Raw genomic sequence first — 57274 nt, forward strand, 5'->3', positions numbered from 1 at the left:
GGTGCGGTACAGTTCGAGAGGGGAGCCGACCTGCTCGATCATGCCCTGATTGAGCACCACGATCCGATCGGCCAGCGTCATCGCCTCGACCTGATCGTGGGTCACGTAGATCATCGTCGCATCGACAATCTTATGCAGCTTGGCGATCTCGATGCGCGTCTGAACGCGCAGCGCCGCATCAAGGTTGGACAGCGGTTCATCAAAGAGGAAGAGGCGGGGTTCGCGCACGATCGAGCGGCCGATCGCGACCCGCTGGCGCTGGCCGCCCGACATATCCTTGGGGATACGGTGCAGCAATTCCTCGATCTGGAGCATTTTGGCGGCACGGGTAACGCGCTCATCGATCTCGTTCCTGTCGAGCCCGGCGATCTTCAGACCAAAGGCCATGTTCTTATAGGCCGTCATATGCGGATAGAGGGCATAGGACTGAAAAACCATCGCGACGCCGCGCTCGGCGGGCTCAAGAAGGTTTGCCACTGTTCCGCCGATGCGGATCACGCCGCCAGAGATCGGTTCAAGCCCGGCGATCATGCGCAGCAGGGTGGATTTCCCGCAGCCGGACGGTCCGACGAAAACGACGAATTCGCCGAACGGGATTTCGAGATCGATGCCGCGGATCACGGTCGCCGCGCCATAGGATTTCGAGACGCTCTCAAGGTGTAAATCAGCCATGTTCTCCTCCTCGACCGGTCAGGTGATGCAGTGCTCCAACTGCGGGCTTGCCAAATGTCGACGTCGACAGTAAATATCGACGTCGACATTTTGTCAAGCGCGGTTAGCGAGGCGCTGTCCGCAACAGGAGGAGCGAATGAAGAACAGGGTGGAATTGGATGCAGGGCGGGGATCGCGGTTCGAAATCTGGGCTCGGCAAAAGCCCGGGGAAGCTGGCGTCGAGAAGGGCGAGGAGACGTTCGTTCTGTGTGTCGGCGATTGGGTCGTTTACCGGATCGCGTCGCTGCCGCCCTATTTCCAGTTCTATTCCTATACGCATCATGCCGACGGCCCGCTGACGCTGGAATGGGACGATAACGCGATCGAAATACCGCTGTTCTACAGTTTCGATCCTGCGCAGGTGGCCGAGAAGGGCGTAACTTTCTTGGAAGTTCGCGAGGGTGGCGTCATCGCCCGGCCAAAGGCTGGCTGGCCGGATTGGTACGAAAGCGATCCCAACCGGCCACAGTTGCGGTTCTCACCGTTTCAGGCGTGGATGAACGATCCCAATGGACTGTGTTTCATCGATGGTCGTTATCATCTATTTTACCAATTCCATACCGTCGAGTCCGAATGGGGGCCGATGCACTGGGGTCATGCCGTCAGTGACGATCTCTATCGTTGGACCCATCTCCCGGTGTTCCTGCATCCGGAACAAAATCTTTGGTCGCTCGGTGCCACAGGTGGAGCATTCTCCGGCAGTGCCTTTGTCGACAAAGATGGCGCTCCAAGCTTCTATTACACGGAGCGCCTGCCAGCGTACGACCTCTTCAAGGACTACAAGGAAGTGCAGAAGAAGGTCGCGCCGTCTAACGACATGCTTCGCCCCGACGCCAACCGTTTGGTGCTCGTCGACGGTGCTCCTGGGAGCGCTCATGACTTCCGCGATCCCAAGGTCTGGTACGACGTCCAACGCCAAGCATACCGAATGGTGCTTGGAGCCGCGATCGACGGCGACCCCGCGGTGTTGCTCTATGGTTCCGAGGACGGCAATGATTGGCAATTCCTGTCGGTCCTCTATCGCGCCCCCGAACATTTCCGGCGGCACGGCGCGCGTTGCGTCGAGTGCCCGGACTTCTTCGAACTCGACGGCCGGTTTGTGCTTGTGATGGGTTTCGTCGGCTACACCGAGCCGGAGACTGGACGCCACAATCTCCTCTACGCTCAAGTCGGCAATTTTGCAGACGACCGCTTTAAGCCCCTATCCGAGGAGCTACAGGAACTGGACTTCGGTACGGATTTTTATGCGATGCAGAGTTTTCGGGCAAAGGAGCGCCAGATTGCATTTGCCTGGCTCTTCAATTGGGAATTCCGCAAGCCCGCCGGTTCGCCTTACAGCGGCGAAATGTCCCTGCCGCGCGTCCTCGGCCTCGATGCCCAATCGCACCTGACAATGATGCCGGAAGAGGGCTATCAGCGCCTGCGCTCACGCGCGCTTACGCAGACCGCGCCCTATCAATTCGCATGCGAACCCGATCGTCCGATTGAATTATCGTTGGCAGGCAATCTGGATGGAATTCAGATCACCGGGCAGAGCGTAGGTGGAGAGAGCTTCAGGCTGACGCACATCTCGGGCAGACTCGAACTAACGGTCGCCGAGGATACAGGTGATATCAGGTACCGTTCAGCACCACTAACGCTCGAACAGCTGACGCTGTTTTTCGACCGCGGAGTCGTCGAGGTTTTTGCGAACGGCGGCGCGGTCTGCGGCACACGTCGTACCTACAAGATCACAGGGCTCACTTCGCTCGAGCTGGTGCCGGCCGAGCCCTTCCACATCGAAACCTGCGAAGCGTGGAACTGTAACTCCGCGTGGGCGTGAATAGCGTGGGCGCCGACTGATTGATTTCAGTGCTCTTTTGTTCCAAGCTGATGTGCTTGATCCCCTCTGCCACCATCTTTTTCGGTTGGCTTTCGAGGTGTAGACCGTCCCCTGTTCCTCGGCCGTCCAGACGCCACCGTCTTATCTTCGCCGCCTCAGTTGGCCGGCGCGCTGGTTCCGAACAGGCCGCGCACAAACGCCAACGCCTTTGGCACCGCATCGGCTTTGGCATCCGCATTGGCCTCGACGCTCTGGCGCTTCTTGCCGGGATCGTCGAAATCATGGGTGGCCCCGGGATAGATCGTAATCGCAGTATCGGCGCCGAGCGCATGAGCGGCATCGACGAGCCGCCTGCAATGGGCGGCCGAGACCTCTTCGTCATTGTCGCCGCTGAAGACTCGCACAGGCGCATAGGTCACGAAGCGATTGTCGAACACGCCATGCAGGCCGCAGGCCGGATAGAAGGCGATGCCGCCGAGAAAGCCGTTCTTCGCCTCCAGTCCGACAGACTTCAGCGTTACATCGGCCATGCTGGCAAGCGTGGCGCTGCCGCCATTGGACCAGCCCTGAAGGGCGATGTGCTGTCCGTCGATATCGGGCCGCGTGCGCAGGTAGGCGAGCGCCGCATAGGCATCGAGCGGACGCACCGTAACCTCGTTCACAGCCTCGGGACGGTCGTCGTAGGAATGAATTGGAAAGCCGCTGGCAAAACCGCGAGGTCCGAAACTGTCTACCAGCAGCGCTGCATAACCGTGATCGGCCCAGAATCGGCCCCAGAACACGTGCCGCTTGGACAGGGTCGAGGCATCGAAAACCCCGTGGGCGGCGCTGGAATAGGGGCCGGCGCGGCCGTGCATCAAGACCATCGCTGGGATGCGGCCGGCAAATTTGGGTGGAAGGAACAAGTATCCGACCAGGTCTAGACCGTTCGGTCCAGGAAAATGAACCGTCTGAGGCAGGCTTTGCTTCTCAGCGCTCAATGCCTCGGCGCCAAGCACCGAGAGCATGAAGAGGCAGGCGGCAGCGACAAAGGAGAACAAGCGGAACATGCAATGACTCCAGGAAGGCGCGGCCATCGCCGCGAGCCCGTATGCTCTCGGGTAAAGTCGACCAAATCATGTCCCACCCGGGCATCTATCCGCAACGGCATACGCGGTCGGTTCTTCAACGTCATCGATCTCGTCAATTGGCCGGAAGTGGAGGCGAGCAGGAACGCACTGCCGATCATCGCACCCGTCTCGACCTCATTATCCTCGATGAGCTCGGCTATATGCCATTCGCCCAGGCCGGAGGGCAGCTGCCGTTCCGCCGGATCAGCGGCCAATGAGCGCACCTCCATCGTCGTCACCACCAATCTGGCATTCGGTGAATGGCTCAGCATGCAAGTCGCGTTCATTTTGCAATTGCACTTCCGAAATTTTCACAAGCCGGCGTCTCGTGATTGTTCTGGACATGTCGGAGCTTTGATGACCGTCATGTCGATATGTTTGTGTTCCGGATCAGCGGCAGCAACCGGTCGCCCTGGCGGCGGATTTCCGCAAGATACGGCGTATCGGACAGAACGAAATGCGTGATGCCGGCGTCCTGGTATTTGCGCAGCGAGCGGGCGACATCCTCGGCGGAACCGACCAGCCATGTGGTGCCTGCACCGCCGCCGCCGAACCTGCCCGGCGCGGTGTAGAGATTGTCGTCCAGCACGTCGCCACGCGCGGCAAGATCGAGAAGGCGGCGCTGGCCGACCGCCATCCCTTGACGATGGTCCTGCCAGCTGCCGGCTTTGCCTTCGGCCATCCTGGCGACCTTTGCTTCCGCATCCGCCCAGGCCTCACTCGTCGTGTCTCGCACCAGGGTGGTGATCCTGAGGCCGAATTCCAGTGGGGCGATGTCGCGGTCGAGCGTCTTGCCGAGTGTCTTCAACCGCTCTATCCGCTCCCGGACACCGTCCAGGGGTTCGCCCCAAAAAAGCTGGACATCGGCCTCCGTGGCAGCCACCCGCTCGGCCGCGGCCGAAGCGCCGCCGAAATAGAGTTTCGGATGCAGCCGCCTGCCGCGTGGTTCCAGCCTCGGCACGACCGTGGACCCGGCGACGTGGAAATGCTCACCGGCGAAGGTGACATTCTCCTCGGTCCAGAGACGGCGGATCAGCCGCATGAATTCCTTCGTCCGAGCGTAGCGTTGCGACTGGTCGCCTTCGCTGTCGCCGTAGGCGGCCAGCTCGTCCTGGCCGGACACAACGTTGACCCGCACGCGCCCGCCGCTCAACTGGTCAAGCGTGGCGGCAGAAGCGGCAAAGTGTGCAGGCTTCCAGTAGCCGGGACGGATGGCGATCAAGGGCTCGAACGTGGTGGTTCGCGCGAGAAGCGCGGTCGCGATGGTGAATGTATCGGGGCGACCCCAGCCGGTGCCGATCAGGGCACCCTTCCAGCCATGCTCCTCTATGGTCCTGGCATGCGCCGTCAGGGTGTCGAGGCTGTTATGGTCTTCCGCTGCAACGTCTCCGCGATGGCCCGCTTTGACGTCGTTGGGGATGTACCAGAGGAATTCGGAATGACTGCTCATGTTCACGCCAACCTGCGTCCAGGATCGTTGGTCGTCAAGCTGGCTGTTCGACCGTGGGAATATCTTGCGAGCCTGGCTTGCCGCCATCGCGCGCAAGCCTCGCCGCTGCCCGCTGAAAGGCGGCATTGAGCGGCGTCGCGACGCCGTGAAGCCGCCCGAGACGCACGATCTCGCCGTTCAGATAGTCGACTTCGCTCGATGTGCCGCGTACGAAGCTTTGCCATGTCGATTGCTGGCCGGGACCGGGTCCGCTACGCCTGACCTGCCAGCCGGAAATGTCGATCCCACGCTCCGAAGGGGCTGCAGGGTCGTAGCCGGCGGCAAGCAGGACATGTCGCGCTTCGGCCGCCAGCTCGGTTGCGGCTTGTGCGCGGGCCTCCGGTGGGCCGGCGAAAAGCTCGATGGCGTTGGCGACATTGTGCTGCAGCTTGGCGGCCTTCCAGCGGCGAATGTCCGGGCGGGCTTCGGCGAGGTATCCCGCCTTCGTCAGGTCGGAAACGATCGCCGTTGCCGTATCATCGAGGCCTTCAGGGTAGCGTCCGAGCGTGACGACGCCGACATTCGGCGCGGCATCCACGGCGACCTCGCCGGTCACGGTGTATCGCGCGGGGACGAGGATGCTGGCGGCATAGACGCGGGCGAAGCGCCGGAGCGCGATATCCTCGGCCGCCAGCCCGTTCTGAAGCGTCACCAGCGGCAGTTCCGATGCGAGGCCAGCGAGGCCCGCGGGGTCTGCGCCTTCGACGTCGCGCCAAGCCCAGAAGTCGGTGGCGGCTTCGACATCCTGCGCTTTGACCGTCAGGATGAGGATGTCGTCTGGCCTGAGCGCCGGTGGGGTTCCGGTGTCGATCGCGTTGAGCCGAACGATGCGCGTCTCGTTCGGGCGGCGATAGGACAGGCCGTTTCGAGCGATGTGAGCGATCTGCGCGCCACGTCCCACCAGAATATAGGGGATATCCGCGGTCTCGAACTCGGCGGCGAGGCTTGCGCCCACCGCGCCTGCGCCAATGATGATGTAGCGTGTCATATGTGTCTGCCAGGATCGAGATTGATTGCAGGCGGTTGCCAGCGCTTCACGCGGACTTCAGGATTTGCAGTTCTGCCGGATGCCGTACCACGGCAGCCTTCTCTCGATTCCACCGGTCGAAGGCGGCGCGGCCGAGCATCGATATGCATGTGTCCTCCTGTGGAGCGTGGACGAGCACGGCCTGAATGTCGCGAAAATGCCGTTCGAGCCCCAGGTCGGAGCCCAGGCCGGGATTGCCAAGGCCGCGCACAGCAATCTGGACCGCATCGCGCAACTGCCGCCCGGCAGTCAGGCGCGCCCGCACAAGTCTTTCCGGATTGCCCAAGCCGGTTCTGAGGGTGTCGAAAATGATCTCCCGGGCACCGGAGACGAGGAGGTCGATTTCGCCCGAGAGCGTGACGAAGCGCTCCGTGCGGGCGATCGGGTGGCCCAGATTGGTCGGAACCCGTTCATGCGCGAAGCGGATGAACGCCTCCTGCGCGGCTTCGGCCACACCGAGATAGATCGCCGTCAAGGCCAAAGTCATCGCCGCATGCGCCCGATTGTCCTGCTGGGCAACAGACGGATCGACGAGTTCCAGCACGTTTTCCGCCGGAATCGCCACGTCCGTATATTCGACGTCATGCGAACCCGTGGCGCGCATGCCGAGGCTGTTCCAGTTCTCGATCACGTGAATGCCGGGCAGTCCGTTCGGCACGACGAAGGTTCCGACCCGGGCCGGCGTTTCGTCGGTATGGGCCCAGACCAGAAAATGAGTCAGGCCGTAGGCGCCGGTGACGAAACGCTTGCGACCCGTGATCGACCAGCCGTTTGCGGTGCGACGGGCGCGGGTTGCCGGCAGGCCGCCGCGCGCGGGCGAGCCGAGTTCGGGCTCGACCCGGGCGGCATTGAGCAAGAGCGGCCGCTGCCTGCCTTCCGCCAGCAGGCGATTGTAGAGGCCCTCCGGCCAATGGCCTTTCTCCGCCTGGACAAGATGGCTGAAGATGGTCATGGCGCTGATCAGCGCGACCGACGGGTCGCCCCGTCCCAGGGCCGCCAGGATCTCGGCGGCGTCGTAAAGCGTGCCTCCATCGCCGCCGTGGCGGGTGGCGACAGTGCTTGAGAGCAGGCCATATTCATGAACGGCATTGATACCTGCCCAGGGAAACTGACCTGTGCGATCCGCCTCGGGAGCGTTGTCCGAAAGTACCTGTTGAGCCGCGTCGAGCGCGCTTTTGTCGTAGGGCATGTCGTTCAAGCCTTCTGATTATTCCAGCAGCGTSTCGGCGCGGTCGGGACCCGCGCCGCTCCCTTGTCGGCGGTCCAGCCGGGAGGATCAGGCGGCCGCCGATTTCTTGAGCGCTTCCCGCTCGCGAATGCCCTCCCGCACCAGCGGCAGGATGTAGCGGCCGTAATCGACCGCGTCGTTGAAATTGTCATAGCCGCGGATAGAGATGAGATCGGCGCCGAGATCGATGTAATCGAGGATCGAGTCCGCGATGGTGCGCGGCGATCCGACCAGCGCGGTGGTGGCGCCGGCGGCGTTGGTCGCGGTGACCGTCGGATACCACAGGGCGCGGTCATGCACATCGCCGCGCGCGGCTATGTCGAGCAGCCGCTGCGATCCGACATTGGCCGGGCGCGCTGCTGAAAGTGGCGAGCGCGAGAGGCCCTTCTCTCGGTTGTCCTTCAGCTGGTCCACGACCTTATGGGCCTTTTGCCATGCCAGTTCGTCGGTCTCAGCCACGATCGGGCGGAAGGTAACCCAGATGCGCGGGCGATCCGTCCGGCCCGCTTTGGCAGCTTCGGCATAGACCCGGTCGATCTGTTCCTTCGTCTCCTTGAGGGGTTCGCCCCAGAGGCCGAAAATATCGCAGAGCGCGCCGCCGATCCGGTAGGCGGCATCAGACGAGCCGCCGAGCGAAATCGGGATGGTTCCATGCGTGGGGCGCACCGCGCTGCGGAACTGCTTGAACTGATAGTGCTTGCCATCGAAATCGAAGGGTTCTTTCGACGTCCAGGCCAGGCGCAGGATGCGGATATATTCTTCCTGGCGTTCATAGCGCTCCTCCTTACTGAGGAAATCGCCTTCGCGCGCCTGCTCTTCATCATTGCCGCCGGCAATGAAGTGGACCACGACACGCCCGCCGCTCAGCTGGTCAAGCGTTGCCAGCGATTTGGCCGCGACCGTCGGATAGACGGTGTTCGGCCGCAGCGCGACGATGATTTTCAGGTTCTTCGTGTGCGCCAGCACGGTGGCGCCAAGCGTGAACGGGTCGAACGACGACGAGGAATAGGGCAGCAGGGTATAATTGAAGCCGTATTCGTCGAGCGCGCGCGAATACCGCTCCAGATAGCGGGGATCCACAGGCGCGTCGGGAATTGGGTTGAGGTCGTTCGATGCGTTGGGAAAGCTGACGCTGATGAATTCCGCGGTCATCGTGGGCTCCTATGGGTTGCCGTATATTTGTTGCGACATTGCTGCGCGGCAGCGCAGAGAGGAAGACTGGTCTTTCTTTATTTAGCAAAACTATAGAAAATGATCCATGATTGCCACCCCTGATTTGGTTGTGTCTGATAATTCTGCAGCACGCTCACCAAGACGGAGACCATCCCAGTGCCGGCGCAACGGTCTCGGCCAGATCGCCCAACAGTCGTAGGTTTTCGGCCAGACCGAAGGCGGGTGGCAGGAACAGGAGGACCTCGTCGGCTGCCGCCAGGCCCGGATCGGCGAACATGGCCTCGATCACCTGATCCGGCGTGCCCTGGAAGACCGGCGAAATCTGCGCCCCGGCGGGCTGCGCCGGCGGGGCAAGCGCACCCTTCGGACGGGAAGCGGCAATGCCGAGCGTGCGGCGCTCAAGGTCATAGGCGGCATATTTCTCGCGGAGCTCTGCGGTCGTGCCAACCAGGATCGAGGCGGCGACCACGACCGGTGGCGGCTCGCTGTCCCATATCCTGCGCCAGGTGCTGCGATAGGCCTCGATGATGCGGGCCTGGTATTGCCCGAAGCTCTCGCCTTCCGCGTGGTCGTGCTGGACGGTGCCCGAGATCAGCCCGATCCCGAGTTCGGCGGCCTGTATCCCTGAGCCAAGGCTGGCCGAGCCCTGCCGGATGCGGGAGCGCAGGGTAGGGCTGTGTGGCGTCACCCGCAGTTCGGCGCCCTTCGGCGCACCCTGACCCGGTTCGGTGACGGTATGCAGGACCTCGCCCGAGATCGCGGCGAGGAAACGCGCCTGACGGTGTTTCGCCTCCGTGCGGGCATCGGTGTCGACCGTGCCGAAGACGGCGTCGAAGGCCGCATTGGCGCCGGTCGAGATGGCGAGCTCCAGGCGGCCGTCGATCAGCAGGTCCGTCGTACCCGCCGCCTCGGCGAGCAGGATCGGGTCCTGGTAGCGCATCGGAATGACCGCTGACCCAAGCGTGATGCGCCTGGCATGCTGGCCGGCCGCGGCGAAGAAGGGCAGCGGCGAAGACAGGTAATGATCGAAATGCCGTTGATAGGCCCAGCCCGACTGGTAGCCCAGATGCTCGGCGGCCTTGTACAGTTCGATGCCGTCGCGTAGCCCTTGGGCTGCGCCGGCGTCGTCGTTGAAGGACACCCGGGTGTTGAAGCCGAGCCGGCTTTTCGGACGGAACGGCTGGGGCTCGGTTCTGGCAGGTGCGGTCATGTTCATGCGATCTGTACCTGATTGACGGTCCGCCGGGGTTGCGGCCTTGGTACGCCGGCGACCGGGGCGGCGCCCGACGGGATCGATTTCAGCAGCGATACGGTATAGGGCTGCTGCGGGTTGTCGAAGATGTCGCTGACGCGCCCCTGTTCGACCACGCGTCCGCGATACATCACGGAGACGGTGTGCGCGAGCTGGCGCACCAGCGCCAGGTCATGGGACACGAAGATATAGGTCAGGCCGAGATTGGCCTGCAGCGACAGCAGCACCTCGACGATATCGGCCTGGACGCTGACATCGAGCGCGGAGGTGGGTTCGTCGAGCACGATCACATCGGGCTTGAGGACCAGCGCCCGGGCAATCGCCACGCGCTGGCGCTGGCCGCCCGACAAGGCTTCGGGCTTGCGGGAGAGCAGATGCTCCCCGAGCCCGACATCGGCGAGCGCCCGGTGGACCTGCTCGGCCCGCTCTTCGCGGGTTCCGATCCCGAACCGGTCGAGCGGCTCGCGCACCAGTTGCTCGATCTTCCAGGTCGGGTCGAGCGAGGTGAAGGGATTCTGGTAGACGAACTGAAGCTGGCGCCAGACCGCGCGCAGCGACCCCTGCGAGCGGCCGGTGAGCTGTTCTCCCGCCACCGAGATCTTGCCGCTGTCGGGCTGGTCCAGCCCGAGCAACAGCCGGATGGTCGTCGTCTTGCCCGAGCCCGACTCGCCGACGAGCGCATGCGTGGTGCCGGCCGGAACGCTGAACGACACGTCGTCGACGGCCGTTACGGCCCTTCCGTCGACCGCAAAAGTCTTGGTGATGGCGCTGACCTCTATCTTCGGAGCCTTGCCCGTGCCGGCGTCGAGCAAACGGAAACCGAGATCGCGCAGGCGGGCATAGCGGTCCGGGTTCAGGGCCGGAACGTCGGCATGCAGCTTCCTCGCATAGGCCGAGGCGGGTGAGGAAAACACGGTCGCGGTGGTGCCGGCTTCCTGCACCACGCCATCCTTCAGCACGACCAGCGAATCCGCCCGCTCGGCGGCAATCGCCAGGTCGTGGGTGATGAGCAGCAGGCTGATATCCAGCTCATGCTGCAATCGCGACAGCAGGTCGAGGATGCGTTTCTGGATCGTGACGTCGAGCGCCGAGGTCGGCTCATCGGCGACCAACAGCGACGGACGGGGGAGAACGGCAAGTCCGATCAGCACGCGCTGCAGCATGCCGCCGGACAATTGATGCGGATAGGAGTCATAGACGCGCTGGGGATTGTCGAGCCCGACCTGGGCAAAGGCCTCCAGAATGCGCTCCTTGCGGATCGCCTTGTCGGGCTCGTCGAGGAGTGCCGCCGCTTCCATCGCCTGTGCGCCGATCGTCCGCACCGGGTTGAGCGCATTGCCGGGGTCCTGCGGAACAAAGCCGATGGTCCGCCCCCGAAGCGGCCGGAAATGGCGCTCCGGAAGAGCCAGCACGTCCTGGCCGTTAAGCTCTACGCGACCGACCGCATTTCCGCGGCTCGGCAGAAGCCGCAGCACTGCGCGGGCGATGGTCGACTTGCCTGATCCGGACTCCCCGATCAGTGCCAGGCTTTTGCCGCGGCCCAGTTCGAAGCCGACATTTCTGACGACCTCGTTGGGTCCATAGGAGACGGACAGGCCGTCGACCCGGAGAAGGCTGGCCGGTTGTTGCGGCTTCGGTCCGGCGGAGCCGGCGCGGAAAAAGGTCGTGCTCAGTCTGTCTTGCGTAACCATCGGCTGATCCTGTTCACTGAGAGGACGGTGGCGATCGTGACGAAGGCGGGTGCGTAGACCAGCCATGGCCATTTGGGATAATCCTTGCCGATCGAGATCAGCAGGCCCCAGTCGGAGGCAGGCGGCGGGTCGCCGTAACCGAGGAAGGCAAGGCTGGCGATCACCAGGATCGAATCGCCGAAATAAAGCACGGCGAGCGGCAGCACCGAGAGCGACGCATTCGGCAGGACGTGACGCCAAAGGATATGCCAACGCGAGCCGCCCAGAAGGTACGAAGACTCGACGAACGTCGCAGCCCGCGTCTTGATGACCTCTGAACGCATGACGCGGGCGAAGACGGCGACCGCCGAGACCCCGGTTGCGATGGCGGCATTGGTGGTGGCGAAGCCGATCGCGGTGACGACGATGACGGCAAGCAGGAATTTGGGGATCGCCAGCAGGACGTCGACGAGCCGGGCGAGTGTGGTGTCCACCCGGCCGCCGAGAAATCCAGCCAGGAGGCCGATAATGCCGCCGGCGACAACACCGATGGCAACGGCAATCAGCGCGCTCGACACCGAAGAGGCCGTGCCATAGACGACGCGGGTATAGAGGTCGCGCCCCAGATGGTCGGTTCCGAACCAGTAAGCAAAACTGGGCGCCATGAGCTTGTGCGCCGGCACGCCGTTGATGGGATCATGGCTGGTGAATAGGCCCGGCGCCAGGGACCAGGCGATCACAAGCGCCACGACCGCAAACGACAACGCCACGCTCACCGGCACGCGCAAAGCCGTCAGTCTTTTGGTCGCCGTGATGCGGGCGTTAAAATAGTCGGAAGCCATGCTCATGACGTCACCGCCCCGGAAACGCCGGCGGAGCTTTCGTCAGCGGTGGTTGGGGTACGCCCGGGTGCGCCGACAAGCTTCACGCGCGGATCAAGCAGCGGGTAGGTCAGGTCCGCAATCAGGTTGACGACCACAAAAACCACGGCCGCCAGCGAGAYGATGGCTTGCAGGACGGGCAGGTCCTGGCTGCTCACCGAGCGCTGCACGAGGCTGCCGATGCCCGTGCGTCCAAACACCGTCTCGGTGATCAGTGAGCCGCCGAGCAGTTCGCCGATGGTCAGCGCGATCACGGTGACGACGGGAAGGGAGGATGGCTTGAGCAGATGCCTGGTGAAAAGGCGCATCTTGCTCAGCCCGCGACTACGCGCGACGGCGGCATATTCTTGTCCCGATTCATGATCGAGATTGGCAATCAGCACCTCGGCGATCTGAGCGGAGATCGGGATGCCGAGCGTGATGGCGGCAAAAACGGTGGCCCAGAAGCTGTCCGGCTCGATCACCCGGAAGAAGCCGAACTGGAAGCCGAAGATGTGGATCAGAATCAGGCCCAGGACGAAATTGGGAACCGACAGGAACAGTGACGGAAAGCCGCGCAGCAGGCCCTGGCCGAAGCGCTTGGGAACGAACCGGGTTCCGTAGGAGATCGTCACCGCCAGCACCAGCGCGACGAGGAGGCCCGAAGCCGCCAGGACCAGCGTCGAGGGCAGCACTTCGCCTATCAATGTCGCCACCGGCCGATGCGACCGCATGGATATGCCGAGGTCACCGGTCAGGAAGCTGGAAAGGGACGACCAGAGCTGGACAAGCACCGGCTTGTCCAGACCTTGGGCGGCGATGATCTGCTTGATCTCGTCCTCCGTGAACCCGCTCTGGGGGTTGCGGAGGACGTTGGTGATCGGGTCGCCCGGCAGGATGCTGACGACGACGAAGGTAAAGACATAGGCCAGCAGGATCACGATGACCGCCTGGACGAAACGCTTTGTGGCGTAGGTTCGGTAGGCACTGTTCATGCCGGTCGCCCTCCTTCGCGGTTACACGGTGGTTTTCGTTGCCGTGTAGTAGCTGGCATAGGCGACGCCGTTATAGGTCACGCCCTTGAGGTTCGGAGACTGCACATAGATGCGCTGGACGATCTGCGTTCGCGGAATGAAGTAGCCCTGTTCGAGGACGTATTTCTGCAGCTCGTCGAGCAGCGGCTTGCGGATGTCGACGGAGCCGGCGCTTGCGATCTTGTCGCGCAGATCGTTGAGCACCTTGTCCCGCTCATCGAGGGCGAACCAGTTCTCACCATTGTTGGCATTGGTCAGGATGCCGGCGACGGTACCGGCGTCGATGAAGCTGCGCGTCACCTCGTAGGCCGGCACGGCCGGGCCGCCATACTTGACCTTTTCGCCGAACGTCACGACGTCATAGGCCCGGATGCTGACCTTCCAGCCGATCTTGCCGAGCTGCTGGGCAATGAGCTCATCGACCGATTTCGACGTTGCCAGATAGGGATTGGAGTTGAGAGCCAGCTCCAGCGGCTTGCCGTCCTTGGCGCGGATGCCGTCGGCGCCCTTGACCCATCCGGCCTCGTCGAGGAGTTTTTCCGCCTTGGCGGGATTGTAAGTAAGAAGATCGCTGTGGTCGGTCGCGCCGGGCACGTTGCTCTGGATGAAGGACGTCGCCAGCTTCCAGTCGGGCGTATAGACGGTGTCGATGATCTCCTGGCGATTGATGGCGGCCTGCAGAGCCTGGCGTACTTTCAGGTCGTCATAGGGCGCGAGCTTGGTATTGATTGCCCAACCGTTGACGAAACCGAGATAGCGCGGCGTCGCGATGACGAAGCCCGCCTCCTTGAGGGACTGCAGTTCCTGCGGAGAGGCATTGTAGGCGATATCGGCCTGACCGGACTGGACAGCGGCGACGCGCAGCGAGGGTTCGTTGACCAGCTTGTAGGTGATTGTGTCGAGATGGGCCGGGCCGGTATGACCGACGGCCGCCGGCCCCCAATTGTAGTCCTTGCGCTTGACCAGTTTGACGAAATCGCCGTCCTTCCAAGAATCGACCACATAGGGGCCGCTGCCGGATGTTTTGCTCAGGTCCGCTTGGTCTGTGGCGGGCTGCGCGATGGTTTTGGGAGAAATCAGGATCGAGCCATGGTAGCCGAGCGTCGGGATGAAGCCGAGCGTCGGCTTCTTGAAGAACACCTTCACCGTGGCCGCATCAACCGCCTGGGAATGATCATAGGTCTTCGGGAACAGGCCGATCGGGTTGATGCCCTCCTTCTTGCGGCCGGCATACCAGATGTCGAGATTGGCGACCACCGCCGATGCATCGAGCGGGGTTCCGTCGGAGAAAGTCACACCCGGCTTGAGGTGAAGCGTAAATTCGGTCGCCTTGTCGTTCTGCTCCCAGCGTTCTGCGATCCAGGGGCTGACCTTGCCCTCGGCATCGACATAGATGAGCTTATCGGTCACATGGCCCCAGATATGGCCCTGGAAACTGGAGATGGCGCTGTTGTTCGGTACCCAGGTGTCACCAAGCGAATCGATGAGGAAGATGATGTCGCCGCCCTCGGCCGGGTTGTCTGCAGCCAGGACCGGACTGAACCCCACTGAGCTGATCACAGAGGCGGCTACCAGTGCGGAGGTGGCGGCCAGCAGGCGGCGCCGGGAGAGAGAAAGCGTGAAAGTGCGGTCGGTCATGATGCGGTCCTGTCTTGGTTGCCGAGCGGATCATGATGCACACCCTAGCATGGAAAATCGGAAGAGAAAGACAGGTTATTCTTTTTACACTAAATTTATAGATTTTATTTTCGCGGCCCGAATGATGAGGAGAATCGACTTTTCCGGGCTGGTGGGATCTGGACGACGCGGTTTGCTACAACTCTAAGGTCGATTGACCGATTGGGAAGCCGCCGGATCATTCATGCTCTCGCTCCCCTGGCTAGAGGGTTGGTGATCATCCGCGAACCGCATTTCCTGGAGAATCCGTACCGGCGGCAGCTCGCCATCGAACCGCTCGACCTCGACCCGGGTAAGCTGTCCGGTGCAGGCCTGCGCCAGCTGGGAAGTTCCGATATCGCGGGTGAGGATGTTCGGGTTACCGTGGATGCACATGGCCTTGCCGGCGCTCGGATCGTCCGGTTCGAACCATGCCCCCGTGGCGAGCTGCATCACCCCCCGCCGGACGCTTTCGCTGAGGATAGCCGCCGCCAGGCAGGCGCCGCGCGCGTTGAACAGCCTGACAATGTCGCCATCCGAGATGCCCCGTTCGGCAGCATCGGCCGGGTTGATGCGAATGGGTTCCCGCCCTTTGATCTTGGTCGAGCGGCTGAACTCGCCGTAGTCCAGTTGACTGTGCAGCCGCTGGTACGGCTGATTGCAGACCAGATGGAGCGGATAGGCGTTTTCATCGGCCGCTGCTTCCGCCCTAGGCGGGTACCATCGCGGATGACCACGGCAATCGTCATAGCCGAAGCTGTCGATCACCTGCGAAAAGATCTCGATCTTGCCGGACGGGGTTGGCAGCGAGGCTCCGACCGGGTCCTCTCGAAAGGCGCTCGCCGGGCCGCCATCGTCGGGTTGAAGCGGCAGCAGCAGCTCTCCGCGTTCCCAGAATGTCTCAAAGTCGGGCGCCTCGTGCCCGCTTGCCGCGAGCGCCTGGCGCGTCGGCTCGTAGAGCAGAGCAAGCCATTCCCTGCTTGTCCGATTTTCGGTGAATGCCTCGAATGTGCCAAGACCCTGCGCTATTGCCGAGAAGATCTCATAATCGTCCCGCGCTTCGCCGACCGGCTCGATCAGCTTCTTCATCGCGATCATCAGCGGGTCGCCCTGGGCCGCGCCGATATCGTCGCGCTCGAGCGTCGTCGTGGCAGGCAGGAGGATGTCGGCGTGGCGTGCCGAAGACGTCCAGGCTGATTCATGGACGATGATCGTATCGGGCCGCCTGAATGCCGCCCGCAGCCGGTTGAGATCCTGGTGGTGGTGAAACGGATTGCCGCCCGCCCAATAGACGAGCCGGATATCGGGATAGTGGAGCGCTTGGCCGTTATAGTTGAATGCCTGGCCAGGATTGAGCAGCATATCGGCAATACGTGCGACAGGAATGAAATCCGAAACTGAGTTCCGGAATTGCCCGAAGGTGGGCAGGGGAACGGCGAGCTGCCGTTTGCCGGTATTGCCCAAGGCTCCCAGAGAATACGAATAGCCGCCGCCGTCCAGCCCCATCTGTCCGAGCATGGCGGCCAGCGTGATGCCCATCCAGACCGGCTGCTCGCCATGGTCGGCGCGTTGCAGCGAATGGCTGACGGTGACCAGCGTCCGAGAGCCTGCCATGGCCCGCGCCAGATCCTTGATGACATCGGAGCCGATGCCGCAGATGCCGGATGCCCATTCCGGCCGCTTTTCCACACCATCGGTTCGGCCGAGGAGATAGTCCTCGAAACGCTCATAGCCGGTGGTATAGCAGTCGAGAAAACTGCGATCGTGCAAGCCTTCGCTGACCAGCACATGCGCCAGCCCGAGCATCAGCGCGACATCGGCGCCGGGCTGGATCGCCAGCCATTCCGCATTGGCTTCAGGAAGGAAATCATCGCGCAACGGGCTGACGAGCACGAAGCGCGCGCCGCGCGCGCGGGCACCTTTGAGCCTGTCGGGCACGATATGCCGGCTGTTGCCGCCGCCATGCACATCCACATTCTTGATCGCCATGCCGCCGAAGGCGACGACCAGTTGGGTGCTTCGCTCGATTGCGTCCCAGGTGACGCTCTTGCGCTCGAAATGGTCGTACGGTCCGAGCACATGCGGAATGATCACCATCGCCGCACCGGAACTATAGGTGTTGACGGATCGCACATAGCCGCCCAGCAGGTTCAAGAAGCGATGAACCTGGCTTTGAGCGTGGTGAAACCGCCCGGCGCTGGCCCAGCCATAGGACCCTCCGAACACTGCCCCGGGTCCAAAGTCTCGATAGACGCGCCGAAGCTCATTGGCGACAAGGTCGAGCGCTTGCGGCCAACTGATTTCCACAAAGTCATCTGCGCCGCGCTTCTGCGCATTGCCGGGTTTCCCTTCAAGCCAGCCACGCCTGACCGCCGGGCGCCGGATGCGAACAGGACTGTCGGCAATCGCAGGCAGGTTGCCCAGCAAAGGCGACGGATTTGGATCGTCGGGATGGGCGCGGATCTCCAGTTTTCCGTCCCGATGGCGGCCGGAGAACGCTCCCCAATGTGAGCTATGGGTCTTGAACATAGTCATGGCGCGGTTTCCGGACACAAAATCCTAGCCGGGCAAGATCTTGCCCGGATTCATGATCCCCCTGGGATCGATAGCGTTCTTGATCACGGCCATGAGGTCGACGGCATCGCCGTGTTCCTGGCGGAGATAGGCAATCTTGCCCGTGCCCACGCCGTGTTCGCCGGTCGAGGTGCCGCCGACCGAGATCGCATATTGCACCATCTTCTTGTTGATGGCTGCGACCGCCTCGATTTCCCGGGCATTCGCCGGGTCGACGGCAAAGACGACATGATAGTTGCCGTCGCCGACATGGCCGAGAATGGCTGATGGAACGGGACAATCCTGAAGAAGCGCGCGCGTCCTGACGATGCAGCCGCTGAGTTCGGAGACCGGCACGCAGACATCCGAGGACCAGCCCTTGGCATTCGGCCGCTGCGAGACGACGGCATAGAAGGCATTGTGGCGCGCCTTCCACAGCCGGTTGCGCTCTTCCGGCGCATTGGCCCATTCGAAATCCTTGCCGCCATGCTCCTCGACGATCGCTGCCACCATCTCAACCTGTTCCTGCACGCTCGCCGGCGAGCCGTGGAACTCGAAGGCGAGCGTGTCCTCGATTTTCAATGAAAGATTGGAATAGGCGTTGACGGCCGCGATCAGGCCGCGCTCCATCAATTCCATGCGCGCCACGGAAATTCCGAGCTGCACGACCGCAATCGCCGCATCGACCGCCTGTTCGACGCTTTCGAACGAGCACAGCGCCGCCGAAATCGTCTCCGGAATGCCGTAGAGCCTGACCGTCACTTCGGTGATGATGCCGAGCGTTCCCTCAGATCCCACAAATAGTCGGGTGAGGTCATAGCCGGCCGACGATTTTCGCGCCCGGCCGCCGGTGCGGATGATCTGGCCGGTCGGAAGCACAACGGTGAGCGCCAGCACGTTCTCGCGCATGGTGCCGTAGCGCACCGCATTGGTGCCGGAAGCGCGCGTCGAAGCCATGCCGCCCAGCGAGGCATTGGCGCCCGGATCGATGGGAAAGAACAGCCCCATATCCCGCAGGTGAGTGTTGAGCTGTTCGCGGGTCACGCCGGCCTGGACCGTGCAATCGAGATCCTCGGCGCTGACGCGGAGAATCTTGGACAGGCGCGTGAGATCGATGGAGACGCCGCCGCGCACCGCCGTCAGATGCCCTTCGAGCGATGTGCCGGCGCCATAGGCGATGACCGGAGTGCTCTCCGACGCGCAGAGGCGAACCGCCTCGGCCACCTCTTCGGTGCTTTCGGCAAAGACCACGGCATCGGGGATTTCGGGCGTGTGATGCGATTCACCGCGGCCATGCTGTTCGCGCAGCGCCTCAGCGGTGGAGAATCGGTCGCCGAAGCGGCTGCGAAGCGCCTCGGCAAGAGCGGGAGAAAGCGCGCTCATCGGCCGTCAACATGCTTGCCTGCGCCGGTATCGACGGGCGTGTCGCCCGGCTGGCCCCATTCGGTCCAGGCGCCGTCATAGATCGCGACATCGTGCTTGCCGGCCAGATGCAGTCCGAAGGCCAAGGCCGCGGCGGTGACGCCCGAGCCGCAACTTGCAATGACCGGTTTCGAGAAATCGAGGCCGGCCGTTTCGAACGCCTTGCGGATCTCCGCCACGCCGAGAAGCGCACCGGTCGCCGGGTCGGTGAGGGCATTGAAGGGAAGATTGAGGCTGCCGGGAATATGGCCTGAACGCAGGCCCGGCCGCGCCTCCTTTTCCTCCGCCGTGAAGCGGCCGGCAGAGCGTGCGTCGATGACCTGCTCGGCGCGGCTTTGCAGATTGGCGAGGACCTTTGCCTTCGATCGTACCGCGGCCGGGTCGAACGTGGCGCGGAAACGTGCGTTGGCGGGCACGGCAATTTCGTCGGTCACCGGACGGCCCTCGGCCAGCCATTTCTTCAGCCCGCCATCGAGGATCGCGACCTTGTCATGGCCGAAGGTGCGCAGGGTCCACCAGACGCGGCCGGCGGACATCAGGCCCGGCGTGTCGTAGACCACGACCACAGTGTCATTCGAAATGCCGAGTTCGGCGGCATGGTGCTCGAAGGCGGCGGCGGATGGCAGCATGTGCGGTAAAGTCGTCTCGTGATCGGCAATCGCGTCGATATCGAAGAAACGCGCGCCGGGGATATGGCGCTGGGCAAAATCCTCTGCAGCGATCGGCGTTACCCCCTGCAGCTTGAAGGAACCATCGAGAATGACGAGATCGGGATCGTCGAGATGCGCTGCCAGCCATTCGGTGGAGACAAGGGCGTTCGCGAGAGGGAGAGACATGAAAAACTCCGGAGCAACGGTCTGGGGTGCGGCAAACCGGGCTGTGGGCGACGCATGCAGTCCGGTTTGTCGTTGGATCAGGCGACGAGTTTTTCACCCTTGAGATGGCGTTCGAGGAAGGGCAGGCTGTCCTGTCCCCAATAGAGCTCGTCTTCGTATCGGAACGTCGGGAGCCCGAACACGCCGGCGCTCCTGGCGATCTCGTAATTGGCTTTCCAGGCGGACTGAACGGCCTCGCTCTGGGCTTTTCGCTCCAGTGCGGCACCATCAAAGCCGACAGCATCGGCGATCGCGCGGCGGACATCGGCATTGCCGATGTCTTCGGCACGCGCCCAGAAAGCCTCTTGGAGGGCGCCGGACAGTTTGAGCCAGTCGTCGCCCGCATCGATGGCGGCGATGACCATGAAGCCCGCAGGCGTCGGGTCAGAAAGCCGGGTGCGGTTCTGGAAGTTGAGCGTCTTGCCGCGCAGCGCCGCCCAACGCGTGAGGTCCTTCAGCCAATAGGCCCGGCGCGCCTCCGGCCGGTTGCGTGAATAGATTGCGCCATTGTCCTCGATCAGCGGAATGACATAGGGGCGAATGGATGCCCCATGCTGGTGGGCGAGGGCCACGAACGGTTCGAGGCCGATGAAGGCCCAGGGCGAGCCTATGCCAAAGAAGTAATCGATGGTTTTCGTCATGCTGAAACAGTCTCGAAAGATTTGGTCGAATGGATTGCCGCGTCGAACACGGAGAGCGCACAATCGCGGGCGACGAGGACCGCCTGCGGATCGCGTCCCACCGCCACCGTGGCCAGCGCTCCCTCGTAAAGCAAAGCAAGATGCGCCGCGGCCTGGTCCGGCTTGACGTCGACCCTTGACATGATGTCGCGGAAAATGTCTCCGACCATCTTCTTATGCGTTCGCGCGACGGAGACGACCCGCTCGGAATCGCCGTGCTCGGCAACGGCGAGCGCAAACGCGCAGCCGCGGAATTCCGGGCTATCGGCCTTCTCGTAGAGGCGCTCGAAAATCAGCTTGAGCTGGCTTCTCGGGGATTCTTCTCTCTCCAATGCTTCTTGAAGGGAACGAATGACCCGGTCGTGGCGATCCTGGAGATAGGCGGCAACGAGATGATCCTTGGAAGGGAAGTGGCGATAGAGCGTCGCCTTGGCGACATTCGCCACCTCGATGATGCGATCTATGCCGACGGCACGGATGCCTTCGCGATAAAAGAGCGCGCTGGCGGCTGAAAGGATCTGATCTGATATGGGTTCTTTCATCTGATTGCTTTGGGTTGAGAATGCTTTTCAGAATCTGCGGGAGATTCGTAGGGTTGCGGACAAGGCCTGAATCCTGACGGATGCAATCCATTGTTAAGCGACTGCGGCATCGAATGGACGAGAGATCGTTCCGGTACGCTCGCGACACGGGGTGCGCCAGGCGATTTGTTTCCGTTGTTACCGAGCCATTTGCTTGTTGCTCCCTTCCAATTCGCACCGTTCGCCCCGCTCACGGCGGAACCCACCCAACATCCGGAGTCTCACTATAACGACTAAATCGCCGAGAGAAAGACAGGTCGTTCCTTTCCTACTATATTTATAGAAAATGCTTTGCCTAGAGCTTTTTTGGTGGACGAATATTTTTCGTGGTTGAGCGGAACTGTGCGAATGAAGAGGATACCGCCCTGCTGAAGATCGAGGTGATCGAACTGTCGCAGCACGCGGCCGGCCTGTTCTTCTGAGATCCGGAGAGCGTCAAGGCGCTCAACAAAAGAGCGGTGGAATCTGGCTTCGTCGTCTTCGCCACGCCCACCTGCAAGGCGAGCTATACCGGCCTGCTCAAGGCCTTTCTCGGACCGCTGCGATACGGGTGGGCTCAAGGGTGCGATAGCGATCACGGTCTGCACCGGCGGTGCGCCCGACCATTGGCGCGCACCGAACCATACTTTGCGGCCGCTGCTGGTCGAGCTCGGCACCAGCGTGCCGACTGCCAGCCTCTATCTCGTCACCTCGCAATTCGACCGCAAAGACGAGATCGTCGCCAAGTTCATCGACGCCGAGCGCCACTGGCTGTTCGGCGCCGCCCACGGGCTTGAGCCGGCGGCGAAGGACCGCCCCTGAGAAGATGGTCGCGAAGTCAGTGGTGACGGGCCTGTGGCGTCTTTCCGACGGCAGTCCTTATACCCTCAGAAACAGCGGTGACGTCCAGACACGCGACTGATCGACCTGCCGGGCGGTGATGAACAGCGGATGCTCGCGCCCTTCTTCAAGGCCTAGCGTTGAAATGTCGATGGCGCCGCTTACGTCCCGCGGCAGAGCACTTTCCGTGATGCAGTCCAGGGTAAGTCGAAGCTCCACGCCGGGCAGATCGAGCACGATCTCGCCTTTGGACAGCAATTCGTCTCCCAACACGGCGAGATGAGCCGTCGGCTGGTCGATATGCGGTGGCGGGTCGAGCGGGTCGCCGACTTTTATATAGCCGTAGAGATTGGCGTGCACCTCGATCCGCGCACCGGCAAGATCGGAGATTGAAAGTTCGACGCCATCCACATCGCCGTGAGTCGCGGATTGGAAGCCGATGGTTGTCGCATCCTTCCGCCAGGCGCATTGTTCGGGGTGATCGAAACCGATGCCGCGATGGCCGAGCAAGGCGGTGCCTCTGACCTCGATTTCGCCCTGCCAATAGGCGGCACGATAACGGTCTTTGATGCGCGCGCCCCCGAACCGGAGACGCAGGCGTCGACTGGAGAAGCCGGCCTCCCGATGCAGGTTCCGCATCCAGATGCAGCGATCAGCATCATAAAGGCTGATGTCTTCCCAGCCCCTGTCGCCCAGCAGCCGGTACATGAGCGGCTGAGCGGGGTCGGCGTCGACGACCTCTCCCATCCAGTATTTGCCGAACCGCAGGCTGGCAAAGCTGCGCTCGCCTGTGGTGGCGAAAGTCCGCCGGGCGCGGAGTGCTAGCCCGACCGAGGCTCGGTCCAAGGATTCGGCGAATAGGCCCGTAAGGCCGCCACGCGAGCCGAACACGGCCGTGGCCGGTGCGCCGCCACCGCAGCGGCCCTGGTGCTCGTCGCTGGCGGCGGAGGCACCCAGCCGATGGCCGCGGCTGAGCGCGTCGACATAGTTCCAGTGAAACTGGCCCCAGGCCGAGGTGATTTCCGTCAGGCGTTCCAGTTCGGGATGATGCCAGTCGAAAATGCAGCGCCGGCCGCCGACATGCGGGATCATCAGAAGTCCCTCCGGATCGTCGGCATAGGCTGTCCAGAGGTCATCGACCGGCCAGACGCCCGGGCGGATCGCGCCGGCAGTGAATTCGTTCCATTCGAAGGAACGCACGCTGCGGCCCTCATCGTCGAACGGGAAACGGGGTTTGCCGTCACGCAGGAAGATGACGTTGCGGTCGCCGCCGGCGGCGGAATTGCCGCACCATTCGGTGCCGGGATAGCAGACGAACCGGCCTGGTTCGTTCAATTCACCGATCAGGGCGACGGCCTCGTTCCACTTGGCTTCGGTGATGTTGAAGTCGTTGACCGTATAGCCGACGATGTCGAGGCCGGCGATGTCGCGACCGTAGCTCAGATTGTAATAAGTGTCATTGGTGCCGACGGTGTCCTCGGAATGGACATGGAGATCGGCGTAGTAGGGGCGAAAGCCATCAGTGGATGGTTCTACCTGAACAAAGGCCGTTGCCGGCTCGACCGGAATACCCTTCGCCTTTGCCTGCAGCTGCCATTCGCCGTCCTCTGCGAGTGACAAGGGCAATTGCGCCATCGCCCAGCCGTTGGATGCGAATGCCAGGGTTTCCGTCCTGGTGGCGGAAACATCGGGGCCGGTCAGAACGAGCTGCCCATCGATTTGGCGGTCGCGGCAGGTATTGCCCCAGATATCGTCGACGCGGGCAAGAACCCGGATGGGCGCATTCGGCTCGCTGAGGCGCGGTGCAATCAGGCTGACCGCGTGCGGCGCGCCGGGCACGATCTCAAGCATGCAATCGCCGGGGACTTCGGCGAATTTCGAACTGCCGAGCGGGTCGATGAACATGCGGAAGCGGAAGGATTTCTCGACGAAAGTCTGCACACGCGTGCCCGCTYCGCCCTGCCGGCGGTCGCCGAGCCGGATGACGATGCGGTCGCCGGTATTGAGATAGCCGTCGACCACGTCGATGATGACAGCCTTCTGGAAGGGGCGCTCATGGCCTTTCTGATCAAACCGCACTTTTAGCGCCCGTACCGTCGATGGGCTCTGGCCGGGAAACAGCGTGCTGGCATGATATTCTGCGGAGACATAATTGGCGGCGGCCGGATCGGACGTCTGGAACAGAGCCCAGTCGGAATAGAACTTGAAGGCGAGCTTGAGCCAGCCGCCATCGGCAAGCCCGACCGCGCCGATCTCATAGATCAGGGTCAGCTCGGTCCATTCGCCTGCCGTCAATATCTTGCGGTCGCAGGTCAGCCGGCCGAGGAACGGCAGGGATTTGATGTGATCATAGAGGCCATCAGGCGCAACAGTCTGCCCAGCCGCCGGCCGGCGGTTCGAATTCGTCAACATTGCAATGACCTCTTATTGTCCACGCCAGCTTTCGTAGCGGCGCTCGATACGTCGGAACACCAGGCTCTCCATCAGCCAGGCGATCAGTCCAATCAGCGACACGCCGAGCAGCACTTCGCTGGAGTTTCCGGTCTGGCCACCCATCGCCACCATCCAGCCGATGCCCTGCGAAGCGCCGATCATCTCGGCGGCGACCAGCGCCCGCCAGGCCTGCGAAAAGCCGATTCGGAGCGCGGTGGTGATGAAGGGAAGAGAGGCCGGGAGATAGACATGGCGCAGAAGCTGAAGCCGGTTTGCACCCAATGTCCTGGCCGCGCGTATTTCTCCGCCCTGGATGGTGAGCACGCCTTCCTGGATCGTCGCGGCCATCGGGAATACGGCGGCGATGAAGATCACCACGGCAATCGACAGATAGCCCAGGCCGAAAAAAATCATCGACAGCGGCGCCCAGGCGATTGGCGGTATCGCCATGAACAGGCTGTTGAGCGGCCCTATGAAGGCGCGGAACCCGGATGACAGCGCCGCCCCCGTGCCGATGGCCAAAGCGACGATCGTTGCCGCCGCAAAGCCGCCGATCTCGCGCAGCAGGCTCGCATACAATTGCCACCAGAGATCTCCCGAACCGATCCAGCGGCCGGCCTCGATGGCCACGTCCCAAGGTTGCGGCAGGACATAGGATGGCACCCGGCTGGCGGCCAGGCACCAGACGAGCCCGAGAGCCGGAAGCGAAGCCCAGCTCCAGGAGGGTCTTGGCCAAGTAACTAATCCCGACATCTCAACCTGCTCAGTTCTGTGCGCCGGTTGCCCGAGCCCAAAGGCGCGTGTCGATGACGTCTTCGGCCTTCAAAGGCTTGGAGAGAAAGCTGAGTGCCAGGGAATAGTCCATGAGACGCTGGATGAAGGCGCGATCGGTATCTTCGATCGCATCGGACCAGCCGAGCCGCTTGCGCGCCTCCGCCACGATTTGCTCGGCGGGCACCGTCTTGCCGTCCGCTGACTGCACGGCTCGGAGCTTGAAAGCCTCGGCGATGATACGGTCGGCTTCTGCAGGGTGATCGTGCAGGAAGGCGATTGCCTTGTGATGGGCGCGCAGCAGCTTGACGATATCGTCCGGCCGCTCGCTGGCGACCTTGCGGGTCGACGCAATCACGTACCAGGGATAGTGCGGCAGGGCCTCGTTGACATCGAAGACCACCCGTCCGGTGCCGCGCAGCACCGACTGGCTGACGAAGGGCTCCCATTCGAAGACGGCGTCGACCACGCCGGTGTCGAGCGCCGCGTTCATGTTGACGACCGGCATGTTGGAAAGCTGCAGATCCTTATCCGGATCGAGCTTGGCGACGTCCTTGAGCACATAGCCACGCAACAGCACATCCATGCCGCTGCCGCGATTGACGCCGGCCAGCCGCTGCCCCCTGAAGTCGGCAAGGCTGCGGATCGGGCCGGATGCCTTGGCGACGAGCGCAGCCTGGCCGTAATTGACCTTGGCGATAATGACACTGTCGAGCCCACGCGCGAACCATTGGTAGACCGGTGGAGCGCCGACATAGGCAATGTCGACATCGCCCGAGGCCACGGCCTGCTGGATGACCGGCCCGTCGCCGAATTGCTTGAGCTCGACGGTCAATCCCTCTTCTTTGAAATAGCCCTTCTTCTCGGCGATCAGGACGGGCGCATTGGCCATGGCCGAAACCCAGCCGATGCGTAATGGCGGCGACTCTGCCGCCGGGGCCGGCGCGGCGGCCAGCAAGGTTACTGTCGCGGCAAGGATCGCCTTCCTGACTGTACTAAAGGCTGACATGCTGACGTGCTCCTGATTGTTCGAGGCGGGTGGGCCTTCCTGTTTGGGTGATGGCGCCGATCCGGCGCATGAGCTGATCGCCGTAATCGGCAAAGCGTGGCGAACTGCGGACTTTGTTGCGGTCTCGCGGGCGCGGCAGATCGATCGGGAATTCGCTATCGATACCGTCCGGCGGCAGGCCGAGAACGACGACGCGATCGGCGAGGAAGATGGCCTCGTCGATGTCATGGGTGATGAAGACGATGGTCTGGCCGAGTTCCGACCAGAGCCGCAGCAGTTCCTCGTTCATGTGGATGCGGGTGATGGCGTCAAGTGCGGCGAATGGCTCGTCCATCAAGAGAATATCGGGCTCGAGCGCCAGCGTGCGGGCAAGCGCGACCCTCTGGCGCATGCCACCCGACAATTGATGCGGGAGATCGGCGGCATTCTTCTCCAGCCCGACGAGCGAGAGATAGTGCAGGGCCTTCCGGCGCTGTTCGGCTATGCTTGTCTTGCCGGCCATTTTGAGCCCGAAGCGCACATTGTCCTCGACAGACAGCCAGGGAAAGAGGTTGGCGGTCTGGAAGACATAGCCGAGCGCCGGCATTTCCGGAAAGACCGGCTGGCCATTGATGGAGATCGTTCCCGATGTCGGCTTGAGGAAGCCGGAGAGCAGATTGAGCATCGTCGACTTGCCGCAGCCGGACGGCCCGAGCAAGGCAAGGAATTCGCCCCGTTTCACCTTCAGCGAAAAGTTCCTGAACACGTCGCGGCCATTGTTGTAGGCAAAGCTGACGGCATCCGCCGAGAGGACGGGTGTTGAGCGCAAAGGAGTAATGGCCTGCATAGACGACTAATTCCATAGACAAAGACATGATGAATAATACATTTTAATACAAGTATGGCAAGCGCCCGCATCGACAGCGGCTAAAATCCCCGGTATGAACGGCCCAACCACTGAAATCCTCGCTATTGAAACCATCGAATGCCAATCGTCAGGGACAATGCCACCTCGCTCTACCGGCAGATCGCCGGCACGTTGCGCGATGAAATTCTGAGCGGCCGATTCGAGCCCTCCGGCAGGCTGCCGTCAGAAGCGGAGATCGGGGCGCGGTTCGCGGTCAGCCGGGTAACTGTTCGGCTGGCATTGGACGAGCTTGCAAGAAATGGGTTGATCGAGCGGCGCAAGGGCAAGGGCACCTATGTCGCCGGCAAGGAAGTTCGGCATGAACTCGACGCGCTCCGAAGCTTCCACGAATCCCTCATTCTGCAGGGCTTGAACGCCAGTATGCGGATTCTTTCTCTCGACAAGGTGAAAACACCCGACAGGATCGCCACAGCCTTCGGCGCCGGATGGGAGACTTGCCTTGCTCTCGATCGTCTTCATCTCGTGGACAATGAACCGATTGCCCTGGGGCGAACTTTTCTGCCGGCGAGGTTAGCGGCTTTGTCGCGCGAGGAAATCGAAGCGCGCCCAGCCTACGCGATCGTCGCCGCGTTTTTCGGGCTCGATGTCGAGCGCGCGCAGGTGATGATCGGTGCGCAAACTGCCGATCCTGAACTCGAGGCAATCCTCGACGTTTCGAAAGGGGCAGCGCTGCTCGTGATGGAGCGCACGTCGTGGTTCACCGACGGCACGCCAGCGGAACGCTCGACCTTCTATGTCCGCACGGAGCGATATCGGTTCGTCATGAACAGCATCTTCCGATAGGAGTGCGGTGAGCCGAACATGCCCCTCAAGCGCAGGTCGTCTTCCAGGTTTGCAACCAGGTCGTTCGATCGACTTTACCCAAATCAAGCCACTTTCAGGTCCCGCAGCCTAAGAATCATTGCGTGCGAGCCGTGGGGCTGTCTCCTCGATTTTCTCGCGAGGGAGCTGTCTGCTACCTAGAGATTCCATCTGTCCAATTCAAGAAAATCTTTTTGAAACAGCTGGATAGAGCTAAATCGTCTTCTCGCCCCGGTTGATATTGCCGGCACGCTTATTTTCCATCTTGCACGTTCCGCGCAAATCTGTTCCTTTTGTACATAAAATCGATAGATAATATATATATGAGAACGCGGGAGTGTCGGATGCCATACAAACTGAGTTTGCTTGATAAATCCCCGGTTGCGCCAGGGTTGAATGCGAGCGACGCTTTGATCGCCACCATCACTTATGCGCGGCGCGCGGAGGAGCTCGGCTATCACCGTTTCTGGCTGGCCGAACATCACAACGTCCCTGTGCTTGCCAGTTCGGCGCCGGAGGTTTTGATCGCCTATATCCTCGCCAGGACCAGCAAAATCCGGGTTGGCTCCGGCGGCGTCATGCTCCGGCATTACAGCCCCTACAAAGTCGCCGAAAACTTCAATCTGCTTGCGAGCCTGGCGCCCGGGCGGGTCGATCTCGGCATCGGCAAGGCGCCGGGTGGCTTTCCCGCCGCAACCAAAGCGCTGCAGGCCTATTTCGATCCTTCGCGCAAGGCCAGCTTCGAGGCGCAGATCGCCGATCTGAGCAAATTCCTGGCCTTGCCGTCAGGCAAGACTCAGCCTGAACTGCTTGCCCAGCCGACGCCGCCGGTTCCGGCGGAAAAATTCCTGCTCGGCGCCAGCGTCGAGAGCGCCGAGCTTGCGGCCCGCTACGGCTGGCAACTGGTGTTTGCCGGCCATATGAACGGTGATGTTGTCAATCTCCGTGAGACCTTCGCGACATATCGCCGGCTGACCGGACGGGCGCCTCTGCTTGCGCTTGCTGCCCTCGCAGCCGAAACCACGGAAGCCGCGAAGAGCCGGGTCAACGCTTTCCGCATCGTCAAGGTATTTCTGCCGGATGGTCAGTCGGTCAATGTGACGACCGAAGAGCAGGCGGCCGAATTTGCGCGCCAGTCGGGCTTCGACACGTTCCGCACCGAAGAGAAGACGCCCGACATCATCTACGGTTCGTCGGACGACGTGCGCGCCCGGCTGGATGCGCTGCATCGCGAATTCGGTGTCGAGGAATTCGTCATCGAGACGCCCGCCGTCAATGCGCTCGACCGCCTCGCCTCCATCGAACTGATTGCCAAGCAGGGCGTCGCGCTTGCCGCCTGAGCGGTGTGAAGGGAGAACTCCAATGACACAACGCAAGATCAATTTTGGTATCATGCTGCAAGGCCCCGGCGGACATATGAATGCCTGGCGGCATGAGAGCGTGCCGGCCGATGCCAGCGTCAATTTCGGCTTCTTCGTCGACAAGGCGCGCCAGGCGGAAGCGGCCGGCATCGCCTTCGCCTTTGTCGCGGACGGGCTCTATATCAACGACAAATCCATTCCGCATTTCCTCAACCGGTTCGAGCCGATCTCCATCCTCTCGGCGCTTGCAGCCTCGACCTCGAAGATCGGCCTGGTGGGAACGGTCTCGACGTCCTACAGCGATCCTTTCACGCTCGCCCGCCAGTTCGCCTCACTCGACCGGATCAGCGGCGGCCGCGGCGGCTGGAATGCGGTGACGACGCCGCTCGAAGGCACCGCGCGCAACTATAGCCGCGAACATCCCGAACACGGCCTGCGCTACGAGATCGCTGAGGAATATATCGACGTCGTCAAGGGCCTCTGGGATTCCTGGGACGACGACGCCTTTGTTCGCGATCGCGAGAGCGGCCGTTTCTTCGACCGCGACAAGCTTCATACGCTCAACCACAACGGCCGCTTCTTCCGGGTCGAAGGGCCGCTCAATGCCGGCCGCTCGCAGCAGGGCCAGCCGCTGGTCTTCCAGGCGGGCTCATCCGACTCGGGCATCAGGCTGGCGGGCAAGCATGCCGATGCCGTCTTCACCGGCGGCGGCACGATCGAGGAAGGCAAGATCTTCTATCGGCAGGTCAAGCAGAGCGCCGTGGCCCAGGGCCGCAGCGCCGATGATGTCAAGATCTTCCCCGGCATAGGTCCGGTCATCGGCCGGACGCAGGAAGAGGCGAATACCAAGTTCGACGTCATCCGCAATCTCGTCACCATCGAGGAGGCGCTGCTCTATCTCGGCCGTTTCTTCGACCACCACGATTTCCGCAACTATCCGCTCGACGCGCCATTCCCGGAACTTGGCGATATCGGCAAGAACAGTTTTCGCGCCACCACCGATCGTATCAAACGCATCGCCCGCGAAAAGGGTCTTACCCTGCGCGAGATCGCGCTCGACGTCACGACGCCGCGCACCGACTTCATCGGCACGCCGGAGCATGTGGCGGACGAGCTCATCCGCTGGATCGAAGAGGATGCGGCCGACGGCTTCATCCTCGGCTTCCCCGTGCTGGGCGAAGGTCTCGATGATTTCGTCGAGCATGTCCTGCCGGTCCTCACGGCACGCGGCTACTTCGACCCGGAGCTCGAGGGCAGCACGTTGCGGGCGCATCTCGGTCTGCCCTTCAAGCAAAGCCGCTACGCCGAAACCGGCACGGCGGGGCAGGAAAGGGCGGCACGCGCCTGAGGCGCGTGTTCCAGGGAGCATCCTATGCTTGATACGAAAAGGCCGCCGTCACCCGCCGAACGTCATGTCGCCGACCACATCACGCAGTTCGTCGATCTCAGGCGCGATATCCACCTCAACCCCGAGCTTGCTTTCCAGGAGCGCCGGACGAGCGGCATCGTCACTGCTCTTCTGACCGAATGGGGCTACACGGTCAGCATCGGGATCGGCGGAACCGGGGTCGTTGCGACCCTGACGAAGGGATGCGGCACCCGCCGCCTCGGCATTCGCGCCGATATGGATGCCCTTCCGATCGAGGAGGAGACGGGGCTTGCCTATGCGAGCAGCAAAARGGGCGTCATGCATGCCTGCGGGCATGATGGTCACACGGCAATTCTCTTGTCTGCCGCCCATGCGCTGGCAGCGCGCGGCGATTTCGACGGCACGCTGACGCTGATCTTCCAGCCGGCCGAGGAGATCGGCGCCGGCGCGCGCCGCATGCTGGACGAGGGATTGTTCGACAAGTTTCCCGTCGACGCGGTGTTCGGCCTGCACAATTGGCCGGGCGTGGCGACCGGTCAGTTCGGCTTCGTCGCAGGGCCTGCCATGGCGTCGGTCGATCAGGCCAATATCCGCATCCTCGGCAAGGGCGGGCATGGCGCCGAACCGCATCGCGGCGTCGATCCGGTTCTCGCCTCCGCCTCGCTGATCATGGCTCTGCAGAGCGTGGTATCGCGGAACGTCGATCCACGCGAGATGGCGGTGGTCACAGTCGGTTCCATTCACGGCGGGCACGCGTCCAACGTCATTCCGGAAAGCGTCGACCTGAAGCTGACCATGCGGGCTTTCAGCGAGTCCGTAAGGCATGTGTTGCAGGAGAGGATACCGGCGCTCGTCCGCGCCCAGGCCGACAGTTTCGGCGCGACGGCGGCGGTGGATTATCGGCTCGGCTTTCCCGTGCTCGTCAACCACGAGGCCGAGACGCGCTTTGCCGAGGACGTCGCCCGCAAGGCCTTCGGTCCGGCTGAGATCGAGCCCGACTTCAAACCGCGCACGGCAAGCGAGGACTTCGCCTTCATGTTGGCGGAGCGGCCGGGCTGCTACCTGTTCGTCGGCAACGGCGACACCGCACCGCTGCACAGCGCCCGCTACGATTTCAATGACGACATCCTGCTTCCCGCCGCCCGCTACTGGGTGCGGCTGGCGGAGACATTTCTCGGATAGATAGCCTGGAGCAAAACCATGAGCGACATCTTCATCTTCACCAGCCCGCTGGATCCGCGCGCCAAGCCGCTTATCGACGACCTGATCCGCGAATATGACGGCCGGTACGGCGATTTCTTCAGCGCCGGCGGTGCTGCGGAGGAATTGAACCGCTATCCGGCCGAGGCATTCGCGCCGCCCTACGGCAATTTTCTGCTTCTCTTCCGCAATGGCGAGACAATCGGCGGCGGAGCATTCAAGCACTATGACGAGCGTACCGCCGAGTTCAAACGGATCTGGACGCGATCCGACCTGCGCCGCCAGGGACTGGCGCGCAAGGTTCTCGTCAAGCTGGAAGTGCAGGCCGCCACGCAGGGCTATAGCCGCGTCTATCTGACGACGGGCTTCCGCCAGCCCGAAGCCGTCGGCCTCTATCTCGGCTATGGCTATACGGCGCTCTTCGATCGCACGGTCGATCCCGAAGTGCACAAGACCCTGCCGTTCGAGAAGGACATCAGCCATCTGGCCAGCGATCCGGACATGCCGTCGCCGGCGGTTCACGCCGTGCCGCCGCATCATCCGACACATGCATGACTTCGGGGGGGAGAACGGCGATGACCTTGGCAACCGACTATTCCAACCAACACGTTCTTGACGGCGACGTCAGCGATTACTCCAGGCTCAAAGTGGTTCCGGCGCGCTATCCGGCGCGGACGATCGGGACCGTCTTTTCGGCTGTCGTCATCGGGCTCGTTCTCTACTCGACCTTTACCAATCCACGCTGGGGCTGGAACGTGTTTGCGCAGTGGTTTTTCGCCGAACCGGTGCTTGCCGGCCTCGGCCGGACCTTGCTGTTGACCCTGCTTGCGACCATAGCCGGCTCGCTACTCGGCGTGGCCTTGGCGCTTGCCCGGGTTTCCCGCTCGCCGCTGCTGGCCGGTCTGTCCTGGGGTTATGTTTGGCTGCTGCGCTCGATCCCGATGATCGTGCTGCTGCTCGTGCTCAACAATCTCGGCTATCTCTACGAAACCATTTCGATTTCCAATCCACTGTCCGGGCAAGTCCTTGTCGCCTATCCGATGGTTGACTTGCTCACGCCGTTCGCGGCCGCTTTCCTGGGGCTGACGCTCAACCAGTCGGCCTTCTTTGCCGAAGTCGTGCGCGGCGGCATTCTTTCCGTCGAGCAGGGGCAGCTCGAGGCCGCAGCGGCCCTGGGCCTGCCGCGTTTCCGGCAGGCGCTCCGGATCGTGCTGCCGCAGGCCATGCGGTCGATCCTTCCCACCGGTTTCAATGAAGTCATCGGCCTCGCCAAGGCCACGTCCATCGTCTACGTGCTCGCGCTACCCGAGCTGTTCTACACCGTGCAGGTGATCTATCGCCGTAATCTCGAGGTCATTCCGCTGCTGATGGTGGCGACCGTCTGGTACCTCGTCATCATGACCGTGCTGTCGGTCATGCAGTATTATATCGAGCGCTATTTCGCCCGCGGCGCCCTCCGCAATCCGCCAAGGCTGCCCTTCCAGGCCTATTTCGCGCGCCGTCAGGTCGAGCGGCAGAACAGGATCAGTGCGATTGCTTCCGCCAAGCGCACCGACACGTTCCACCTCCGGCCGGGCGCCGCCATCCATGTCGAGCGCGTCAGCAAGAGTTTCGGTCCGCTCAAAGTGCTGGATACCGTGGATCTCCGTCTTGCGCCGGGCAGCGTCACCGCCATCCTCGGGCCGTCGGGTTCCGGCAAATCCACCTTGCTGCGCACCATCAACCATCTCGAACGCGTCGATCAGGGCTTCGTGTCGGTTGACGGCCAACTGGTCGGCTATCGTCGCAAGGGCAATACGCTGTTCGAGCTCAAGGAGCACGACATTCTCGAGCGGCGCGCCGATATCGGCATGGTGTTCCAGAACTTCAACCTCTTTCCGCATCTCACCGTGCTCGAAAACCTGATCGAGGCGCCGGTCCAGGTGCGCAAGCTGCCGCGCGACGAGGCCGTGGCGCTGTCGCTCGATCTGCTGGCGCGGGTCGGGCTGTCCGACAAGGTGCATGCCTATCCGCGGCAATTGTCGGGCGGGCAGCAGCAGCGCGTGGCGATTGCCCGGGCACTGGCGCTGAAGCCGAAGGTCATATTGTTCGATGAGCCGACATCGGCGCTCGATCCGGAACTGGTCGGGGAAGTGCTCGATGTCATCAAGGATCTCGCCCGCACGGGAACGACGCTCGTCATCGTCACCCATGAAGTGGGCTTCGCCCGCGAAGTGGCCGACCGCATCATCTTCATGGAGGCCGGCCGCGTCGTCGACAGCGGCACGCCGCAGCATATTTTCAGCGGCGATGCCCACCCCCGCACACAGGAATTCCTCGCCAAGGTTCTCTGAACCGAACGTGACGAAGGCTGACATACAATCTCTGCTGCAACCCTGAGAAAAGGAAATCGGAAATGTCAATTAAAAATAAGTATCGTTCCGCTGCGATCATCGCCTTTGCCGCCCTTGGCATCGGTGCCGCGCATGCCGCCGAAAAATTCGATCTCAGCCCGGATACCAGCAAGCGCGTCCGTGCCGAGAAGGACCCGGCTGCGATCGCGGCAATCGCGTCCGAGTTCAAATTCGCCCAGCCCGGCAAGTTCACGGTCGCCATTTCGCCCTGGGAGCCGCCGATCGGAACCTATGCTTCCGATGCCAAGACCGTGGTCGGCGCCGATCCGGACCTTGCGCAACTGGTGGCGGATTCTCTCGGCCTCGAGCTGGAGATTGTACCTGTCGCCTGGGCGGACTGGCCGCTCGGCGTCGCTTCGGGAAAATATGATGCGGTGATCAGCAACGTCACCGTCACCGAGGAGCGCAAGGAGAAGTTCGATTTCTCCACCTACCGGCAGGACGTGCTTGGTTTCTATGTCAAGGCCGACAGCAAGATCACTGCGATCAAGGCGCCGAAGGATGTCGCGGGCCTCAAGGTGATCACCGGCTCGGGCACCAACCAGGAAAAGATCATCCTCGAATGGGACCGCCAGAACAAGGCGGCCGGCCTCGCTCCCATCGAAACGCAGTATTACGATGACCATGCGGCCGCCAATCTGGCCATCCAATCGGGCCGCGCCGATGTGGAATTCAACCCGAATGCGACCCTTGCCTATGAAGCCGCCGTCAAGGGTCAGACCAAGCTGGTGGGCGTCGTCAATGGCGGCTGGCCGCTGACCGCCGAGATCGCCGTGACCACGCGCAAGGATGCAGGCCTTGCCAAAGCCGTGACCATCGCCATCAACGACCTGATCAAGAACGGCAAATATCAGGAAGTCCTCAAGCACTGGAATCTTGAGGCGGAAGCCATCACTGAATCCCGCACCAATCCTCCGGGTCTGCCGAAGAGCGGTTCCTGATCGCCAACGTCGTCCAGGGAGGCGGCGCTGCCGCCTCCCGATCCCCAATTGAGAGGTTTGCATGTCCTTGTTTTCCCAAGCCCGGCCGCTCGCGGCGCTTTGCCTGGCCGTCAGTCTTCTCGTCGCCACGCCGGCGCTGGCAGAAGAGTTCGACCTCAGCCCCGAGCAGCCGCACCGGCTGCACGCGGAGCGCAATCAGGAGGCGATAGCCGCCCTGCCGAAGAACTTTCACTTTGCCGAGGATGGTACGCTGAGCGTCGCGGTGTCGGCATTTCTGCCGCCGATCGCCACCTATGCCACTGATGCTCGCACCGTCGTCGGAGCTGACCCCGATGTCGGCCAGCTGATCGCCGACAGCCTTGGCCTGAAATACAAGCTCGTGCCGGTCGCCTGGCCGGATTGGCCGCTCGGCGTCGCCTCCGGCAAATATGACGCGGTGATTTCCAATGTCGGCGTCACCGAGGAACGCAAGCTGAAATTCGACTTCTCGACCTATCGCCAGGGCCTGCACGGCTTTTACGTGAAGACGTCGAGCCCGATCAGATCGATCAAGGAACCGAAGGATATTGCCGGCCTGCGCATCATCACCTCCTCGGGAACCATCCAGGAGCGGATCCTGCTCGAATGGGACAGGCAGAACAAAGCCAGGGGCCTGAAGCCGGCGGAGCTCCTCTATTTCGACGACGAGGCGCAGGCCGATATCGCACTGGAATCGGGACGCGCCGATGCCAAGTTCGATCCGAATGCCGTTCAGGCCTACCAGGCGGCAACGCTCGGAAAGAAAAGGCTGGTGGGAACGGTGAATGCCGGCTGGCCGCTGACCGCCGATGTCGGCGTCGTCACGCGCAAGGATTCCGGCCTGGCAAAGCCGATCTCGATTGCCATCAACGGCCTGATCGCCAGCGGCAAATACAAGGCGACGCTCGCACGTTGGAACCTGTTGCCGGAATCGGTGGAGGCTTCCAAGGTCAATCCGCCCGGCTTGCCGAAATTTTGAACGCTGACAAAAGGTGAATGACAATGGCGACAGGTGGCCTTTCGCTGCGGAAAATCGGATTTCTGACCCCGGGCAACTATTCGGACGACAATCCCGGGGACGGTATCGAGAAAACGCTCAAGCTGATCGAATTCGGCGAGACGCTGGGCTTTGATACCGCCTGGGTTCGCCAGCGGCATCTGGAGCATGGCATATCGTCCGCTGCCGTGTTTCTGGCGGCGGCCAGCCAGCGGACTGAGGCGATCGATCTCGGTGTCGCCGTGATTCCCCTGGGATATGAGAGCCCGTTCCGCTTGGCCGAGGACCTTGCGACCGTGGATGTGCTGTCGCGCGGCCGGCTGAAGGCGGGGCTGAGCACCGGCAAGCCGCCGCATTATCAGCTCATCGGCGATCGCGTGCATGACGGGGACCCTTCGTCGATCGACTTCACGCATGATCGTGTCCTCAAACTCAAGGAAAACCTCGCGAGCCGCCCTATCGGCGGCGAGGACAGTTTCATCGATACGCCATTCCGCCGCCAGCAGCCGCGGCTCCAACCTCATGCCAGGGGGCTGGCGGACCGGCTATGGTATGGCGGCGGCTCACTGAGATCGGCGGAATGGGCGGGCCGCAACGGCTTCAACCTGCTTCTGAGCAATGTGACAACGGGCGAGGGCACCGACGATTTCCACGAAGCGCAGCTCAACCAGCTTCGCCTATACCGAAAGAGCGGCGGAGAGGGGCGGCCGGTCGAGGTCGGACGCGTCGTCGTGCCGACCGACGGCGCCGACAAGGCGCGCGGGGAAAAATACGCGGCCTATAAGGCGGCGCGTTTCCCGCGCACCCTCCAGCCCAATGGCGACCGACGGACACTCTTTCCTGTCGATCTCGTCGGTTCATCGGAGGAGATCATCGAAGCGCTCAGCAACGATCCCGTGCTTGCCGAAGTCGACGAGCTGCGCCTCGATCTGCCTTATGAATTCGAGGAGGACGAATATATCCAGATCCTCAGCGATTTCCGCAACAGGATCGCCCCCGCCTTGGGCTACTCCGGGGAACACGGTGAACGCTTGAGACGTCTCTCGAACGGATGAAGCTGCAGGCCGAGGGCATGGGCCAAGGCCGCCTTCTATCCTATGCGGCATCGAAATGGACTATGTCAGGTCGGTCGGGACAGGATTCGGCTGAAGGCCACCGCTGATCTCAAGCGCCAACTCCACGAACTCTGGACATCCAGGCCGGTCGTGCCGCTCAGGGGAGAACCTTGTCTTCGTTCAGCCCTGATCGCCGAGATCGAGTTTCCGCGGTTGGGCATGGCGATGACGAAACTCGCCATGCCTCCTGTGAGGGACGGCGAGAGCGGCAGGACGATGCCGCGATTTTCGACGTGAACGCGTTATCCGAAAGCGGGTCAGGTTGATCGCCGATCAAAGTCGGCGTGATCCAACCCGAAATGGCCCAGCGCGATGTCGAGGTTGCGATGGTTCGATTTGAAGAAAGCGTCGAACAGGTCGTCGACGACTGGCTTGCTCGACTCACACTGCAATATCGTCCCGCGTGCGCTTCAGGTAACTGAAAAGGTGCTATTCGCCGACCAGGTCACCGTGACCTGATCGCCGGCATCAAAACGGGTGTCGCCCGAGCTCGGCACGACGACGCGGATTTCGCGATCCAGCGCCTCGATATGGAATGTGGAATTGACCCCCGAGAACATCTTCCTGATCACGCGGCCGGTGAACCCGTTTTCGGATGATGGCGCTGTTTGCTGCATAAGATGCATGCGCTCCGGGCGAACGGCGCTCTGCATCGCCTCGCCCGGTTTGCGGTTCTCTGCGCCGGATACCAGGATCCTCGTTCCGTCAGACATGACCATCGCATCGCCCGCCCACGTGCCGGAAAGAATGTTCGCATCACCCAGGAACGTCGCGGCAAACAGGGTCTGCGGGCGATTGTAGATCGCCTCAGGTTCGCCCTCTTCAACCAGCCGCCCATCCCTGAGGATGCCGATGCGGTCGGCCATCGTCAGCGCTTCTTCCTGGTCGTGGGTGACGAAGATGGTGGTGATGCCGATCTCGCGCTGGATGCGCTTGAGTTCGGCCTGCATGTCGACGCGCAGTGCCTTGTCCAGTGCACCAAGCGGCTCATCGAGAAGCAGCACGCGCGGATTGATGACAAAGGCGCGGGCGAGGGCCACGCGCTGGCGCTGGCCGCCCGAGAGCTGGTGCGGCTTGCGGTCTCCAAGTGTACTGAGTTTGACGAGGTCGAGCGCTGCCCTGACTTTGTCCCGGATCTCGGTCTTCGGCAGGCTGCGCACTTCGAGCCCGAAGGCGATGTTGTCGGTCACGGTCATGTTGGGAAACAGCGCATAATTCTGGAACATCATGCCGATCTGGCGTTTTTCCAGCGGCACACGCTCCACGCTCTCGCCGTCCATCTCGATATGGCCGCTATTGGGGAAATCGAAGCCGGCGATCATCCGGAGCAGCGTCGTCTTGCCGGAGCCCGAAGGGCCGAGCAGCGCATAGAAGCCACCATCGTCGAAACGCACGGAGATGTTGTCCAGCGCCTTGTGGATGCCGAAGCTGCGAGAGAGATTTTTCACCTCGACGCTGGCCATTATTGTTCTCCCCCGAATTTATAGAAGCGCGCGGTGAGCAGCATGATCGCCATCGACACCACGATGATGATGGTCGAGACTGCGTTGATCTCGGGAGTGAAGCCCTTGCGGATCGCCGCATAGATCTCCACCGGCAGCGTCGACTGGCCGGGCGTCGCAAGGAAATAGGAGACGACGAACTGGTCAAACGAGACGGCAAAGGCAAAGAGCGCGCCGGCGATGACGCCGGGCGCGATCCACGGCAGTGTCACCCGCCGGGTCACCTGCCATTGATTGGCGCCGAGAGAGCGTGCCGCCTCCTCTAGTTCCGGCGCGAGCGTCTTCAGCCGCGCATTGACGACGATGATCACGTAAGGCAGCGCCAGCGCTACATGGCCGAGGACGATGGCGTGCAGGCCGCGGCCTATGCCGACGCCGAAGAAGAAGATCAGCATTGCCGTGCCGGTGATCAGCCAGGGAATGGCGATCGGCGGCAGCAGCGCCGCCTGCAACAGAGATTTTCCTGGAAAATCATAGCGATAGAGCGCAAGCGATGCGGCAGTGCCGAGGATCGCTGAAATCACCGTGGTGATGATGGCGATGAACAGGCTGTTCCACGTCGCCGCGATCAGCTGCTCGTTGGCGAAGAAGGCCTGATACCAGACCGTCGACCACTCGATCGGCAGCATGTAGAAGGGCGAGGCGTTGAACGACATCAGCGCCATGATGATGATCGGCAGGTAGAGGAAAAGCAGCAGCAGCCCGACATAGAGCCTGCCAAAGCCGTTGAGCATACGTGTTACCGGGTTCATTGCGCCCTCCGCATGATGGGCGAGGCGGCGGCGAGGATTGCCAGCACGACCGCGAGCAGGATGAAGGAAAGGGCGGCACCCAGCGGCCAGTTGAACACGGCGACAAACTGGTCCTCGATGACGGTGCCGTAGAAGGTGCCGGTGCGGCCACCGAGGATGCGTGGCTCCATGAACGAACCGACTACCGGCACGAAGATCAGCACCGCGCCGGCGACGATGCCCGGAAGCGAAAGCGGCAGGATCAGCCGGTGCAGCACGGTGAAACGCGATGCGCCGAGCGAGCGCGCCGCCTCGATCAGGCTGTCGTCGATCGCCTGCAAGCTGAGATAGCAGGTCAGCACGACGTAGGGCACGTAGGAATGCACAAGCCCGATGATCACCGCCGGATAGGAATACATCAGATCGATATTGATCTTGAAGGGCAGGATGGCATTGAGCAGGGTGTCGAGAATGCCGCCCTCGCGCAACACCATCGCCCAGGAGAAGATGCGCACGAGGCCGTTGCTCCAAAAGGGCAGGATGACCAGCAGGAACACGGCCTCGCGGCTCCGTCCCCGCAGTACCTTGGCCAGTACATAAGCGGCCGGAAAACCGATCACGAGGCACCAGAAGGTCACTTCGAGCCCGAGCCTGAGCGACGCGATGAGCAGCGTTATATAGATATCGCTGCTGAAGAAGGCCCGGTAGTTGGCCAGCGTGAACGACCAGTCGCGGCCGTTCAGCGGCATGCCGCTCATGAAGCTGAAAAACACCATGGCCGACAGCGGCAGGAAGATCGCCAGGATGAGCCAGACATAGGCGGGGAGGAGGAGCGGGACCGCCCGTCTCAATCCCGACCCTGCTGGATCACTTGCCAAATCCGTCATGTTTGCCCTCCCGCCGTCGTCCTGTCAGGTCACTTCGCGTTGACCTTTATCTCTTGCCAAAGCGCCAGATATTTCTCGCGCTGGGCATCGGTGATCGGCGCCTGGAACTTGATGCGCGAAGCCACCTTGGGATCGCCCATCACCACCCTGTTGAAGGCGTCTGCCGGAAGGGCTGCAACCGCCTTGTCGTTGGCCGAAACCGGTGCGCCGACCTTGGCGACCCATTCAGTGTAGAAAGAGGGATCGGTCATGTAGTTGATGAAGGCCTGGGCGCCCTCCACGTTCTTGGAGTCCTTCGGGATCGACAAGGCGTCTAGCCAGCCGACGCAGCCTTCCTCCGGAATGACGAGGCTGACGGGCAATTTGAAGTTCTTCTTCGCGCGGTTGGCCGAGCCGCTCCAGTAGGTGCCGACATCGATCTGGTTGGCCGCGACCATCTGGTTCCAGTCGTTCTCGGCGCTCCAGAAAGTGCGGATCTGCGGCATGAGCGAGGTGAGCTTGGCCTTCACTGCATCCATGTTCTTGATGTCGTTGATGTCCTGGCCGGTGGCAATGGCGCCGAACTGGATGGCTTCTACCGCGTCGTCGCGCAAGATCACCCGGCCCTTATGCGCCGGGTCCCACATCACGTTGATCGAGGTCGGCAGCGTCGGAAAGGACTTGTCGTTGACAGCGATGGCGGTTACGCCCCAGACCCACGGCACGCCATAGACCTTGCCCTGATGGTTGAGCATCGGCGACTTCGCCTTTTCCGTGCCGATATCGGCATAGTTGGCGATCTTCGACGTGTCGACCGCCTGGATCAGGCCCTCGCTGAAGGCCTGATCGTTAAAGGCGGCATTGATCATCACGACATCATAGAGACCAGGATTGGTCCTGAGCTTGGTGAGCATTTCCTGTTCGGAATTGAAGAAGTCGTTGATGACGTGGTTGCCGGTCGCCTTTTCGAAGGCAGCGACCGCCCAAGGCTCATCGGTGCCGTAGCCCTTCCAGTTCAGGACATGCAGGTCTGCGGCGATGGCTGAACCGGCCATGAAGGCCGTCATCGCCGCCGCGGCCATGGTATTCGCAATCATGCTCGTCTTGTTCATAGCCATTCCTCTCTTCTAGAGTGCCAATGTTCCCTTTGTCTCCGCTGATGCGGATTTCTCTTCCCGGGCACGTTTCAGGAATTCGTTGATCGCGTCGGCATCGGGCGCGGTCGGGCCGCCGTGGCGGGTCGTCGAAATCGCCGCCGCCGCATTGGCATAGACAAGCGCATCAAGCGGGCTAAGCCCCCGGCTGAGCGCTGCGACGAAGGCGCCATCATGAGTGTCGCCGGCGCCGTTCGTGTCGACCGTCTCAACCTTGAAGGCCGGTACGAAGACCGGGTCCTGGTCGCGCAGCGCCAGCAGCGCGCCGGCTGCGCCAGCGCGCAGCACGATACCCCTGGCTTGCCGGCAGTGGAGCTCGAACAGCCGCCTGGCCATTTCCTTATCTTCGCCGGACCCGACGATCGCGGCCGCTTCGCTCCGGTTAAGGCTCAGCCAATCCGTCCGGCGGAGCACCCGCTGCAGCAGTTCGGGCGGAATCTCGCCGACGATGCCGGTCGGGTCGAAGGTGAAGGTCGCATGATCGGGCAAGGTCTCGATGAAAAGCGCCTGGCTGTCCCGGCTGCCTGGATAGGCGAGCGTGTAACCTGACGTGAAAACCCAGTCGCCCGACGCGGGCATCATGTAGACAAAATCATCCGGTGTGATTATCCCCTCGGCGCCTGGTCGCGAGACGAATGTGCGCTCGCCATCGGCCTCGGTAACGAAAACCACGCATGTGCCGCTGTCGATGCCGGAGCTGACCGGCTGCAGCTGCTCGATGCCCTCGGCCGCCAGTGCGTCCGCGATCATCGTGCCGAACGGTCCGTCGCCGATCTTGCCGGCATAGGCCGTGCGCATGCCGCTGCGGCGCGCCGCCACCATCATGTTGAAGCCGCCGCCCGGCAGCGCCGAGAACGAGGATGCGGTAAGATCGTCCCCTGGCGCCGGCAGGCTTTCGATGCGGTAGATGAAATCCACCACGGAACTGCCGATATGGATGAGGCGAGGATCAGTCATGCCGGGGCGCCTTGCCCGGCCAGACGGGCGCGGACCAACGCCTGCGCCAGCTGTTTCACCGCATCGAGATCGATGCCGACCAGGCCGTCGACTTTGTCCATCGGCAGGCTCTCATAACCGGCGCAGGCGCCGGCCATTGAACCGGCAATGGCGCCGATCGTGTCAGTGTCGCCACCGAGATTGGCGGCGATGACAGCCGCTTTCCATGCATCGCCCTGGGCGAGCTTCAGCACGGCAAAGGCTGCAGGCACGGATTCCTGTGAGATGACGCTGGTGCCGAGGCGGTCGAAGACCCGCGAAATGCCTTCCTCGACTGAGCAGTCCTCGACCATGTCGAGCGCCCATTCAATGCGCGCTGCGACTGTACCACCCGGCACCCAATGGCCTTGCTTTTCGCCGGCGCGCGCTGCTGCGACCGCATGGCTGATCGCCGCGCGCCAGTCCGCGCCATCGATGCCGTGGCTGATCACGGCCGCGACGGCCGCGGCGGACGAGATCGCGATGGTCGTGTTGTGGGTGGCGCGGCAAGTCTCGGCGACCCGCGCAATCAGCGCATTACCCGGTGGCACGAGGATGCCGACCGGTGCGATCCTCATCGCCGCGCCGTTGGTCTCGCCATTGCGGCCTGCCTCCTCGGGCGGCGTGCCGGCATTGATCGCATCAATCGCCCGCTTGGTCGACGGGCCGAGCAGGTCGTAGCCGCCCCGGGCCTTAATGTCCTCCTCCCAGGCGATCAGGGCATTTACCCAGGCATGATGGTCGAAGCCGTGGCCAGAACTGAGCAGGACGGTGGCCAGCAACAGTGTCTGTTCCGTATCGTCGGTGATGGTGCCTGCCTTGAGACCTTGCGACACCGGATGGTCAGGCGAAGGGTCGACGAAATGATCGACGAAGTCATAATCTGCCTTGATCTCGGCTGGCGACAGAAGCTGGGTGGGCATGCCCATCGCGTCGCCCAGCGCGCCGCCGATCAATGCGCCCAAAGCCCTCTTGAATGCGATCTCCTCCCCTGCCGTCATCGTCAAAATTCCAAGTGAAGCGCGAAATAGGCGGGGTTGAGCAGGCTGGTCACGAATTCGATCGGTCTTCCGTCGGCCTCTCGGGTGAGGCGTCGCGTGCGAAGGAAAGCACTGCCGGGTGAACAGCCGAGCAGTTCCGCGTCGGTCTCGCCCAGCATCTCGATATCGGCCCATTCTTCGCCATGATCGGGGAGGAGTCCCACCGTGTGCAGTGTCTGGGTCAGGGAGCCGGAGCGCAGGCCCTTGAGCGGCACATCTTCGAGTTCAGGCAGGAACGGCACCCGGCTGCGTTCAATCGAAATCGGTTTCTGATCCTTTGACAAAAGGCGAAGGCGATCGATGGCAATGAAGGCGTCGTCACTGATCTTGAGCTGTTCGGCGAGCGCGGCGTCTCGCATCATTTMGATCCGCAGTACCCGCGTCTCGGTGTCGGCGCCGACATCCGCCAGCGCCTTGGACCAGCCCATGACGTCATAAATCGTTTGGCCATTGAAGGTGACGAAGGAGCCGATACCGACTTTTGTCGTTATCAGACCACGGCTGTTCAGCTCTTCGAGGCCCTTGCGAAGTGTGTTGCGGCTGACGGCGAAGCGCTGGACCAGTTTGTTCTCGCTCTGCAGCCGCTCCCCGAAGGCGAGCACGCCGGAGCGGATTTCCTGCTCCAGCACCGAGGCGATCTGCTCAGGCTTCGGCGCGCCTGGTTTCAATGGGGTTTTCAGATCAGCGCGCCGTGCCATTTCATACCTATGCAATGAACCTGTTTAATCCTGTTCAATAGCATGTCATGAAATTTTCCATTGTCAACGGGCCAGGAGTTCAGTGCTTTGGCGACTGCCGGGCATAGACCCTGGTGAAACAGGAGCGGCAGCAGCGTCGTTCAAATCTCAATCTTTCTCGCAACACGAGACGGCCAGTGGTGCGTCTATGTTCAGCATGGGTGTATTCCTTGCGAAACACTGCCACCAATCTGTGTGCTGCCCGACAGACGCTCGCGAGCTTTCTGTCGCTCAGTTGGCCTGCCAAGCGCGAGACCGTGTTATTGAGAAGCCACCCCTCTGGCGTCCGGGCGCGGTTCAAGGCATCCTGTCGCGGTGGAAAACGTGCTTATGGTAGTTGGAGGAACGCCTGATGCGCTGCTTTACCGTACTTGGACCGTCGCAAACCGGAAAATCGACCGTCGTGGAGAAATTGGGCTCCCTTGAGGGAGCACCGAAAAAATCCGTCTCTCCTTACGGACTGAACCTCACGGAATTCACCTTCGGAAGCGAGGAGTGGTGCGCGTTGGACGCACCGGGACCGAATGAAGCGCTGGCGCATGTGCAGCATGCATTGCTCGCCAGCGACGCCTGTATCCTCTGCGTCTCGCCCGCTCCCGACCAGGCCGTGCTCTCAGCGCCCTATCTCAAGATCATCGAAGCGTCCGGCACGCCCTGCATCATCTTCGTCAACAGGATGGATGAACCGCGCGGACGGCTCAGGGACGTCATCGCCGCCCTCCAGGACTATGCCAATCATAGTCTTTTGCTGCGGCAGGTGCCGATCCGGGAAGGCGAGAAGATCGTCGGCAGTTGCGATCTGATCTCGGAACGGGCGTGGCGTTATCGCGAAGGCCAGCCCTCGGCCCTGATCGCGATTCCTGACGGTGCCCTCGAGCGCGAGCATGAAGCGCGCGCCGAACTGCTGGAACATCTCTCCGAATTCGACGACCACCTTCTCGAAGAACTGATCGAGGATCGCGAGCCGACCAGCAACGAACTCTATGCTATTTCCACACGGGTTCTCAGGGAAAACAGGGTCATTCCGGTGCTGATCGGCTCGGCGAGCCATGGCAACGGCATGATGCGGCTGATGAAGGCGCTACGCCATGAAGCACCACAAGCCGACGCACTGCGGCAGCGTTTGGCCGCGGCGAGCGGGATGGATGCAGCCAAGCTGGCAGCCGTGAGCTTCCACGCTTATTATCGCCAGAATGTCGGCAAGACCGTTCTCGTCCGCGCCTTCGGCGGCGGGCTGCGCCAGGGGGTACCGCTTGGCGGCGCCAATCTCGGCGTCGTGCAGGACCCGGCAAACGGCCGTGCCAATGCGCCTCTCACCCCGGCGGCGGGAGATATCTTCGCCACGGTCAAGTCCGACCACCTGCCTGTCCCAGCTCTGCTGATGGTCGACGCCGTGGCCGCCGCGCCTGATTGGATCGAGCCGCCGACACCGATGCTGGAACGGATCCTGGTGCCGGCAACCGAGCGTGATGAGACCAAATTGCCGGAGACGCTGGCAAAGCTCTCCGACGCGGACCGCGGCCTGAAAGTCGCGCAGGAGGAAGGCACCGGAGCACTTCTGGTTTCCGCTCAAGGACCTATGCATCTGCGCGATCTCTGCAAAATCCTGTCCGATGTCTTCCACATCGCCGTCTCGGACCGCACACCCAATCCCATTTACCGCGAGACGATCTCGAAACCCTCCGACGTTCACTACCGTCACCGCAAGCAGACTGGCGGCGCCGGCCAATTTGCCGACGTCAAGCTCACCGTGCGCCCCAATGCGCGCGGCGAAGGCTTCAGCTTCAACGAAGTCGTCAAGGGCGGCGTCGTGCCGCGCAACTATATTCCCGCCGTCGAAGCGGGCGCGCGCGAAGCGATGGACAAGGGGCCGCTGGGCTTCGAGGTCATCGATGTCGGCGTGACGCTTTCGGACGGTCAGCACCACGCGGTCGACAGTTCTGAACATGCCTTCCGGACAGCTTCGAAAATGGGCGTCAGGCAGGCGCTTTCCGAGGCATCGACCGTTTTGATGCAGCCGATCTTCCGCAGCGAGATCCATGTCCCCTCGGTCTATTCGGGCGGGCTCGTGCAGATCGTCTCGGCGCTCAAGGGTCAGGTTCTCGGCTTCGACCGGGACGAGACCGCCAGGGGATGGGATATTTTCCGCGCCCTGGTTCCGGGCGGCGCACTGGATGAACTGGCACGCTCACTGCGTTCGGCGACGCAAGGCATCGGCTATTTCTCAAAGAGCTTCGATCATTTCGAAGAACTCTACGGCAAGGAGGCCGACGCGATCGTCAAGGCGCACGGGACCCCACGCATCGAGCATTAGCAGCCGTACTTGCGTTGCCGATGCCGATGGGCGCCCCGAATTCCAAAGCGGAGACCGGTTTGCTGAAATAGTCGCCTTGCATCTCGTCGTAGTTGTTTTCGCGCAGGAAAGTCAGCGGCCTCAAAAAGAAGCCAACGTTTGACAATGTCGATCTGCTGACGGAACGTAGATCGCAGGGAGCAGCGGCTGAATTATCTCAGCCAGTTGCTGTCGTCGAGCTTTTGCGTATTTCTTCGCCCAAATCTCGAACGCTACGAACGGACATTGTCTTCAACCAAACCTTAGCTTGGGAGGATTACTATGAGCGATCATGTCTATAAGAAAGTGGAGCTTATCGGCAGTTCCAAGACCTCGGTGACCGAGGCGATTGACGGCGCGATCTCTCGGGCCTCGAAAACCATGAGAAATCTCGAATGGTTTGAAGTGGAGCAGATCAGGGGCCATATCGAGAATGGCGAAGTCGCGCATTATCAGGTGGTCATGAAAGTCGGTTTCCGGATCGACGATTGACGCGTCGGTCAGAGGCTTGTCCGGCTCTTCGCATTCATCGACCTCGCCATAGCGCAGCCGCCAACCCGCCGCCGCGTCAGAGACCCTATGCCTTCGGCGCGGCGAACCGGAGGTCTTGTACCCATGATCGCGTCATTTCAGCAGGTGCCGCCAGAGACCTCCTGCCTGATCATGCGGATGATGCCGGAGAAATCCTCGGCGACGGCGCGCAATCAATGCTCAATGCGCGGAGAACGCTATTCATCCGACTGTTCCATAAATCTGGCGAACTTTTCCCATTGTATGCAATACGGAAAATTTGCATAAAAAATATGCTAATACTTTTAGATGATTAATTTAGTTGCGCAGCAGCGCGCAATTGCTGCGTTCGCAGAATCCAGAGAAAAGAAAATATCTTCACCATATCAATCGGTTGCCGAGAGTTTTCCTCCGCAAAAGTCCTGGCATGCAATTTGCTCCTCTCTCCTCAAGGCGCGCCTCCGCGCCCCTATCGAGGGAGCTTGTCATGTCGTCATTTGAAATTTCCCGCCGCTCACTGCTGAAAACCGGTCTTGCCGGTATCGCCGCCTCCACCCTGCCGCTCTCCATCGCCCGCGCCGACACGAATGTCATTCTCGGCATCGTCTATGTCGGCCCACGTGACGATTTCGGCTGGAACCAGGCGCATGCCGTCGCCGCCAAGGCGCTTAAGGAGGTCTCCGGCGTCACGGTCGTCGAGGAAGAAAACGTGCCGGAAACCGATGCCGTTTCCAAGTCGATGGAATCGATGATCAACATCGACGGCGCCAACCTCATCCTCGCCACGTCCTTCGGCTATTATAAGCCCTTCGTGCTCGACATAGCCAAGAAATATCCGGATGTGCAGTTCCGCCATGCCGCGCCGCTGTGGAACAAGGACACGGATCCGAAGAATGCCGGCTCCTACTTCCCCTATCTCAACCAGGCGCATTATGTGAACGGCGTCGCCGCCGGCCTGTCGTCGAAGACGGGCAAGATCGGCTTCGTCGCCGCCAAGCCGATCCCCTCGGTGCTCTCCAATATCAACTCGGTGCTGCTTGGCGCCCGCAGCGTCAATCCGGCCGCCACCGTGCATGTAATCTTCACCGGCGACTGGTCGCTGCCGGTGCGCGAGGCGGAAGCCACCAACGCCCTGGTCGATGCCGGCTGCGAAGTCGTCACCTGTCATGTCGACAGCCCGAAAGTGGTGATCCAGACCGCCGAAGGCCGCGGCGTCAAGACCTGCGGTCACAATGCCTCGCAGGCAAGCCTCGCACCCAAGGGCTTCATCACCGGCGCCGAATACAAATGGGAGACGATTTACAAATCCTATGCCGCTGATATCGCCGGCGGTAAGGAACTGCCGAATTTCCTCGTCGGCGGCTACGACAAGGACATGCTGCGCTCAACCCCCTACGGCGCCGGCGCCACCGATGCGGCCAAGAAGGCGGCAGATGCCGCGATCGCCGGCCTGGTCAAGGGTGACTCGATCTACAAGGGCACGCTCAAGGACAACAAGGGCAAGGTCGTGGTCGACAAGGCCTATGGCAATTACGATCCCTATCTCGACGGCATGAACTGGCTGCTGGAGGGCGTCCAGGGGTCGATTACCTGATTTTTGATGACGGCTGACTGAGGGGTCGGCATCCGTGTCTGCCTCTCATCCGGCTGCCGTCAGCCGCTTAAAAAGCCCATTGAACTCCGACAGCGCTGACAGGAGAGGATCATGACAATGACTGTCGATGCCACAACGGCGGGGATGATGCGCCGCAGCCAATCCGTAACGGGATTGAAATTCGCCGAGGCGATCATCATTCCGGTGGCCGCGTTGCTGGTTTCCGCCGTGCTGTTCGCGCTCTTCCTTCTGCTGCTCGGCAAGTCGCCGATCATCTTCTACAAATTGATCTGGGTCGGCGGCTTCGGCTCCAGCTTCTCCTTCCAGAACACGCTGCAGCGTGCAGCGCCTTTGATCCTCACCGGCCTTGCCTTCGCCATCCCCGCCCGCATCGGTCTGACCATGATCGGCGGCGAAGGGGCATTGGTGCTCGGCGGCTTCGCGTCAGCGGCCATCGCCATACCGCTGGTCACCCACCAGGTCTGGCCGTTCATCACCCTGCCGGTCATGGCGATTTTCGGCATGGCGGCGGGCGCCTTCTGGCTGGGCCTGACAGGCTGGCTCAGGCACTATCGCGGCGTCAACGAAACGATCGCCTCGTTGCTGCTCTCCTACATCGCCATCGCCATCATGAACTTCTTCGTCGAAGGCGCACTGCGCGATCCTTCGTCGGCGAACAAGCCGTCGACCATGCCGATCGGCGATGCCTATCGCATCGGCTCGATGCCGGGCACCGAGGTGCATTGGGGCCTGCTTGTCGGCATCATCGTTGCAATTCTCCTGCATTTCCTCATGACCCGCACCACCTTCGGCTTTGCCGCCCGCATGACCGGCGGCAATCCGCGTGCTGCACAAGCGCAGGGCCTGCCGGTCGGCTTCCTGCTGGTCTCCTGTTGCGCCATTGCCGGCGCCTGCGCCGGGCTCGCCGGCTTCTTTGAGGTCGCGGCGATCCATGGACAGGCCAATGCCTCGCTGGTGGCGGGCTACGGTTTCACCGGCATCCTTGTTGCTTTCCTCGCCCGGCAAGTGCCGCTTGCGGTCATTCCGGTCGCGGTGCTGTTCGGCGCGCTGGCCGCGGCCGGCGGCGTCATCCAGCGGCGCATGGGCCTGCCCGACGCCACGGTGCTGGTGTTGCAAGGCCTGATTTTCGTCGTGCTGTTGACCAGCGATACGTTCTACGGCCGCATTCCCTTCTTTCAACCGAAATCCGGGGAGACACGCTGATGCAGGAATCGATGCTCGTCACTGCACTGATCGCCATGCTCGGCGGTGCGATCCGGGTCTCCACCCCCTTCATGTTCGTGGCGCTCGGCGAATGCCTGACGGAGAAATCCGGCCGGGTGAATCTCGGCCTCGAAGGTTCGCTCGTGCTCGGTGCCATGGTCGCCTATGCCGGCGCCTACCAGACCGGCAGCCCTTGGTTCGGCGTGCTTGTCGGCGGCCTCGCCGGCATGGCGCTCGGCGCCATCCACGGCTATATCTGCAAGCTGCCCAAGGTCAACGACATGGCGATCGGCATCGCCATCATGAGTTTTGGCACCGGCCTCGCCTTCTTCTTCGGCAAGCCTTACATCCAGCCGACCGCACCGCATCTGCAGGCAATCCCGCTCGGCGAATGGACGGGCGACTCGCGTCTCGCCGAGGCGCTGCAGGTCAATCCGCTGTTCTTCCTCGGCATTGCGCTGGGAATCCTGCTCTGGTGGGGCCTCAGAAACACCAAATGGGGCCTGATCGTGCGCATGACCGGCGACAGCGCCCCGGCCGCCAAGGCCATGGGCGTGTCGGTCGATCTCGTCCGCTTCATCGCCACCTCGATCGGCGGCTTCATGGCCGGCATCGGCGGCGCCTTCCTGTCGCTCTATTATCCCGGCGCCTGGAATCAGGGCTTGTCATCCGGCCAGGGCCTGATGGCCGTGGCGCTGGTGATCTTCGCCCGTTGGGGGCCGCTGCGTTGCCTGCTTGCGGCGCTTCTCTTCGGCGCCGCCGGTGCCCTCGGCCCGTCGCTGCAGTCGATCGGCATTTCCCAGGGCTATTATTTCTTCAATGCAGCGCCCTATATCCTCACGCTTTTCATCATGATCGCCTCGGCCCAGTCGAAGTCGGCGGCACGCGAAGTGCCGGGCGAACTCTCCGTCAACAAATGAGATCAGGCACATGGCAAGCATGGACGAACGTATCGAAGCAGCAATGGTTACGGGCGGCACGACACTCGCCGCCGATCCCTATCCCTGGCCGTTCGACGGCGACTGGGGACCGCACAACACCGCCCTCGTCGTCATCGACATGCAGACCGATTTCTGCGCACCGGGCGGTTACGTCGACTCGATGGGCTACGACATATCGCTGACCCGCAAACCGATCGGCCCGATCCAGAACGTGCTGAAGGCCATGCGAGCGAAGGGCTATTTCATCATCCACACCCGCGAGGGCCATAAGCCAGACCTCTCCGACCTGCCGGCCAACAAGCGCTGGCGCTCGCAGCGCATCGGCGCCGGCATCGGCGACCAGGGGCCGTGCGGCCGCATCCTGGTGCGCGGCGAGCCGGGCTGGGAGATCATCCCCGAACTGCAACCGGCGCCGGGCGAAGCGATCATCGACAAGCCCGGCAAAGGCACCTTCCTCGCCACGGATTTCGACCTCGTGCTGTCGATGCGGACGATCCGCAACATCGTCTTCACCGGGGTCACGACGGATGTCTGCGTCCACACAACGATGCGCGACGCCAATGACCGCGGCTATGAATGCCTGCTTCTGGAAGACTGCTGCGCGGCGACCAAGGAATCCAATCACCTTGCCGCCATCGACATGATCAAGATGCAGGGCGGCGTCTTCGGCGCCGTCTCCAATTCGGCCGATTTCATCGCCGTGTTGCCGGAGGGCAAGTCATGACGGAAAGGACCAGGCGTGCGCCGTCGCTTGAAGCGCTCGGCATGACCAAGACGTTCGGCCATTTCACAGCTCTCGCCGATGTATCGCTACGCGTCGAGGCCGGCTCCTTCCACGCGCTGCTCGGCGAGAACGGCGCGGGAAAATCGACGCTGGTCAAATCGATCATGGGTTTTTACTCCGCCGACAAAGGCCAGGTCCTGCTCGATGGCAAGCAGATCTCGATCAAGAGCCCGCGTGACGCGCTCGCCAACGGCATCGGCATGGTCTACCAGCATTTCACCCTCGTGCCCTGCCTGACGGCGGCCGAGAATCTGGTGATCTCTCGCGCTGACGTGCCCAGCGTCATCGATTGGGCGAAGGAGCGCAAGGCGCTCGACGCATTCATGCAAACCATGCCGTTTCGCGTGCCGCTCGACACCCAGGTCTCGTCTCTGTCGGCGGGCGAGAAGCAGAAGCTCGAAATCCTGAAACTGCTTTATCTCGACCAGCGCTTCATGATCCTTGACGAGCCGACATCGGTATTGACGCCGGGTGAGGCCGACGAAATGCTCGGCCTGTTGCGCGGCATGACCGAGCGCGGCGAAATCACCGTGCTGATGATCTCCCACAAGTTCCGCGAGGTGAAGTCGTTTTGCGACCGCTTCACCGTGCTTCGCCGCGGCCGATTGACCGGCGATGGCGACGCCCGAACGGCGACGGTTGAAGAGATGAGCCGGATGATGATCGGCGACACCGAGGTCAAGGATCGGGCGATACGCGCACCACAGAAGAATCGGCACGACGTGCTTGACCTCGCCGGCCTGTTCGCCGAAGACGAGATCGGCTTGCCGGCGATCCACGCGATCAACCTCAAGGTCAAGTCCGGCGAAATCGTCGGCATTGCCGGCGTCTCCGGCAACGGGCAGTCGGCGCTGGTCGAGGCGCTCTCCGGCCAGCGGCTGTTGTCGCAAGGCCAGATCTTCATCAACGGCAAGGATTTTACCCCGACCCGCGGCAATTTCGACCGCTTCAAAGTGTTCGGCCTGCCGGAAGAGCCCCTGAAGAATGCCGCGGTGCCGCGCATGAGCGTCGCCGAAAACATCGCCTTCCGGACATTCGACAAGCCGCCGATTTCGAGCCTGGGCTGGTGGATGCGTCCCGGCCCGATGAAGAAAAAGGCCGAGGAACTGATCTCGCGCTACAACGTCAAGACCACGTCGCCGGACGCGCCGATCGAGTCGCTGTCGGGCGGCAATGTACAGCGCGCCATCCTCGCACGCGAACTTTCGGGCGATGTCGACGTGCTGATCGTCGCCAATCCCTGCTTCGGGCTCGATTTCGCCTCCGTCGCCGATATCCGCTCGCAGATCATGGAGGCACGCAATCGCGGCGCGGCCGTGCTTTTGGTCTCCGAGGACCTCGACGAGATCCTGGAACTGGCGGATCGCGTCGCGGTGATGTCCGGCGGCACGATCACCTATGTCTCGCCGATCGAACAGACCGATCGAAATATCATCGGGCAGCACATGGCGGGGCATTAGGCATGTCGCCGAGAAGCGGGAAGCGGCTTTGGGACGACGACATGTGCAAGCAGAGGAAATGACATGATTGAGGTTGCCGCACGGCCCTATCCCTATCCGCTCGACCCAGAGCATACGGCGCTGGTCGTGATCGATATGCAGCGCGATTTCATCGAGAAAGGCGGCTTCGGTGACAGTCTCGGCAACGATGTCGGTCGCCTCGAAGCCATCATCCCGGCGACGGTCGGCCTGATCGCACTTTTCCGTGCGCAGGGCTGGCCGATCGTCCATACGCGCGAGGCCCACAGACCCGACCTGTCCGATTGCCCGCCATCGAAAATCCGCCGCGGCAACCCGTCTCTAAAGATCGGTGAGACCGGAGCCATGGGACGCCTTCTGGTGAGCGGCGAGCCGGGCAACCAGATCGTCGACGCTCTTGCACCGCTTGCCGGCGAAATCGTCGTCGACAAACCCGGCAAGGGCATGTTCTGGGACACCGGCCTGCACGAGACGCTGGCCAGCCGCGGCATAACCCATCTGGTCTTTGCCGGCGTGACGACGGAGGTCTGCGTCCAGACCTCCATGCGTGAGGCCAATGATCGCGGCTATGAATGCCTGCTGATCGAGGATGCGACGGAGAGCTATTTCCCCGCATTCAAAGCGGCCGCGATCGAAATGATCGTGGCACAGGGCGGCATTGTCGGTTGGGTGACGCCGCTTGCCGCACTGAAGGAGGCCGTGACGGTGGAGATGGCCGATGTCTGATGAGCGACAGTGGATGAAGCGAAGGGCAACCGATGACCATCAATGATCCGGCCGTGCTGGCGGAAGTCGAGGCTATCTTTGCCGCCTATGAAGCCGCCCTTCTCGCCAATGACAACGAGACTTTGGCGCGCATGTTCCTCGATCATGCAGAGACAGTGCGCTATGGGGTCAACGACGTCCAGCATGGCTATACGGAGATCCTTGCCTTCCGCGCAAGCCAGGCGCCGTTCGAGCGCAAGCTTGACCGTACCGTGATCACCAGCTACGGCAGCGACTGCGCGACGGCCCAGACCATGTTCCTGCGCGAGGACATACCGGGCAAGGTCGGTCGCCAGACACAGGTCTGGATCCGAACGGCGACTGGCTGGAAGGTGGCCGCTGCGCATGTGAGCATGATGGATGCCTGACTTTTGCGGTCGGCAAGCTGATGGACGGGCCAGTGCTAGAGAAATTGCCACGCACATCGGCGGAGGAGATCAGGCGGGAGCTCGCCGACAGGATCATTGGCGGTGATCTTTCTCCGGGATCGGTGCTCGACGAGTCGCAACTGGCGTCGGAATTCTCGGTGTCACGCACGCCCATTCGCGAGGCGCTCAAGCAACTTGTGGCCAGCGGGCTGGTGCAGCAAAAGCCGCATAGCCGCACGATCGTCGCCAAACCCGATGCCCCAGCCCTGACTGGGATGTTTGAATTGATGGCTTATCTCGAATCCTTGTGCGCCGAGTTCTGTGCCGAGCGGATGACCGTCGCCGAACGCTACGCGCTGGACCGCCTCCACGCAGACATGTCGGCCATCGTCTCCGCCGGTGATCGCCAGAGCTATATCCGTTTCAACGAGATGTTCCACAATGCCATCTATCAGGGTTCTCACAACGGCTATCTCGAAGACGTGACGCGCCAGACGCGCCAGCGCCTGCAGCCTTTCCGCCGTGCACAATTCTCCACCCTTGGGCGCCTCGCCCGCTCGCATGCGGAGCATGGACGGGTGGTGGAGGCGATCCTGCAGGGTAACCGTGGTGACGCAGCCAAATTCATGCGCGCCCACATCACGCTTGTCGAGGATGCCTGGAACGACTTTGCCCGCGGCTGATCGGTTTCCGGTATTTGGCTCCAGGCGCTGCGCTTCCATGCATCGGCTTCCACCTGCCTCGCCAAAAATGATTTTCTCATCGTACTCAGCTCCCACACAACGCACGTGACCCCGCATCGAGCTTTGCCTATCGCTCAGGCCGGCAACGCCTATTTTTCGTGCAAATGCATGTGCGTCTTCACCATAAACTCGATCTATTTCACTTAACCACAACAAGATCAAAGGCTTAGGGAAGTGGCACGCCCCTTGCTCCGTTGTATGCAGAGTTGGTGGCTAGGGTTCCGGCGCTCCTGCGAGCGTGCTGGTCCGAGAGCTACCACCGGTGTGGGAGACATCCCACCGGATGCACGGCGGGAGAAAAGCCCGGGAGACCTCGTTGGCCAAGGGATTGGCGGCGCGATGGTCTATGCCGATCCCTTTTTGAGAACAAGCAAAAGGGGAATTGAATGCAGACGCTGTCGAAAATCCTGTCCATCACCACTCTGGCTGCAGCACTCGTCGCGGGCGGCCTGTCGGCCGGCGATGCCGCGCCGAAGAAGGAATTCAAGGTCGCCTGGTCGATCTATGTCGGCTGGATGCCCTGGGGCTACGCCGCCGACCATGGCATCGTCAAGAAATGGGCCGACAAATATGGCATCAAGATCGATGTCACCCAGTTCAACGACTATGTCGAATCGATGAACCAGTTCACGGCCGGCGGGTTCGATGCGGTGACGCTGACCAACATGGACGGGCTCTCCATTCCGGCGGCCGGCGGTGTCGATACGACCGCCGTCATCGTCGGCGATTTCTCCAACGGCAATGACGCGGTGATCCTCAAGAACAAGGGCACGCTCGCCGACATCAAGGGCCAGAACGTCAACCTGGTCCAGTTCTCCGTCTCGGACTATCTGCTTGCCCGGGCGCTCGAGAGCCTCAAGATGAGCGAGCGCGACGTCAAGGTGATCAACACATCCGATGCCGACATGGTCGCCGCCTATAAGACGGCAGACGTGACGGCCGTTGTCACCTGGAACCCGCTGGTCTCGACCATTCTCGAAGATCCCACAGCGAAGAAAGTGTTCGACAGCTCGCAGATTCCTGGCGAGATCATCGACCTGATGGCCGCCAATACCGCGACGCTGAAGGACAATCCCGATTTCGGCAAGGCACTGGCCGGCATCTGGTATGAGACCGCCGCCTATATGAAGGCCGACACCGCCGAGGCCAAGGCGGCCCGCGACGCCATGGGCAAGGCCTCCGGCACCGACCTCAAAGGTTTCGATGCCCAGGTCGCGGCCACGAAACTGTTCGACAAGCCGGCCGATGCGCTCGCCTTCACCAGTTCCCCGGCTTTGCCGAAAACCATGGATTCGGTCCGCAACTTCCTGTTCTCCAAGGGCCTGCTCGGCAATGGCGCAGCCTCCGCCGATGTAATCGGTATCGAAATGCCCGACGGCACGATCCTCGGCGACAAGGGCAACGTCAAGCTCAGGTTCACCACCACCTATATGAAGGCGGCAGCCGACGGAAAGCTCTGAGATTTCATCGTTTTCGGAGCGATAGACATGCGCTGGATCAATGCTAGGCCGGGCCGCGGTGCACAGCTTGCCCTGCTGCTGGTGCCCTTCATCGCCGTGCTGATCGCCTATGCGATCGGCTCGGCCGATCGGCTGGCCGTCAATGCCAATGACAAGCTCTTGCCGAACCTTGCCGGCTTCGCCGACGCCATCAACCGCATGGCCTTCGTCGCCGACCAGCGCACCGGCGACTATCTGCTCTGGTCGGATACGGGTGCGAGCCTGATCCGGTTGGTCGCGGGCTTGGGTATTTCGACGGCGATCGCGCTCGTCATCGGCATGGCGATCGGTGTCCTGCCCTATATCCGGTCGCTGCTGGCGCCGTTCGTCGCCGTCATCTCCATGGTGCCGCCGCTGGCGCTGCTGCCGATCCTGTTCATCATCATGGGCTTGGGCGAGACGTCGAAGATCGCGCTGATCGTCATCGGCGTCGCGCCGACCATGGTCCGCGACCTGGCGCTGAAGGCGCTCGAATTGCCGCGCGAGCAGACCGTCAAGGCCGAAACGCTAGGCGCAACCTCCTGGCAGATTGCGCTGCGCGTCGTGCTGCCGCAGATCCTGCCGCGGCTGATCACCTGCCTGAAATTGCAGCTCGGTCCGGCCTGGCTGTTCCTGATCGCGGCGGAAGCCATCTCCTCGGAATCGGGGCTTGGCTACCGCATCTTCCTCGTCCGCCGCTATCTGGCGATGGATGTGATCTTTCCCTATGTCGTCTGGATCACGCTGCTGGCCGTGGTGATGAACTTCCTGCTCGA

The 57274-nt window shown here is 62.1% G+C and carries 50 protein-coding genes, 1 pseudogene and 1 riboswitch (1 of these 52 cut by a window edge); of the genes and pseudogenes, 24 read left to right on the forward strand and 27 right to left on the reverse strand.

What is annotated here, in order from left to right:
* A partial coding sequence (locus AC1D06_RS21505) for an ABC transporter ATP-binding protein (protein ID WP_477987864.1) occupies positions 1-672 on the reverse strand: 672 nt, incomplete at its 3' end.
* A gap of 136 nt (positions 673-808) precedes the next feature.
* Here AC1D06_RS21505 and AC1D06_RS21510 point away from each other — a divergent pair.
* Complete coding sequence (locus AC1D06_RS21510) at positions 809-2533, forward strand: GH32 C-terminal domain-containing protein (RefSeq protein WP_477987865.1); 1725 nt, start codon at positions 809-811, stop codon at positions 2531-2533.
* A gap of 155 nt (positions 2534-2688) precedes the next feature.
* On the opposite strand, the gene AC1D06_RS21515 is transcribed toward AC1D06_RS21510, so the two are convergent.
* Positions 2689-3582: a dienelactone hydrolase family protein gene (locus AC1D06_RS21515; protein WP_477987866.1), complete on the reverse strand. Its 894-nt coding sequence runs from the start codon at positions 3580-3582 to the stop codon at positions 2689-2691.
* Between the two features lie 78 nt (positions 3583-3660).
* Between AC1D06_RS21515 and AC1D06_RS21520 the strand changes: the two are divergent.
* Positions 3661-3915, forward strand: a pseudogene (locus AC1D06_RS21520) (ATP-binding protein); the annotation flags it as partial.
* 91 nt (positions 3916-4006) lie between these two features.
* On the opposite strand, the gene AC1D06_RS21525 reads toward AC1D06_RS21520, so the two are convergent.
* The 14 genes from AC1D06_RS21525 to AC1D06_RS21590 form a co-directional block, all read right to left on the reverse strand.
* On the reverse strand, positions 4007-5092 hold the full coding sequence (locus AC1D06_RS21525) for an LLM class flavin-dependent oxidoreductase (protein WP_477987867.1): 1086 nt from the start codon (positions 5090-5092) through the stop codon (positions 4007-4009).
* A 34-nt stretch (positions 5093-5126) separates the two neighbouring features.
* Positions 5127-6119 (reverse strand): ketopantoate reductase family protein, encoded by a 993-nt coding sequence (locus tag AC1D06_RS21530; protein ID WP_477987868.1) that lies wholly within the window; start codon positions 6117-6119, stop codon positions 5127-5129.
* A gap of 46 nt (positions 6120-6165) precedes the next feature.
* Entirely contained in the window at positions 6166-7347 is a 1182-nt protein-coding gene (locus AC1D06_RS21535) for an acyl-CoA dehydrogenase family protein (RefSeq protein WP_477987869.1), read from the reverse strand.
* Positions 7348-7434: 87 nt separating this feature from the next.
* Positions 7435-8538 (reverse strand): LLM class flavin-dependent oxidoreductase, encoded by a 1104-nt coding sequence (locus tag AC1D06_RS21540; protein ID WP_477987870.1) that lies wholly within the window; start codon positions 8536-8538, stop codon positions 7435-7437.
* Between the two features lie 154 nt (positions 8539-8692).
* Entirely contained in the window at positions 8693-9775 is a 1083-nt protein-coding gene (locus tag AC1D06_RS21545; protein ID WP_477987871.1) for an LLM class flavin-dependent oxidoreductase, read from the reverse strand.
* Positions 9772-11502 carry an ABC transporter ATP-binding protein gene (locus AC1D06_RS21550; RefSeq protein WP_477987872.1) on the reverse strand — a complete coding sequence of 577 codons (1731 nt, stop codon included), beginning with the start codon at positions 11500-11502 and terminating at the stop codon, positions 9772-9774. The genes AC1D06_RS21545 and AC1D06_RS21550 overlap by 4 nt, the downstream gene beginning before the upstream one ends.
* Positions 11481-12329 (reverse strand): ABC transporter permease, encoded by an 849-nt coding sequence (locus AC1D06_RS21555; protein ID WP_477877422.1) that lies wholly within the window; start codon positions 12327-12329, stop codon positions 11481-11483. Before AC1D06_RS21555 ends, AC1D06_RS21550 begins: the two co-directional genes overlap by 22 nt.
* Positions 12326-13336, reverse strand: a complete 1011-nt coding sequence (locus tag AC1D06_RS21560) for an ABC transporter permease (RefSeq protein ID WP_477987874.1) — start codon at positions 13334-13336, stop codon at positions 12326-12328. Before AC1D06_RS21560 ends, AC1D06_RS21555 begins: the two co-directional genes overlap by 4 nt.
* Before the next feature lie 21 nt (positions 13337-13357).
* Entirely contained in the window at positions 13358-15013 is a 1656-nt protein-coding gene (locus AC1D06_RS21565; protein ID WP_477987875.1) for an ABC transporter substrate-binding protein, read from the reverse strand.
* 183 nt (positions 15014-15196) lie between these two features.
* On the reverse strand, positions 15197-17566 hold the full coding sequence (locus AC1D06_RS21570; RefSeq protein ID WP_477987876.1) for a molybdopterin guanine dinucleotide-containing S/N-oxide reductase: 2370 nt from the start codon (positions 17564-17566) through the stop codon (positions 15197-15199).
* A 24-nt stretch (positions 17567-17590) separates the two neighbouring features.
* Positions 17591-18967 carry an FAD-binding oxidoreductase gene (locus AC1D06_RS21575; protein ID WP_477987877.1) on the reverse strand — a complete coding sequence of 459 codons (1377 nt, stop codon included), beginning with the start codon at positions 18965-18967 and terminating at the stop codon, positions 17591-17593.
* A complete protein-coding gene (sseA, locus tag AC1D06_RS21580) occupies positions 18964-19842 on the reverse strand; it encodes a 3-mercaptopyruvate sulfurtransferase (RefSeq protein WP_477987878.1) in 879 nt (292 codons plus the stop codon). The genes AC1D06_RS21575 and sseA overlap by 4 nt, the downstream gene beginning before the upstream one ends.
* Positions 19843-19919: 77 nt before the next feature.
* Positions 19920-20522: a DsbA family protein gene (locus tag AC1D06_RS21585; protein ID WP_477987880.1), complete on the reverse strand. Its 603-nt coding sequence runs from the start codon at positions 20520-20522 to the stop codon at positions 19920-19922.
* Positions 20519-21103 (reverse strand): TetR/AcrR family transcriptional regulator, encoded by a 585-nt coding sequence (locus AC1D06_RS21590; RefSeq protein ID WP_477987881.1) that lies wholly within the window; start codon positions 21101-21103, stop codon positions 20519-20521. Before AC1D06_RS21590 ends, AC1D06_RS21585 begins: the two co-directional genes overlap by 4 nt.
* A gap of 497 nt (positions 21104-21600) precedes the next feature.
* Between AC1D06_RS21590 and AC1D06_RS21595 the strand changes: the two genes are divergently transcribed.
* Entirely contained in the window at positions 21601-21918 is a 318-nt protein-coding gene (locus AC1D06_RS21595; RefSeq protein ID WP_477987882.1) for a hypothetical protein, read from the forward strand.
* Between the two features lie 82 nt (positions 21919-22000).
* Here AC1D06_RS21595 and AC1D06_RS21600 read toward each other — a convergent pair whose 3' ends face one another.
* The 4 genes from AC1D06_RS21600 to AC1D06_RS21615 are packed head-to-tail and all read right to left on the reverse strand — an operon-like array spanning position 22001 to position 27000.
* Positions 22001-24373, reverse strand: coding sequence for a hypothetical protein (locus AC1D06_RS21600; RefSeq protein WP_477987883.1), 2373 nt, complete (start codon positions 24371-24373; stop codon positions 22001-22003).
* A 12-nt stretch (positions 24374-24385) separates the two neighbouring features.
* The gene (locus AC1D06_RS21605) at positions 24386-25147 is read right to left on the reverse strand and encodes an ABC transporter permease (RefSeq protein WP_477987884.1); all 762 of its coding nucleotides are present in this window, start codon (positions 25145-25147) and stop codon (positions 24386-24388) included.
* Positions 25148-25157: 10 nt separating this feature from the next.
* Positions 25158-26174, reverse strand: a complete 1017-nt coding sequence (locus tag AC1D06_RS21610; protein WP_477987885.1) for an ABC transporter substrate-binding protein — start codon at positions 26172-26174, stop codon at positions 25158-25160.
* Positions 26161-27000, reverse strand: coding sequence for an ABC transporter ATP-binding protein (locus AC1D06_RS21615; protein ID WP_477987886.1), 840 nt, complete (start codon positions 26998-27000; stop codon positions 26161-26163). The genes AC1D06_RS21610 and AC1D06_RS21615 overlap by 14 nt, the downstream gene beginning before the upstream one ends.
* A 138-nt stretch (positions 27001-27138) precedes the next feature.
* Between AC1D06_RS21615 and AC1D06_RS21620 the strand changes: the two genes are divergently transcribed.
* From AC1D06_RS21620 to AC1D06_RS21660, 9 genes are all read left to right on the forward strand, one after another.
* Positions 27139-27864 carry a GntR family transcriptional regulator gene (locus AC1D06_RS21620; protein WP_477987887.1) on the forward strand — a complete coding sequence of 242 codons (726 nt, stop codon included), beginning with the start codon at positions 27139-27141 and terminating at the stop codon, positions 27862-27864.
* Between the two features lie 362 nt (positions 27865-28226).
* On the forward strand, positions 28227-29222 hold the full coding sequence (locus tag AC1D06_RS21625; RefSeq protein WP_477987888.1) for an MsnO8 family LLM class oxidoreductase: 996 nt from the start codon (positions 28227-28229) through the stop codon (positions 29220-29222).
* A gap of 22 nt (positions 29223-29244) precedes the next feature.
* Positions 29245-30591: an LLM class flavin-dependent oxidoreductase gene (locus AC1D06_RS21630; RefSeq protein WP_477987889.1), complete on the forward strand. Its 1347-nt coding sequence runs from the start codon at positions 29245-29247 to the stop codon at positions 30589-30591.
* A gap of 24 nt (positions 30592-30615) precedes the next feature.
* Positions 30616-31794 carry a M20 aminoacylase family protein gene (locus AC1D06_RS21635; protein WP_477987890.1) on the forward strand — a complete coding sequence of 393 codons (1179 nt, stop codon included), beginning with the start codon at positions 30616-30618 and terminating at the stop codon, positions 31792-31794.
* An 18-nt stretch (positions 31795-31812) separates the two neighbouring features.
* On the forward strand, positions 31813-32367 hold the full coding sequence (locus AC1D06_RS21640; RefSeq protein ID WP_477987892.1) for a GNAT family N-acetyltransferase: 555 nt from the start codon (positions 31813-31815) through the stop codon (positions 32365-32367).
* 20 nt (positions 32368-32387) lie between these two features.
* Positions 32388-34145, forward strand: coding sequence for an amino acid ABC transporter permease/ATP-binding protein (locus AC1D06_RS21645; RefSeq protein ID WP_477987893.1), 1758 nt, complete (start codon positions 32388-32390; stop codon positions 34143-34145).
* Positions 34146-34207: 62 nt separating this feature from the next.
* Positions 34208-35146 (forward strand): ABC transporter substrate-binding protein, encoded by a 939-nt coding sequence (locus AC1D06_RS21650; RefSeq protein WP_477877441.1) that lies wholly within the window; start codon positions 34208-34210, stop codon positions 35144-35146.
* 61 nt (positions 35147-35207) lie between these two features.
* Entirely contained in the window at positions 35208-36143 is a 936-nt protein-coding gene (locus tag AC1D06_RS21655) for an ABC transporter substrate-binding protein (RefSeq protein WP_477877442.1), read from the forward strand.
* Between the two features lie 23 nt (positions 36144-36166).
* Complete coding sequence (locus tag AC1D06_RS21660) at positions 36167-37216, forward strand: LLM class flavin-dependent oxidoreductase (protein ID WP_477987894.1); 1050 nt, start codon at positions 36167-36169, stop codon at positions 37214-37216.
* 470 nt (positions 37217-37686) lie between these two features.
* Here AC1D06_RS21660 and AC1D06_RS21665 read toward each other — a convergent pair whose 3' ends face one another.
* The 7 genes from AC1D06_RS21665 to AC1D06_RS21695 are packed head-to-tail and all read right to left on the reverse strand — an operon-like array spanning position 37687 to position 44242.
* Entirely contained in the window at positions 37687-38739 is a 1053-nt protein-coding gene (locus AC1D06_RS21665) for an ABC transporter ATP-binding protein (protein ID WP_477987895.1), read from the reverse strand.
* Positions 38739-39530 carry an ABC transporter permease gene (locus AC1D06_RS21670; protein WP_477877445.1) on the reverse strand — a complete coding sequence of 264 codons (792 nt, stop codon included), beginning with the start codon at positions 39528-39530 and terminating at the stop codon, positions 38739-38741. The genes AC1D06_RS21665 and AC1D06_RS21670 overlap by 1 nt, the downstream gene beginning before the upstream one ends.
* Positions 39527-40396 carry an ABC transporter permease gene (locus AC1D06_RS21675; RefSeq protein WP_477877446.1) on the reverse strand — a complete coding sequence of 290 codons (870 nt, stop codon included), beginning with the start codon at positions 40394-40396 and terminating at the stop codon, positions 39527-39529. The genes AC1D06_RS21670 and AC1D06_RS21675 overlap by 4 nt, the downstream gene beginning before the upstream one ends.
* A gap of 29 nt (positions 40397-40425) precedes the next feature.
* Positions 40426-41472, reverse strand: coding sequence for an ABC transporter substrate-binding protein (locus tag AC1D06_RS21680; protein ID WP_477877616.1), 1047 nt, complete (start codon positions 41470-41472; stop codon positions 40426-40428).
* 30 nt (positions 41473-41502) lie between these two features.
* Positions 41503-42486 (reverse strand): PfkB family carbohydrate kinase, encoded by a 984-nt coding sequence (locus AC1D06_RS21685; protein ID WP_477877447.1) that lies wholly within the window; start codon positions 42484-42486, stop codon positions 41503-41505.
* Complete coding sequence (locus AC1D06_RS21690; RefSeq protein ID WP_477877448.1) at positions 42483-43505, reverse strand: ADP-ribosylglycohydrolase family protein; 1023 nt, start codon at positions 43503-43505, stop codon at positions 42483-42485. Before AC1D06_RS21690 ends, AC1D06_RS21685 begins: the two co-directional genes overlap by 4 nt.
* A 2-nt stretch (positions 43506-43507) precedes the next feature.
* Entirely contained in the window at positions 43508-44242 is a 735-nt protein-coding gene (locus AC1D06_RS21695; RefSeq protein WP_477987896.1) for a GntR family transcriptional regulator, read from the reverse strand.
* 391 nt (positions 44243-44633) lie between these two features.
* Here AC1D06_RS21695 and AC1D06_RS21700 point away from each other — a divergent pair, with 391 nt between their 5' ends.
* From AC1D06_RS21700 to AC1D06_RS21755, 12 genes are all read left to right on the forward strand, one after another.
* On the forward strand, positions 44634-46595 hold the full coding sequence (locus AC1D06_RS21700) for an elongation factor G (protein ID WP_477877450.1): 1962 nt from the start codon (positions 44634-44636) through the stop codon (positions 46593-46595).
* 300 nt (positions 46596-46895) lie between these two features.
* Positions 46896-47105 carry a dodecin gene (locus tag AC1D06_RS21705; RefSeq protein WP_477877451.1) on the forward strand — a complete coding sequence of 70 codons (210 nt, stop codon included), beginning with the start codon at positions 46896-46898 and terminating at the stop codon, positions 47103-47105.
* Between the two features lie 505 nt (positions 47106-47610).
* On the forward strand, positions 47611-48717 hold the full coding sequence (locus AC1D06_RS21710; RefSeq protein ID WP_477877452.1) for a BMP family ABC transporter substrate-binding protein: 1107 nt from the start codon (positions 47611-47613) through the stop codon (positions 48715-48717).
* 144 nt (positions 48718-48861) lie between these two features.
* Complete coding sequence (locus AC1D06_RS21715; RefSeq protein WP_477877617.1) at positions 48862-49941, forward strand: ABC transporter permease; 1080 nt, start codon at positions 48862-48864, stop codon at positions 49939-49941.
* Entirely contained in the window at positions 49941-50861 is a 921-nt protein-coding gene (locus tag AC1D06_RS21720) for an ABC transporter permease (protein ID WP_477877453.1), read from the forward strand. The genes AC1D06_RS21715 and AC1D06_RS21720 overlap by 1 nt, the downstream gene beginning before the upstream one ends.
* Before the next feature lie 19 nt (positions 50862-50880).
* On the forward strand, positions 50881-51606 hold the full coding sequence (gene biuH / locus AC1D06_RS21725; RefSeq protein ID WP_477877618.1) for a biuret amidohydrolase: 726 nt from the start codon (positions 50881-50883) through the stop codon (positions 51604-51606).
* Positions 51603-53126 (forward strand): ABC transporter ATP-binding protein, encoded by a 1524-nt coding sequence (locus AC1D06_RS21730; RefSeq protein WP_477877454.1) that lies wholly within the window; start codon positions 51603-51605, stop codon positions 53124-53126. Before biuH ends, AC1D06_RS21730 begins: the two co-directional genes overlap by 4 nt.
* 63 nt (positions 53127-53189) lie before the next feature.
* Positions 53190-53870: a cysteine hydrolase family protein gene (locus AC1D06_RS21735; RefSeq protein ID WP_477877455.1), complete on the forward strand. Its 681-nt coding sequence runs from the start codon at positions 53190-53192 to the stop codon at positions 53868-53870.
* A gap of 32 nt (positions 53871-53902) precedes the next feature.
* Positions 53903-54277 carry an oxalurate catabolism protein HpxZ gene (gene hpxZ, locus AC1D06_RS21740; protein ID WP_477877456.1) on the forward strand — a complete coding sequence of 125 codons (375 nt, stop codon included), beginning with the start codon at positions 53903-53905 and terminating at the stop codon, positions 54275-54277.
* Positions 54278-54309: 32 nt separating this feature from the next.
* Positions 54310-54960, forward strand: coding sequence for a GntR family transcriptional regulator (locus AC1D06_RS21745; RefSeq protein ID WP_477877457.1), 651 nt, complete (start codon positions 54310-54312; stop codon positions 54958-54960).
* A 262-nt stretch (positions 54961-55222) separates the two neighbouring features.
* Positions 55223-55332: riboswitch (guanidine-I (ykkC/yxkD leader) on the forward strand.
* Between the two features lie 74 nt (positions 55333-55406).
* Complete coding sequence (locus AC1D06_RS21750; RefSeq protein WP_477877458.1) at positions 55407-56480, forward strand: putative urea ABC transporter substrate-binding protein; 1074 nt, start codon at positions 55407-55409, stop codon at positions 56478-56480.
* A 27-nt stretch (positions 56481-56507) separates the two neighbouring features.
* Positions 56508-57274, forward strand: the 5' portion of a protein-coding gene (locus AC1D06_RS21755) for an ABC transporter permease (protein WP_477877459.1). The gene runs 52 nt beyond the window's last position; 767 of the gene's 819 nt are visible here — the first part of the coding sequence; it begins with the start codon at positions 56508-56510; its stop codon lies off the right edge, out of view.

This window comes from Rhizobium sp. P2_G2, from assembly GCF_056403555.1.

What these genes read in the sequence shown, in the direction of transcription:
- AC1D06_RS21510 (WP_477987865.1), top strand. Translation starts at nt 809, where the DNA reads ATGAAGAACAGGGTGGAATTGGATGCAGGGCGGGGATCGCGGTTCGAA.
- AC1D06_RS21515 (WP_477987866.1), bottom strand. Translation starts at nt 3,582, where the DNA reads ATGTTCCGCTTGTTCTCCTTTGTCGCTGCCGCCTGCCTCTTCATGCTC.
- AC1D06_RS21525 (WP_477987867.1), bottom strand. Translation starts at nt 5,092, where the DNA reads ATGAGCAGTCATTCCGAATTCCTCTGGTACATCCCCAACGACGTCAAA.
- AC1D06_RS21530 (WP_477987868.1), bottom strand. Translation starts at nt 6,119, where the DNA reads ATGACACGCTACATCATCATTGGCGCAGGCGCGGTGGGCGCAAGCCTC.
- AC1D06_RS21535 (WP_477987869.1), bottom strand. Translation starts at nt 7,347, where the DNA reads ATGCCCTACGACAAAAGCGCGCTCGACGCGGCTCAACAGGTACTTTCG.
- AC1D06_RS21540 (WP_477987870.1), bottom strand. Translation starts at nt 8,538, where the DNA reads ATGACCGCGGAATTCATCAGCGTCAGCTTTCCCAACGCATCGAACGAC.
- AC1D06_RS21545 (WP_477987871.1), bottom strand. Translation starts at nt 9,775, where the DNA reads ATGAACATGACCGCACCTGCCAGAACCGAGCCCCAGCCGTTCCGTCCG.
- AC1D06_RS21550 (WP_477987872.1), bottom strand. Translation starts at nt 11,502, where the DNA reads ATGGTTACGCAAGACAGACTGAGCACGACCTTTTTCCGCGCCGGCTCC.
- AC1D06_RS21555 (WP_477877422.1), bottom strand. Translation starts at nt 12,329, where the DNA reads ATGAGCATGGCTTCCGACTATTTTAACGCCCGCATCACGGCGACCAAA.
- AC1D06_RS21565 (WP_477987875.1), bottom strand. Translation starts at nt 15,013, where the DNA reads ATGACCGACCGCACTTTCACGCTTTCTCTCTCCCGGCGCCGCCTGCTG.
- AC1D06_RS21570 (WP_477987876.1), bottom strand. Translation starts at nt 17,566, where the DNA reads ATGACTATGTTCAAGACCCATAGCTCACATTGGGGAGCGTTCTCCGGC.
- AC1D06_RS21575 (WP_477987877.1), bottom strand. Translation starts at nt 18,967, where the DNA reads ATGAGCGCGCTTTCTCCCGCTCTTGCCGAGGCGCTTCGCAGCCGCTTC.
- sseA (WP_477987878.1), bottom strand. Translation starts at nt 19,842, where the DNA reads ATGTCTCTCCCTCTCGCGAACGCCCTTGTCTCCACCGAATGGCTGGCA.
- AC1D06_RS21585 (WP_477987880.1), bottom strand. Translation starts at nt 20,522, where the DNA reads ATGACGAAAACCATCGATTACTTCTTTGGCATAGGCTCGCCCTGGGCC.
- AC1D06_RS21590 (WP_477987881.1), bottom strand. Translation starts at nt 21,103, where the DNA reads ATGAAAGAACCCATATCAGATCAGATCCTTTCAGCCGCCAGCGCGCTC.
- AC1D06_RS21605 (WP_477987884.1), bottom strand. Translation starts at nt 25,147, where the DNA reads ATGTCGGGATTAGTTACTTGGCCAAGACCCTCCTGGAGCTGGGCTTCG.
- AC1D06_RS21610 (WP_477987885.1), bottom strand. Translation starts at nt 26,174, where the DNA reads ATGTCAGCCTTTAGTACAGTCAGGAAGGCGATCCTTGCCGCGACAGTA.
- AC1D06_RS21615 (WP_477987886.1), bottom strand. Translation starts at nt 27,000, where the DNA reads ATGCAGGCCATTACTCCTTTGCGCTCAACACCCGTCCTCTCGGCGGAT.
- AC1D06_RS21620 (WP_477987887.1), top strand. Translation starts at nt 27,139, where the DNA reads ATGCCAATCGTCAGGGACAATGCCACCTCGCTCTACCGGCAGATCGCC.
- AC1D06_RS21625 (WP_477987888.1), top strand. Translation starts at nt 28,227, where the DNA reads ATGCCATACAAACTGAGTTTGCTTGATAAATCCCCGGTTGCGCCAGGG.
- AC1D06_RS21630 (WP_477987889.1), top strand. Translation starts at nt 29,245, where the DNA reads ATGACACAACGCAAGATCAATTTTGGTATCATGCTGCAAGGCCCCGGC.
- AC1D06_RS21640 (WP_477987892.1), top strand. Translation starts at nt 31,813, where the DNA reads ATGAGCGACATCTTCATCTTCACCAGCCCGCTGGATCCGCGCGCCAAG.
- AC1D06_RS21645 (WP_477987893.1), top strand. Translation starts at nt 32,388, where the DNA reads ATGACCTTGGCAACCGACTATTCCAACCAACACGTTCTTGACGGCGAC.
- AC1D06_RS21650 (WP_477877441.1), top strand. Translation starts at nt 34,208, where the DNA reads ATGTCAATTAAAAATAAGTATCGTTCCGCTGCGATCATCGCCTTTGCC.
- AC1D06_RS21655 (WP_477877442.1), top strand. Translation starts at nt 35,208, where the DNA reads ATGTCCTTGTTTTCCCAAGCCCGGCCGCTCGCGGCGCTTTGCCTGGCC.
- AC1D06_RS21660 (WP_477987894.1), top strand. Translation starts at nt 36,167, where the DNA reads ATGGCGACAGGTGGCCTTTCGCTGCGGAAAATCGGATTTCTGACCCCG.
- AC1D06_RS21665 (WP_477987895.1), bottom strand. Translation starts at nt 38,739, where the DNA reads ATGGCCAGCGTCGAGGTGAAAAATCTCTCTCGCAGCTTCGGCATCCAC.
- AC1D06_RS21670 (WP_477877445.1), bottom strand. Translation starts at nt 39,530, where the DNA reads ATGAACCCGGTAACACGTATGCTCAACGGCTTTGGCAGGCTCTATGTC.
- AC1D06_RS21675 (WP_477877446.1), bottom strand. Translation starts at nt 40,396, where the DNA reads ATGACGGATTTGGCAAGTGATCCAGCAGGGTCGGGATTGAGACGGGCG.
- AC1D06_RS21680 (WP_477877616.1), bottom strand. Translation starts at nt 41,472, where the DNA reads ATGATTGCGAATACCATGGCCGCGGCGGCGATGACGGCCTTCATGGCC.
- AC1D06_RS21685 (WP_477877447.1), bottom strand. Translation starts at nt 42,486, where the DNA reads ATGACTGATCCTCGCCTCATCCATATCGGCAGTTCCGTGGTGGATTTC.
- AC1D06_RS21690 (WP_477877448.1), bottom strand. Translation starts at nt 43,505, where the DNA reads ATGACGGCAGGGGAGGAGATCGCATTCAAGAGGGCTTTGGGCGCATTG.
- AC1D06_RS21700 (WP_477877450.1), top strand. Translation starts at nt 44,634, where the DNA reads ATGCGCTGCTTTACCGTACTTGGACCGTCGCAAACCGGAAAATCGACC.
- AC1D06_RS21705 (WP_477877451.1), top strand. Translation starts at nt 46,896, where the DNA reads ATGAGCGATCATGTCTATAAGAAAGTGGAGCTTATCGGCAGTTCCAAG.
- AC1D06_RS21710 (WP_477877452.1), top strand. Translation starts at nt 47,611, where the DNA reads ATGTCGTCATTTGAAATTTCCCGCCGCTCACTGCTGAAAACCGGTCTT.
- AC1D06_RS21715 (WP_477877617.1), top strand. Translation starts at nt 48,862, where the DNA reads ATGATGCGCCGCAGCCAATCCGTAACGGGATTGAAATTCGCCGAGGCG.
- AC1D06_RS21720 (WP_477877453.1), top strand. Translation starts at nt 49,941, where the DNA reads ATGCAGGAATCGATGCTCGTCACTGCACTGATCGCCATGCTCGGCGGT.
- biuH (WP_477877618.1), top strand. Translation starts at nt 50,881, where the DNA reads ATGGACGAACGTATCGAAGCAGCAATGGTTACGGGCGGCACGACACTC.
- AC1D06_RS21730 (WP_477877454.1), top strand. Translation starts at nt 51,603, where the DNA reads ATGACGGAAAGGACCAGGCGTGCGCCGTCGCTTGAAGCGCTCGGCATG.
- AC1D06_RS21735 (WP_477877455.1), top strand. Translation starts at nt 53,190, where the DNA reads ATGATTGAGGTTGCCGCACGGCCCTATCCCTATCCGCTCGACCCAGAG.
- hpxZ (WP_477877456.1), top strand. Translation starts at nt 53,903, where the DNA reads ATGACCATCAATGATCCGGCCGTGCTGGCGGAAGTCGAGGCTATCTTT.
- AC1D06_RS21750 (WP_477877458.1), top strand. Translation starts at nt 55,407, where the DNA reads ATGCAGACGCTGTCGAAAATCCTGTCCATCACCACTCTGGCTGCAGCA.